Origin of the sequence: Thalassotalea hakodatensis, assembly GCF_030295995.1 — a bacterium.
Taxonomy (GTDB): Bacteria; Pseudomonadota; Gammaproteobacteria; order Enterobacterales; family Alteromonadaceae; genus Thalassotalea_C; species Thalassotalea_C hakodatensis.
The window spans coordinates 3229604-3287274 of sequence record NZ_AP027365.1; the positions used below are offsets into that span (position 1 = coordinate 3229604).

54 protein-coding genes and 2 tRNA genes (2 of these 56 running past the window's edge) are annotated in these 57671 nt (G+C 37.9%); 20 read left to right on the forward strand and 36 right to left on the reverse strand.

The window, feature by feature from the left end:
- The 5 genes from QUE72_RS14300 to QUE72_RS14320 all read right to left on the reverse strand — a co-directional run.
- Positions 1-727, reverse strand: partial view of a parallel beta-helix domain-containing protein gene (locus QUE72_RS14300; protein ID WP_286269732.1) — the start only. The gene continues 791 nt to the left of window position 1, outside the view; 727 of the gene's 1518 nt are visible here — the first part of the coding sequence; the start codon lies at positions 725-727; its stop codon lies beyond the left edge, outside the window.
- A gap of 1 nt (position 728) precedes the next feature.
- A complete protein-coding gene (locus QUE72_RS14305) occupies positions 729-1904 on the reverse strand; it encodes a cytochrome-c peroxidase (protein WP_286269734.1) in 1176 nt (391 codons plus the stop codon).
- Between the two features lie 59 nt (positions 1905-1963).
- Positions 1964-2578 (reverse strand): c-type cytochrome, encoded by a 615-nt coding sequence (locus QUE72_RS14310; protein ID WP_286269736.1) that lies wholly within the window; start codon positions 2576-2578, stop codon positions 1964-1966.
- A gap of 167 nt (positions 2579-2745) precedes the next feature.
- The gene (locus QUE72_RS14315; protein ID WP_286269738.1) at positions 2746-3801 is read right to left on the reverse strand and encodes a helix-turn-helix domain-containing protein; all 1056 of its coding nucleotides are present in this window, start codon (positions 3799-3801) and stop codon (positions 2746-2748) included.
- A gap of 127 nt (positions 3802-3928) precedes the next feature.
- On the reverse strand, positions 3929-6538 hold the full coding sequence (locus tag QUE72_RS14320) for a TonB-dependent receptor (RefSeq protein WP_286269739.1): 2610 nt from the start codon (positions 6536-6538) through the stop codon (positions 3929-3931).
- Between the two features lie 330 nt (positions 6539-6868).
- Between QUE72_RS14320 and QUE72_RS14325 the strand changes: the two genes are divergently transcribed.
- From QUE72_RS14325 to QUE72_RS14335, 3 genes are read left to right on the forward strand one after another with little or no spacing between them, the layout of a single operon-like run.
- Positions 6869-8296, forward strand: a complete 1428-nt coding sequence (locus QUE72_RS14325) for a DNA-3-methyladenine glycosylase 2 family protein (RefSeq protein WP_286269741.1) — start codon at positions 6869-6871, stop codon at positions 8294-8296.
- A 5-nt stretch (positions 8297-8301) separates the two neighbouring features.
- Entirely contained in the window at positions 8302-8772 is a 471-nt protein-coding gene (locus QUE72_RS14330; protein ID WP_074499147.1) for a methylated-DNA--[protein]-cysteine S-methyltransferase, read from the forward strand.
- A gap of 50 nt (positions 8773-8822) precedes the next feature.
- A complete protein-coding gene (locus tag QUE72_RS14335) occupies positions 8823-9206 on the forward strand; it encodes a hypothetical protein (RefSeq protein WP_286269742.1) in 384 nt (127 codons plus the stop codon).
- Between the two features lie 63 nt (positions 9207-9269).
- Here QUE72_RS14335 and trmB read toward each other — a convergent pair whose 3' ends face one another.
- Positions 9270-9992, reverse strand: a complete 723-nt coding sequence (trmB, locus tag QUE72_RS14340; protein WP_074499149.1) for a tRNA (guanosine(46)-N7)-methyltransferase TrmB — start codon at positions 9990-9992, stop codon at positions 9270-9272.
- Positions 9993-10150: 158 nt separating this feature from the next.
- On the opposite strand from trmB, the gene QUE72_RS14345 reads away from it, so the two are divergent.
- On the forward strand, positions 10151-12100 hold the full coding sequence (locus tag QUE72_RS14345) for a methyl-accepting chemotaxis protein (protein ID WP_286269743.1): 1950 nt from the start codon (positions 10151-10153) through the stop codon (positions 12098-12100).
- A 9-nt stretch (positions 12101-12109) separates the two neighbouring features.
- On the forward strand, positions 12110-12817 hold the full coding sequence (locus QUE72_RS14350; RefSeq protein WP_074499151.1) for an outer membrane protein OmpK: 708 nt from the start codon (positions 12110-12112) through the stop codon (positions 12815-12817).
- A gap of 32 nt (positions 12818-12849) precedes the next feature.
- Here QUE72_RS14350 and QUE72_RS14355 read toward each other — a convergent pair whose 3' ends face one another.
- Entirely contained in the window at positions 12850-13188 is a 339-nt protein-coding gene (locus tag QUE72_RS14355; RefSeq protein WP_286269745.1) for a 50S ribosome-binding protein YggL, read from the reverse strand.
- Between the two features lie 139 nt (positions 13189-13327).
- Here QUE72_RS14355 and mutY point away from each other — a divergent pair, with 139 nt between their 5' ends.
- Both mutY and QUE72_RS14365 read left to right on the forward strand, forming a co-directional pair.
- Positions 13328-14422, forward strand: coding sequence for an A/G-specific adenine glycosylase (gene mutY, locus QUE72_RS14360; RefSeq protein ID WP_286272989.1), 1095 nt, complete (start codon positions 13328-13330; stop codon positions 14420-14422).
- An 88-nt stretch (positions 14423-14510) separates the two neighbouring features.
- Complete coding sequence (locus QUE72_RS14365) at positions 14511-14915, forward strand: VOC family protein (RefSeq protein WP_286269746.1); 405 nt, start codon at positions 14511-14513, stop codon at positions 14913-14915.
- A gap of 100 nt (positions 14916-15015) precedes the next feature.
- On the opposite strand, the gene QUE72_RS14370 is transcribed toward QUE72_RS14365, so the two are convergent.
- The 7 genes from QUE72_RS14370 to QUE72_RS14400 form a co-directional block, all read right to left on the reverse strand.
- Positions 15016-16311 carry a sensor histidine kinase gene (locus tag QUE72_RS14370; RefSeq protein ID WP_286269747.1) on the reverse strand — a complete coding sequence of 432 codons (1296 nt, stop codon included), beginning with the start codon at positions 16309-16311 and terminating at the stop codon, positions 15016-15018.
- Entirely contained in the window at positions 16311-17645 is a 1335-nt protein-coding gene (locus QUE72_RS14375) for a sigma-54-dependent transcriptional regulator (RefSeq protein WP_286269748.1), read from the reverse strand. Before QUE72_RS14375 ends, QUE72_RS14370 begins: the two co-directional genes overlap by 1 nt.
- 77 nt (positions 17646-17722) lie before the next feature.
- Positions 17723-18517, reverse strand: a complete 795-nt coding sequence (locus QUE72_RS14380; RefSeq protein ID WP_074499156.1) for a trypsin-like serine protease — start codon at positions 18515-18517, stop codon at positions 17723-17725.
- A gap of 62 nt (positions 18518-18579) precedes the next feature.
- A complete protein-coding gene (locus QUE72_RS14385) occupies positions 18580-19785 on the reverse strand; it encodes an ABC transporter permease (RefSeq protein ID WP_286269750.1) in 1206 nt (401 codons plus the stop codon).
- Positions 19786-19795: 10 nt separating this feature from the next.
- Entirely contained in the window at positions 19796-21109 is a 1314-nt protein-coding gene (locus tag QUE72_RS14390) for an ABC transporter permease (RefSeq protein ID WP_286269751.1), read from the reverse strand.
- 17 nt (positions 21110-21126) lie between these two features.
- Positions 21127-21840: an ABC transporter ATP-binding protein gene (locus tag QUE72_RS14395; protein WP_074499159.1), complete on the reverse strand. Its 714-nt coding sequence runs from the start codon at positions 21838-21840 to the stop codon at positions 21127-21129.
- Positions 21841-21873: 33 nt separating this feature from the next.
- Entirely contained in the window at positions 21874-23136 is a 1263-nt protein-coding gene (locus QUE72_RS14400; protein WP_286269752.1) for an efflux RND transporter periplasmic adaptor subunit, read from the reverse strand.
- 340 nt (positions 23137-23476) lie between these two features.
- Between QUE72_RS14400 and QUE72_RS14405 the strand changes: the two genes are divergently transcribed.
- From QUE72_RS14405 to QUE72_RS14430, 6 genes are all read left to right on the forward strand, one after another.
- On the forward strand, positions 23477-23749 hold the full coding sequence (locus QUE72_RS14405; protein WP_074499161.1) for an oxidative damage protection protein: 273 nt from the start codon (positions 23477-23479) through the stop codon (positions 23747-23749).
- Between the two features lie 224 nt (positions 23750-23973).
- Positions 23974-24049, forward strand: a tRNA-Phe gene (locus QUE72_RS14410).
- Between the two features lie 96 nt (positions 24050-24145).
- Positions 24146-24221, forward strand: a tRNA-Thr gene (locus tag QUE72_RS14415).
- A 168-nt stretch (positions 24222-24389) separates the two neighbouring features.
- A complete protein-coding gene (locus QUE72_RS14420) occupies positions 24390-24623 on the forward strand; it encodes an Arm DNA-binding domain-containing protein (RefSeq protein WP_286269755.1) in 234 nt (77 codons plus the stop codon).
- A 201-nt stretch (positions 24624-24824) separates the two neighbouring features.
- On the forward strand, positions 24825-25754 hold the full coding sequence (locus QUE72_RS14425) for a glutaminase (RefSeq protein ID WP_286269756.1): 930 nt from the start codon (positions 24825-24827) through the stop codon (positions 25752-25754).
- Positions 25755-26555: 801 nt separating this feature from the next.
- On the forward strand, positions 26556-27008 hold the full coding sequence (locus QUE72_RS14430) for a hypothetical protein (RefSeq protein ID WP_286269757.1): 453 nt from the start codon (positions 26556-26558) through the stop codon (positions 27006-27008).
- Between the two features lie 65 nt (positions 27009-27073).
- Here the strand turns inward: QUE72_RS14430 and QUE72_RS14435 are convergent, their stop codons facing one another.
- The 12 genes from QUE72_RS14435 to QUE72_RS14490 all read right to left on the reverse strand — a co-directional run bounded on the left by QUE72_RS14435 (position 27074) and on the right by QUE72_RS14490 (position 41780).
- Positions 27074-28288 (reverse strand): EAL domain-containing response regulator, encoded by a 1215-nt coding sequence (locus QUE72_RS14435; protein ID WP_286269758.1) that lies wholly within the window; start codon positions 28286-28288, stop codon positions 27074-27076.
- A gap of 30 nt (positions 28289-28318) precedes the next feature.
- The gene (locus tag QUE72_RS14440; RefSeq protein WP_286269759.1) at positions 28319-29395 is read right to left on the reverse strand and encodes a protein-glutamate methylesterase/protein-glutamine glutaminase; all 1077 of its coding nucleotides are present in this window, start codon (positions 29393-29395) and stop codon (positions 28319-28321) included.
- A gap of 22 nt (positions 29396-29417) precedes the next feature.
- Positions 29418-29894: a chemotaxis protein CheD gene (locus QUE72_RS14445; protein WP_286269760.1), complete on the reverse strand. Its 477-nt coding sequence runs from the start codon at positions 29892-29894 to the stop codon at positions 29418-29420.
- A 25-nt stretch (positions 29895-29919) separates the two neighbouring features.
- Complete coding sequence (locus QUE72_RS14450) at positions 29920-30735, reverse strand: CheR family methyltransferase (protein ID WP_286269762.1); 816 nt, start codon at positions 30733-30735, stop codon at positions 29920-29922.
- 12 nt (positions 30736-30747) lie between these two features.
- Positions 30748-32436 (reverse strand): methyl-accepting chemotaxis protein, encoded by a 1689-nt coding sequence (locus tag QUE72_RS14455; RefSeq protein ID WP_286269763.1) that lies wholly within the window; start codon positions 32434-32436, stop codon positions 30748-30750.
- 38 nt (positions 32437-32474) lie between these two features.
- Positions 32475-32978 (reverse strand): chemotaxis protein CheW, encoded by a 504-nt coding sequence (locus QUE72_RS14460; protein WP_286269764.1) that lies wholly within the window; start codon positions 32976-32978, stop codon positions 32475-32477.
- An 8-nt stretch (positions 32979-32986) separates the two neighbouring features.
- Positions 32987-35173, reverse strand: a complete 2187-nt coding sequence (locus tag QUE72_RS14465; protein WP_286269766.1) for a chemotaxis protein CheA — start codon at positions 35171-35173, stop codon at positions 32987-32989.
- Positions 35173-35502: an STAS domain-containing protein gene (locus tag QUE72_RS14470; RefSeq protein ID WP_286269768.1), complete on the reverse strand. Its 330-nt coding sequence runs from the start codon at positions 35500-35502 to the stop codon at positions 35173-35175. The genes QUE72_RS14465 and QUE72_RS14470 overlap by 1 nt, the downstream gene beginning before the upstream one ends.
- 41 nt (positions 35503-35543) lie before the next feature.
- Positions 35544-35912: a response regulator gene (locus QUE72_RS14475; protein ID WP_286269770.1), complete on the reverse strand. Its 369-nt coding sequence runs from the start codon at positions 35910-35912 to the stop codon at positions 35544-35546.
- A 39-nt stretch (positions 35913-35951) separates the two neighbouring features.
- The gene (locus tag QUE72_RS14480; RefSeq protein WP_286269771.1) at positions 35952-37139 is read right to left on the reverse strand and encodes a methyl-accepting chemotaxis protein; all 1188 of its coding nucleotides are present in this window, start codon (positions 37137-37139) and stop codon (positions 35952-35954) included.
- Between the two features lie 179 nt (positions 37140-37318).
- The gene (locus tag QUE72_RS14485; protein ID WP_286269773.1) at positions 37319-40894 is read right to left on the reverse strand and encodes a M1 family aminopeptidase; all 3576 of its coding nucleotides are present in this window, start codon (positions 40892-40894) and stop codon (positions 37319-37321) included.
- A gap of 10 nt (positions 40895-40904) precedes the next feature.
- Positions 40905-41780 carry an ABC transporter ATP-binding protein gene (locus tag QUE72_RS14490; RefSeq protein ID WP_074498818.1) on the reverse strand — a complete coding sequence of 292 codons (876 nt, stop codon included), beginning with the start codon at positions 41778-41780 and terminating at the stop codon, positions 40905-40907.
- Positions 41781-42289: 509 nt separating this feature from the next.
- Here QUE72_RS14490 and QUE72_RS14495 point away from each other — a divergent pair.
- The 6 genes from QUE72_RS14495 (at position 42290) to QUE72_RS14520 (ending at position 46348) form a co-directional block, all read left to right on the forward strand.
- Positions 42290-42571 carry an autorepressor SdpR family transcription factor gene (locus QUE72_RS14495; protein ID WP_074498819.1) on the forward strand — a complete coding sequence of 94 codons (282 nt, stop codon included), beginning with the start codon at positions 42290-42292 and terminating at the stop codon, positions 42569-42571.
- 2 nt (positions 42572-42573) lie between these two features.
- Complete coding sequence (locus QUE72_RS14500; RefSeq protein WP_074498820.1) at positions 42574-43227, forward strand: SdpI family protein; 654 nt, start codon at positions 42574-42576, stop codon at positions 43225-43227.
- Between the two features lie 346 nt (positions 43228-43573).
- Positions 43574-44452, forward strand: coding sequence for a LysR substrate-binding domain-containing protein (locus QUE72_RS14505; protein WP_074498911.1), 879 nt, complete (start codon positions 43574-43576; stop codon positions 44450-44452).
- A 162-nt stretch (positions 44453-44614) separates the two neighbouring features.
- Positions 44615-45133 carry a tetratricopeptide repeat protein gene (locus QUE72_RS14510; RefSeq protein ID WP_286269775.1) on the forward strand — a complete coding sequence of 173 codons (519 nt, stop codon included), beginning with the start codon at positions 44615-44617 and terminating at the stop codon, positions 45131-45133.
- 13 nt (positions 45134-45146) lie between these two features.
- Positions 45147-45299, forward strand: a complete 153-nt coding sequence (locus QUE72_RS14515; RefSeq protein ID WP_286269777.1) for a hypothetical protein — start codon at positions 45147-45149, stop codon at positions 45297-45299.
- Positions 45300-45616: 317 nt separating this feature from the next.
- Positions 45617-46348 (forward strand): YebC/PmpR family DNA-binding transcriptional regulator, encoded by a 732-nt coding sequence (locus QUE72_RS14520; RefSeq protein WP_286269778.1) that lies wholly within the window; start codon positions 45617-45619, stop codon positions 46346-46348.
- A gap of 78 nt (positions 46349-46426) precedes the next feature.
- On the opposite strand, the gene QUE72_RS14525 is transcribed toward QUE72_RS14520, so the two are convergent.
- The 4 genes from QUE72_RS14525 to relA are packed head-to-tail and all read right to left on the reverse strand — an operon-like array spanning position 46427 to position 51448.
- A complete protein-coding gene (locus QUE72_RS14525; RefSeq protein ID WP_286269780.1) occupies positions 46427-47635 on the reverse strand; it encodes an iron-containing alcohol dehydrogenase in 1209 nt (402 codons plus the stop codon).
- On the reverse strand, positions 47632-48435 hold the full coding sequence (locus tag QUE72_RS14530; RefSeq protein ID WP_286269781.1) for an enoyl-CoA hydratase-related protein: 804 nt from the start codon (positions 48433-48435) through the stop codon (positions 47632-47634). Before QUE72_RS14530 ends, QUE72_RS14525 begins: the two co-directional genes overlap by 4 nt.
- 2 nt (positions 48436-48437) lie before the next feature.
- On the reverse strand, positions 48438-49250 hold the full coding sequence (mazG, locus tag QUE72_RS14535) for a nucleoside triphosphate pyrophosphohydrolase (protein WP_286269782.1): 813 nt from the start codon (positions 49248-49250) through the stop codon (positions 48438-48440).
- Positions 49251-49252: 2 nt separating this feature from the next.
- On the reverse strand, positions 49253-51448 hold the full coding sequence (gene relA, locus QUE72_RS14540; protein WP_074498826.1) for a GTP diphosphokinase: 2196 nt from the start codon (positions 51446-51448) through the stop codon (positions 49253-49255).
- Between the two features lie 236 nt (positions 51449-51684).
- On the opposite strand from relA, the gene barA reads away from it, so the two are divergent.
- A complete protein-coding gene (gene barA / locus QUE72_RS14545; RefSeq protein WP_286269783.1) occupies positions 51685-54552 on the forward strand; it encodes a two-component sensor histidine kinase BarA in 2868 nt (955 codons plus the stop codon).
- A gap of 12 nt (positions 54553-54564) precedes the next feature.
- Here barA and QUE72_RS14550 read toward each other — a convergent pair whose 3' ends face one another.
- The 6 genes from QUE72_RS14550 to rnc all read right to left on the reverse strand — a co-directional run.
- Positions 54565-54813, reverse strand: coding sequence for a hypothetical protein (locus QUE72_RS14550; protein ID WP_074498828.1), 249 nt, complete (start codon positions 54811-54813; stop codon positions 54565-54567).
- 115 nt (positions 54814-54928) lie between these two features.
- Positions 54929-55309 carry a holo-ACP synthase gene (acpS, locus tag QUE72_RS14555; protein ID WP_286269785.1) on the reverse strand — a complete coding sequence of 127 codons (381 nt, stop codon included), beginning with the start codon at positions 55307-55309 and terminating at the stop codon, positions 54929-54931.
- Positions 55310-55313: 4 nt separating this feature from the next.
- Entirely contained in the window at positions 55314-56045 is a 732-nt protein-coding gene (pdxJ, locus tag QUE72_RS14560; protein WP_286269786.1) for a pyridoxine 5'-phosphate synthase, read from the reverse strand.
- Positions 56046-56047: 2 nt separating this feature from the next.
- Complete coding sequence (recO, locus tag QUE72_RS14565; RefSeq protein WP_286269787.1) at positions 56048-56734, reverse strand: DNA repair protein RecO; 687 nt, start codon at positions 56732-56734, stop codon at positions 56048-56050.
- Between the two features lie 12 nt (positions 56735-56746).
- Positions 56747-57652, reverse strand: a complete 906-nt coding sequence (gene era, locus QUE72_RS14570) for a GTPase Era (protein ID WP_286269788.1) — start codon at positions 57650-57652, stop codon at positions 56747-56749.
- Between the two features lies 1 nt (position 57653).
- Positions 57654-57671 carry the end of a ribonuclease III gene (gene rnc, locus QUE72_RS14575; RefSeq protein ID WP_286269789.1) on the reverse strand. Its footprint extends 699 nt past the window's final position, so only the last 18 of its 717 coding nucleotides appear in the window; its start codon lies off the right edge, out of view; the stop codon is at positions 57654-57656.

Sequence of the window (57671 nt, forward strand, 5' to 3'; positions counted from 1 at the left end):
CCGTATTGTTATGTACGTAGTTATTTTCAACTATTGCATGACGTGAATTTTCTATTTCAATTCCTGCAACACTATCAAATACCTCATTATGCGCGACATGAATATTATCACTCATGCCAACATAAATAGCGGCATCTTCAATACCAGAAATTATATTATGCTCTACAATACCGTTCTTACCTAGCTGCGGGAATATGCCATATACACCAGTATCAACAATAATGTTATTTCTGATCTCAAAATTGTTACCCGCTTGCCCCATAATAGCGTTGCCTTTATATTTTGTAATCAATAAATTCTCAACAACAACATTATTCCCAGAATACAAAATTGCATCGTTAAGCGTCCCTTGACCGTCTAGGGTTGCCCGCTTTCCTTGATCTATTACACCAACAATGCGTATATCGTCTTTGTCGATATAAACCGTTTCATGGTATGTACCAGGCATTATTTGAATGGTATCACCCGGATTTGCCGCTTTTACTGCATCCATGATTAAATCACCAGGATTAATCACATGTGTGACACCTTCTGCTGTTCGGGCTGCAACAGCGCTTTTGTTGGCATTTTTTACCGATGTATCAGTTGATTTATCATAACCACCTGAATAGCTAGCACCACCACTACTGCTTGTGATCGTAGGTGATTGTTGACTACTGCCAAAATACATACCGCCGGCAAACGCGCCGACCACTAATATAGCGCCTAAGATTTTACCTGAGCTCATATTATTCCCCATTACCTGTTGCTGAACTATTGTTGTTATGTTTTGTAATACTTAATTGATATTCCTGATCTATGACTGGCAAGCCTGAAGGCACAAATGCTGGTATTGTTGGTGTTAAACTTTCATCAGTGAGTGTGCCTAAAAATTCAACGATCAATTGAATTTCTTCTTTTGTTAGGTTTGGCTCCCATATATGCCAATGTAATTGCAACGATTCGTTTTTAGGTACTGCATGCCCACGCCCCTTTGTGTAGAACTCAACAGAATCAAACAAATTATCAAAGCCGCCCGAATGCATATAAGGCGCGGTTTTAGTAATATTTCTTAACGTTGGAACCTTAAAGCCGCCCCGTAATTTTTTCGCATTGAACGTTTTTTCAGCACCCACATCAAAAGGCATACCTTCTGGCTCAGGAGTGCCTATCACTGCAACTTGATTATTAGTAAACAAAGGTGGTTGGTGGCACTCAGCACATCTAGCGACAAAGGAACGAAAAACATTCATACCCGCTATTTCTCTATCCGTTAACACATAGTGTGCGCCATGTGCATATCTGTCGTAACGGCTATTAAGTGAAATTAATGATGATTGAAATGCGGTTAACACTCGCGTTATTTGTGTTAGCGTAATCATATTTGATTGTGGGAAAACACGTTTGAATAATTCCCGATACAATTTATTTGCATTCACATCTTGTAATAATTTAGTGGGGTTATTACCCATTTCTTTTGGATCAAATAATGGCCCTATCGCTTGTTCTTCAAGTGTCGTTGCACGCGCGTCCCAAAAAAATTTGTCCAGAAAAGCAACATTCCATAACGTGGGGGCCGAACGCACTACTTTTTCACCCGTCACACCAATACTACGATCACGTTGATCGCTAAAGCCTTTATCGGGTTGATGGCAACTGGCGCAAGACAAAGAACCATCTTTTGAAAGCAGTGGATCAAAAAACAAATATCGGCCTAAGTCTATTTCTGCGGGTGTAAAACCATCACGGTGTTTAGGTAAAGCGGTTTGTGTGCCACCAACACCTCGTCCCTGCACAGAGTTATAAAATTGATACAGATTAACCAGTCGGCAAGTACCATCAGCTGACTTTTCGAAACTCGGTGGACAATCTGACTTCAATATAAAGTCAGTTTTTTTACCCATTACTTGTAAACTCACGTTCATGAACAAAAAACTAATTATGAACGAAAGCGTATGTATTACACAACGTTGGTTCATCATGGTTATTGCTGACTAATAAAGAACAAAATATCATTCAGCTCTTTTTCATTGACTGTTTTTGCCATCATAGCCATTTGGCGACCCAGCTTGTCATCAGCATGAGTACCGCGAACGTCTGAACTAAAGTTACGCATTTGTTTTGATAGATATGAACTATGTTGCCCTGCTAACTTGGGGGCATTAAACGATTTATTACCTTGTGCTTGTCCGCCATGACATGCCCCACATTTTGCATGATAATATCGGCTGCCATTTTTTAAATCGCCTGATAATTTTGATACCGCTTTTACTTGAGGTAAGTTAGCAATATAGTACGCTAATGCAGGAACGTCCTTGTTCAAATCTAGCTGTTTACTGATCATCACCATTTGCTGACCAGACACGTCTTCTGGATGCTGGCCACGCTTTCCTGACGCATAATTATTTAGTTGCCGAGTAATATAACTTTCAGACAAGCCGGCAATGGCTGGCGATGAAAGTGCAGTATTACCTTGGCCATTATCACCATGACAAGCAATACATTGCAGATAAGTAGCGGGAGCTTCATCTGCTGTTGATGTTGGAACAATTGCTGTTGAAAGTAGCCCTAAACTTAACACTTTAAAAAAAGATAACACGCGCATCCAACCCAATAGTCATTAATAATTGTCTTTACTATAGGGATGAAGGGCTATGGAGTCTGACGAAATATGAAAAAAAGCTGAGTGATTCTAAAATGGGTACACGAAATATTAAAAAACCATCGTAACAAACTGTAATTTAATGTATTTTATTTTAGTGTATTTTACGTTGGTTCATTATTTAATACGTATTTTTTACGATATTCAGTTGGTGTCATGCCATGTTTTATCTTAAAAGCTTTGTTAAATGAGCTTAAACTTCTAAAGCCACTTTCCAACGCTAGGGTTAAAACTGGCGTTGTTTTAAAGTCGTTTTGAGTGAGTTGCTCACTCACCTCTGCAATGCGATAGTAGTTCAAAAAATCATTAAAATTACGATAACACAATTCACCGTTGATCAAATTTCTGAGTTTATATTCATGTATTGATAAATGCTTCGATAAACCCGCTATGGTTAAACCATCTTGTCGGTATAATTTATCTTGTTCCATTGATTGGAGAATTTTTTGAATCTCCTTAGATTCTACCGACACCTTTCTCTGTATACTTACCGGCTTTTCGGGGATATCAAAGAGACTGGCGCTTTTTAACTGGAAAAGAACATAATTAACAGCGGTTGTTAACATAGCAAGCAATAACCCTTTAAAATACGCTAGCCCTTGCCACTCAATCTGTAATAACTGCTCTAAAATGATCACCATAATGATATAAAAGCCAGCTGCCGTAATAACACCGCCACGAATATATCGTCGGTCTTGTACTAAGTCGTTTCGCCATTGAACGGCAGAAATGAATAATGCATGACCAATGAGTACAAGTTCTAACAGTAAAGCACCATATTTTATTAAACCATGAATCGCTTCATATTGGCTTAATGAAACAGCAAAGAGTAACTCAAAAAGCTTAGCGGTTAACGGTACTGCAAGTGTTAAGGATGCAACTACATATTGCCAAGGTTTGATAAATTTTTGCTCGCCAAAAACACTAATGCTAACCAACCAAAAAACCCCCGGCAGCGCATTGCCTCCCATATGCCCTAGCCACCATAGCAAGGTATTATTTTCAACTGAAGCATAGACAGTACTTAACAAGTAACCGCTGCCGCAGAACATCAGTAAGATAAAGAGTTTAATCGGTGTGCTGCGATGACAAGTAGCAGATAATAACAATGCACACATAAGCATTTGTGTTAGCGCAACATGAAAAAAAAATGTGGTCATGGAAGATTGTCTATTTGTTTTTCTACAGTCTAATCAGTAATTAACTGAATGAAAAGCTTTGTTATTTAAATACTAAAAAGCCGCATAGACAAACTATGCGGCGATAAAAAACGTGTTATTTAGTTGGTTAAAATGAGTATTTAAAATCAACACCTGCCTCTAAACCGCGGTTAATTCGCCCCTGAGGTGTGCCAAGTACATCAGCAGTTAAACCACCGATACTTAACATGTAACGATTATCAAGCAAGTTTTTCCCCCATAAACCAACTTCATAAGTATCACTTGCATCAGACCAAGAAACTCGGGCATTGAGGAGCTCTTCATCTTCAAAATATTCATCAACAGCTAACTTATAACTTTCAAGACCGGCAATATCTTTGTTGTTGTTCTCTCTAAAGACATAATCAACATGAAGATTCGTATGGCCAGTGCCTAAGTCAGGCATCCAGTTAAAGGTAAAAGTATAGTTTTTTGCCGCTTTTGATGATGTTTTAGTCGCAGCTACTAATTCTCCTTCACCATTATAAAAATCAGGTGAAGCATTTTCAGTAGAGCGAATTTCTGTCACCATGCCAAACTGCACAGAATCAGACATTTTCCATCGAAGATCTGCTTCAAAGCCTTTTATTTTTCTATCTTCGTTAATAATGGTCGGTATCGCTTGAGTACTTCCAGGCGCTTTTGAATCTATAGAACGTTGTAAGTTATCAAGTTCTAAATAGTAAGCACTTAAATTAGCAATAAAACTTCCGCCTAATACCGCTTTGTAGCCCACTTCCATATTCGTCGTATCTTCGGGTGCAAACGCAGACGAGCTCGGCGCTAATGAGTCAAAGCCACCGGATTTATAGCCAGTAGAATACGAAGCAAAAATCATTTGATCATCATCTAACTGATAACTTGTCACCAAACGACCCGTCACTTTGTCCCATTCGTCAGATGCAGCAAGGTCTACCTTTGGAAAAACTAAATTTCCTACGCCAGGGCGAACCGCGTTAAAGCTATTTTGTGGAATTAGCCATGTGAAGTCTTTCTTATCTTTTGAATACCGTAAACCAGCGATAATACTCCACTTGTCATTAATTTTATAATCAACATCAGCAAACACACCCCAATTTGTGAAATCACCCGTATTATTTACGGTTTCTTCCCAAAATTGTCCTCCCAACCCTGGGCCAAATATTTCAGGAAAACCTAATTGCATCGCTACAATGTCATAGGTTACATCGCCGGTTAGCGCAACAACTTCAGGTGTTAACGGCATGCCCGCCATACCAATAGCAGCCATAATATCATCAGCAAAACCTAAAGCATTTAACGCACCTGACCATTCATTTGTATTCCAAATATGGCTCATTGGAAAGCCTGAAAGTGCATATAAACTATCAACTGCACCGGCAAATGTAACTCCAGGGCCAAATGCAGCTTCCGCATGTGCGTCGGTATTACCGCCAATCATCGAAACAAGTTCTTCAGCTACGCCGCCTTTAATAAAAGTATTTACCTCTCCAGTTACTAGACGTGCCGCAGTATCTGTTGTCATGTTCAGCTCTGTAGTCTGGTGTACTTTTTCTTTTGAATAAGAAAAACCCGCAACTGCATTAATGTTATCGGATATATAATTGACTTGTAATTCATTATAAAAAATGTCTGAGTCTTCATTGTTTGAGGTATCAAAATATCGGGTATTATCGCCTGTACCATCTTCATCTTGGCGGTTTTCAGTTTCCCAGTCACGAAATGCCATGACATATTTCATCGACCAATGCTGGTCAAATTCATGCATTAGCTTTGCGGTTACACCGTACATGTCACGCGCTTCTATTCCGTTACGTACGTCATTCTCTGCTTTTGATGAAAACGGAGTTTTCCCTTGATTATAAGCATATTCACTGACACCTACAGCCATAGGAGGGCCTTGTTCTAAATCATCCCAATCGTAAGCAATTTGAAAACTAGTAACAGATGATATATCCCACAATAATGACACACGCGCTGCACGATGGTTTTGCTCACCGAGATCCCATATTTTATGATTATCATTCCAATCGGGTTTAGCAACATTTTTCACCATGCCATCTTGTGAAACATCTAAAATATTGGCACGTAAATATATACTGTCACTAAGGGTGATATTAGCCATACCTTCAAATTTTTGTAAGTTATCGGTACCTAAGGTTGCTTTTACAAAGCCCTCGTTTTCATCTCTTGGTGATTTAGGCACCATATTCACCACACCCATCGCTGCATTTCTACCGAACAACGTTCCTTGTGGGCCTTTTAATACTTCAATACGCTCCATATCAGAAAACAGTACATTCTGTGCCGCCCTCGGCATATACACATCATCATAAAATGTAGCAGTAGAAGGATCACCACCAACACTAATATTCGGACTTGAAATGCCGCGCATGGTAATACCTGCTTGCGTCATATTGCTATCGGAAAAATCAAATCCTGGAATAAATTTATCTACCTCTGATAAAAGAACTGAGCCAGACTCTTTAATGAGTTTTTCACTTATCGTGCCCACTGTTACAGGTACTTTTAAGATGTTTTGTACTCTTTTTTGCGCATTTACCGTTACCACTTCAATATCACTGGTGTCGGCTTTTTCTTGCTGTGCAAAACCTGCTGTTGTAATAAAGAATGTGGAAGCTACTGCGGTTGCAATTAAGCTTCTACTCGTTTTGATTCTATTATTACTATTTTTTGCGGCTCGATTAAGTTGGCCCATGTTGTTGCTCTCCCCTTTGTTACCATTTATTGGTAATTTTCATCAACATCATTTGTTGTCATTTTTTTTATTGTCTCTTTGACTATATGGCCACAATCATTCAAAAGCTTATCAAAAGATAAAAAACACTGACGAATAATTAAAAACGCCTGAGTCATTCTTTAAAATAACGCGTTTAAGTGAGCCTTGTTAATATTGCAGTTAAAATACCCTACAAAAATTGCTATTAACTTTTACGCAATCTTTTTTTACATTGATGTCCGATTATCGCGAGAAAATCCTTTATGATGCGATATGCTTATTCGAAAGATTTTATAAGGCTTAAACATTTTGGCGCTAGATATTCATACCTGTGAACAGGCTCGGTTAAGCAGAGATGCTAGGTTTGATGGCAAGTTTTATACTGCCGTACTAACCACAGGTATTTTTTGTCGGCCTATTTGCCCAGCAAGGCCCCCAAAACCAGAAAATGTGAAATATTACCTCAGCGCTGAACAAGCTCAACAGCAAGGCTTTACACCTTGCAAACGCTGTTTTCCTGAATTAGCCCCTAGTCATGCACTTCCTAGCCATTTAAATAAATTACTCATTACCTTTGACTATCACGAAGATAATTTAACCTCATTAGCAGAAAAATTTAACATTAGCACGCGACAATTACACCGATTATTCAAACAACATTTAGGTATATCACCTAGTGAATACTTTCAACATCAACGCTTGTTATTAGCAAGAAAATTGATAAAAACAACACAGTTATCGCTAAGTGATATAGGCTTTGCTAGTGGGTTTAAAAGCATACGTCGTTTTAATGAAGCAATAAAACAGCAATATGGTTGTACCCCAAACTCATTGCGACAACGAATAGAAACACCGTCAACTAAAAGCATTGAAATTTTATTACCTTATCGTCCGCCATTTGATTGGTCATTAATGCTCTCTTTTTTTCAACAGAGGCAGGTAATAGGTATGGAACATGTTACAAGCAGTATTTACGCAAGAAATATTACCATCGACCAATGCACCGGCTGGCTCAAAGTTTCGCACCATAAACACAAGCATGCGCTCACTTTACAAGTATCATTGTCTGATTATCGTTACCTAAACGAAGTCATTCAGCGCGTACGTAAAATGTTTGATTTAGATGCTGATATGACTTTGATCCACGATGCATTAATTAAAACGCCTGTACTTGCTAAAATGGTTGCAATGTCACCGGGTCTCCGCCTGCCTGGATGTTGGGATATTTTAGAGTTTTCAATTCGAGCCATTTTAGGGCAACAAGTATCAGTAAAAGCAGCCACTACGTTAGCCATGAGAATTGTTAAACAATACGGTGATTACAATACAGAATTAGCCGAAGAAATTGCATACAGCTTTCCTTCTCTTACCGTGTTAAAGCATGCAGATTTTAACGATATAGGATTAACCCAATCACGTAAAAACACGTTGTATACTTGGCTACAGTTTTTTGAAAACAACAAAGAAGTCTTTAATACCTATCAATCTATTGAAACACTAGAAAAGCAACTATGCACGTTAAAAGGGATTGGACCTTGGACCGTTAATTATATTGCCATGCGTGGCTTAAGTGATCCAGATGCATTTCCTAGTGCTGATTTAGGTATTATCAAGGCATTAACTCACCAACAACAAAAACCCAGTAATAAGGCAATATTAGCAATTGCAGAGTCATGGCGACCTTGGCGTGCCTATGCCGCTATATACCTATGGCATTCTTTGGCTAAAAAGGATTAATCGATATGTACTATACAAGAACACAATCACCATTAGGTGAAATTCTGCTTACCGCATCAACACAGGGGTTAACGGGTTTGTACTTTACAGAAGGAAATGCAGCTTCAATTGATATCGGTACCCATGAAGAAAATACCGACCATTTTGAGCAATCACTGACACAACTCAGAGAATATTTTTCAGGCGAAAGAAAAACTTTTGATTTAACACTTGCACCAAATGGTACCAACTTTCAACAACAAGTATGGCAAACACTTTGCACTATACCCTGCGGTGAAACAAAATCTTATCGTTGGCTAGCAGAACAAATACAAAACCCCAAAGCTGTGCGCGCTGTGGGAGGTGCTAATGGAAAAAACCCCATTGCGCTCATTATTCCTTGTCATCGCGTTATTGGTAGCAATGGTTCATTAACCGGGTATGCCGGTGGTTTATCATTGAAAGAAAAGTTACTTAAATTTGAGGGTGCTATTTAACTAAAAATGATTTACCTTAACGCCATGAATTAGCAGTACCTGATTTTTTGATGGAATTAATCGTAATTATTGCCGTGTTAGCAATTAGCTGGATGGCCTGGCAACTATGGCGTGCAAAACAATTCAACGCCTTTAAGCGCGTTATATTCTCTGAATTCAAACCGCTTGTTTTGGCGCACATTGAACAGCAATTAACCGAGCAACGCTCAAGCCTTTATCCAAATAATGCTATTCATATTCAAGCTGCTCAAGAGTATTGGATCAAATACGCCAGCCGTATTTTACAGTATGCACTCACTGAAGAATTAATTACGGAGCAACAATTGAAAAAGCAAGGGTGGTATCGCTTCTGTCAGCACTTATTTCATATAGAAGCTTGTCACATGCATGTTTATCAATCATGTTCCGAACCACCAAACACCGAGACAAATTAATGACACTCTTAGCTGATGTATAGCGGCACTCAATAACTGCCGCTTTATTATAATCAGATAAAATTAAGTTCGCTCGAACTGTAAATCCCATACGCCATGACCTAAACGATGTCCTCGTTGTTCAAACTTTGTTAACGGACGATTGTCAGGACGGGGGATATAATCATCTGTTGCAGATAAATTCTTATAACCAGGTGACGATTGCATATCTTCTAACATACATTCTGCATAGTTTTCCCAATCAGTTGCCATATGAAAAACGCCACCAATTTTAAGTTTCTGGCGAATTGTTTCAACAAACTCAGGAGAGACAATACGTCTTTTATGATGCTTTTTCTTATGCCAAGGATCAGGGAAAAATAGCTGAACCGTTGACAGCGATTCATCAGGAATACAGTCGGCTAGAATTTCAATTGCATCATGTTGGTACACTCTTAAGTTTGTTACCTCTTGCTCTTTCGCAAGCGCAATACATGCACCAACCCCCGGACGATGAACTTCTACACCAATGAAGTTTAACGACGGCGCATTTTTTGCCATTTCAACTAATGAAGTGCCCATGCCAAAGCCAATTTCTAAAACAACAGGATTGTTATTACCAAACACAGTTTCAAAAGATAATAAACCGTCTTCATAATTTAAGCCCATCTCTTGCCAGTACAATTCTAGCGCCGCTGCTTGGCCTTTTGTTAAACGCCCTTCACGCTTTACAAAACTACGTACTTTGCGAATATATTTACCTTCTTGTTCGGCTTGTTCAACAGTCTTATGGGTTCTTTCTGTCATAACGAATTTTCTTTGGTCACGCTAAAATTAAGGGCGCATATTATCTACGTTTATCCATTTAAACACAAATAGCTTTATTTTATTTTACCACTGAAGGTGAAATTTTCTTTTTTTCGGCAATACTTAAAGAATAACAATAACTTCTTAGAGTTTTTACAATGAACACCTCTCATTGGCTACGTAACGTATCTATTAGACGATTGCTTATTGCTGTGATAACCCTATCATTGATCACCTTGTCACTACTGAGCATTTCATTAAACAATTATATTTTTAGTCACCTTTTTCAAGAAAATATTGAACAGGATTTATTACCCAATCAACTTGCAAAAGTTAAATACAGAATTAGAGAGCAATTAAGTACACCTTTAACGCTATCGAAATCAATCAGTCAAAACCGGTTTATGCTCGATTGGGCCCTTAATGGCGAATCAGAAGAACAACAACAAAACGTTATTGATTATTTATCACATTTACAAAAAGAAAATAACGCATTAACTGTTTTTTGGGTGTCTAACATCAGTCAAAATTATTACACTCATCAAGGTATTTCTCGACAAGTAAGCCGCCAAGATGACCCATGGTTTTATCAATTCTTACAAAGTGATGCACCTTTTGAAGTTTCATTTGATGTGGAAAAAGGCACAACAAAACTAACCGCATTTATAAATTACCGTGTTAACTACCAAGGGAAAAACATTGCCATTGCTGGTTTAGGTTACGGTGTTGATGAAATAAGTGCTGCCATTTTATCCAATAAAATTGGTAAAAGTGGTTATGTTTTCGTCACCGATAATCAAGGTAATGTCATTATTCATCCAAAATTATCATCGTTGTCACAACGTAATCTAAGTCGTTTTGATGGCTTTAATAACAAAGCAAGTAAGTTACTAAACAACAATGACAATTATGTTTTTGATACCGTTGAGCATCAAGGTGAAGAATATTACGTTGCAAGTGTTGGACTATCAGAGCTCAATTGGAAAATTGTTGCTATGCTGCCGCGGTCTGAGCCATTATCAAAAGTACACTCAGCATTAACAAAAACGGCCCTGCTAAATCTTATTATTGTCGCTGTTTTTATCTTTCTCATGGTACTACTTGCTAAAAGGCTCACCAAGCCGATCGTTGAAATTAGTCAGCGACTTCTAGAAATGGCAGGAAAAGGCGGTGACTTAACACAAAAACTTGATGATGAACGTGGTGATGAGCTTGGCCAACTCGCAAAAGGGTTTAACGCAATATTAAGCAAAGTGCGTGAAATCATGATAGAAATTAAACACACCGAACGTATTATGACCTCTTCATTTAATCAATTAAATGAAATGGCAAACAATGTTAACCAATTAGTCATTAATCAACAATCTGAATCAGACTCAGTTGCTACCGCAACCAATGAAATGAGCCATAGTATTCAGGAAGTCAGTGAACTTGCGACCAACACGGCAACCAAAACCGAAGGCTCTGAGCAACAAATAAATTTTTCTAACCATCAAATTGAAGATACCAGCCAAGTGATGCTCAAGTTACAAAAAAGTAATCTGAGTACCCAAGAAAAAATCACCCAATTAGCCGATCAAACACAAATGATAAGCTCTGTGGTTGATACCATTAGTAGTATATCTGAACAGACAAACTTACTTGCGTTAAATGCAGCTATTGAAGCTGCACGCGCAGGTGAACAAGGTCGAGGTTTTGCCGTTGTTGCCGATGAAGTACGAACACTTGCGGGTAGAACGCAAAGCTCAACACAAGAAATAAACGATGTTATCCAGCGATTACAACATCAAGCTAATGAAACTGTAACGGCTATGAAAGCTAATACTTCGTTAGTTAGTGAAGGTTTAGAGAAAACCAACGAGGCCAAAAAAGTACTCGGCGAGGTTGTAATTGATATCAATGAAATAACGGCAATGAACACGCAAGTTGCTACCGCAACGCAAGAACAATCAAGCGTTATTAATGAACTTAATGAAAATGTTACTAGAATCGCCGATATGGCAACAGAAATCTCAAGCTTATCCAATACAACAGCAGATATCATTAATGAATTAGATCATCAAAAGCGTCAGCTTGAGCAATTAGTTGCTCAATTTAAAACCGAATAGGAATGAAGTATGAAGCAACTCTTTACATTTACCCATAACTTAATCAAATCAACTGTTCTTTTTGCTGTATTAACTTCCGCGCAATCCAGTGCGGATACTCTATGGTCAGATTACAGCGTAACCTTACTTAAGGGTAATAATTATGAAGTTGGCGATAACGACCGTACCGTGTTTACGTTTGAGCATGCTGCTGGTTACAGTTGGGGCGATAGTTTTCTATTTGTCGATAGATTACATTCAAATAATGGCGACCGTGAAACCTATATAGAAATATCACCACGGTTTCAAATATCTTCCTACCACAACACGCTCTTTGAAAATATCTATATAGCAACTACTGCCGAAGTTGGAGATGGTTTCACTAATTATCTAGTTGGCGTTGGCACCAACCTTAAGGTACCTAATTTTTTATTTTTTAAAACTAACATTTACCATAAAAATAACGATTTAGGTGATAATGCGGTACAAACAACCCTGAGCTGGGCCGTACCAATTGGCCCTTTGATGTACGATGGTTTTTTAGATTATGTTACCGCTACCGATGACGCCAATGCACAAATGAATTTTACCTCACAGCTAAAGTATGACTTAGCGCCAGCACTAAACATTAAATCTAAACTCTACGTAGGCATTGAATATGTACACTGGGATAATAAGTTTGGCATTAAAGGTGTTGACGAGCGAAATGTTAATTTACTTGTAAAATATCACTTCTAACACTCACTCATCAATTTGGTGGGTGTTGCGTACTATTCAGCCCACCAAACATCGTATAACTCACTTACAGAAACGGAAACCGCGCCATTTTCTTTAAGCCATTTTTCAACGGCTTCTCTATCGGCGTCTGTACAGCTACCAAGCTTTTCTGTACACACTAAACCGTGCCAAATGGTATCACCTTCACCACCAAAACCTAGGTTATTTGGCTGAATTACTTCTACGAAGAATTTATCAAGAAAGTTATCAACGCCTTCTGAATCAGTGTCTTCAGGTAATTTCCACGCCACATCAAAACCAAACTCTTTGAATTCGTCAACGCGAAGTTTTTTTCTCAACCTTCTTGAGCGGTTTTTTGCTTGAAATTTCATAATATTCCTTAATACGTATTTTGCCGCCAAATATAGTGGCTGAGTAGTAAAATGTCTACCGAAGTTGATAAATAGTCATTCGAGCATCATGCATAAAATTGCTGGCATTAACAGTAAATTTCGCTACACTGACGCTCCTATGACACAAAGCATTAGTATTTCATCAAAATCAGCAACAGGTTTCAGTGAAGCCGTTGTTAACTGGTATCATCAGCAAGGTAGAAAACATTTGCCTTGGCAGCAGAACAAAACGCCGTATAGGGTTTGGATTTCTGAGATCATGCTACAACAAACGCAAGTTGCAACTGTTATTCCCTATTATCAGCGTTTTATGGAAAGTTTTCCTAATATCACTGCCTTAGCGAATGCAGAGCAAGATCTCGTTCTACATCATTGGACTGGCTTAGGTTATTATGCTCGCGCAAGAAACCTGCATAAAGCAGCGCAAATCATGCGAGATGAATACCACGGTGAATTTCCACAAATTATCGAACAAGTAGTAGCACTGCCAGGCATTGGTCGCTCCACGGCTGGAGCAATATTAAGTTTAGCATTAAAGCAGCACCACCCGATACTTGATGGAAACGTTAAACGTGTGCTATCACGTCATTACATGGTTGAAGGTTACAATGGCCAAAGTAAATACGAAAAAACACTATGGCCGATTGCCGAAACGTTAACGCCAGCAAAACAGGTTGATGCTTTTAACCAAGCAATGATGGACTTGGGCGCAACCCTTTGCACCCGCTCTAAACCAGATTGTACCAACTGCCCAATCACAACGACTTGTTTAGCCAACGCTAGTAACGAACAACAGCATTTCCCACAAAAAAAACCTAAAAAGAAAGTACCTGAAAAATCTGTCATTATGCTAATTTTAAAGCAAGGTGATAACGTACTGATGATAAAACGCCCTCCCAGCGGAATTTGGGGCGGTTTATATGGTTTTCCAGAAACAACAACGATAGAAAATATTGATAACGACTTAGTAAACTTAGGCATAAAAGATGTTGAACAACGCACACTTACTGCTTTTCGTCATACGTTTAGTCATTTTCATTTAGATATCACGCCAATTTTAATCGAGTGCCACCCTGAACAGCGTGAATTACGTATTTCGGAAAGGGAATCTCATTTATGGTACAACATAGCAAGTCGTGACACCGTAGGTTTAGCTGCTGCTAGTTGTAAAATACTTGATGAAGTTCGTGAACTATACCATGCTTTAACCTAAGCTAATTTTTACTAACGCTTTGTTTACAGCACGTTAAATAGCGATTAAATTAATCTTTCAGCTCGGAGTGTATACAGGCACTACTAACATGTTAAAAATAAAAGCGATTGATCACATTGTTCTACGTACTAACAAACTTGATGAAATGTTAAATTTTTATTGTCAGGTACTTGGATGTCATATAGAACGCGAAACCGAAGATAGCTTAGGATTAACGCAGTTACGTGCAGGCAATGCATTAATTGATATCGTTACTATTGATAGTGAGTTGGGACAAATGGGTGGAGCAGCTCCATCTGATAGCGGCATTAACGTTGACCATTTTTGCTTACAACTTGAATTGATCAGCGAACAAGATATAGCACAACACCTTAAAAATCATCATATACCTTTTAATGGCTTTGAACGCCGTTACGGCGCACAGGGTTATGGCCAATCTGTATATATTAAAGATCCACAAGGTAATACGGTTGAGCTTCGCTCTACTCAATAACAATTTTGAATAACAATGACTTATTATCCTTAAAGTTTTTCTGTTTACAATTTCAAATCCACTGTTAAATGAACAAGATTATTGGTGACTCACATTTACTTTACCTTGGAATAACCACTGATACCGCAAGGCCTCCACCAATACGGTTATGCAAAGAAATTTTACCATCGTGTGCTTCTACAATTTCTCGGCAAAGCGCTAGCCCTAAACCAGTTCCAGACTGTTTAGTAGAATAAAAGGGGATCAAAGCATTGGTTAATACTTGTTCTGACATACCTGCGCCACGATCTTTAACTTCAAATATTGCTTGTTGACTTGTCACCGTTATTTCTAAAGATACTTGCGACAGCGCAGAGCCTGACTCTTGTGCGTTTTTAATCAAGTTGATCATCACTTGTTCTAACTGGCTTGGATCAAACATGATTTCAACATTGGCAATTTTTTCTGGCACATTAAACTCCAGCTGTGTGCGAAGCTGTGCAACAAAGGCATTAATATTGATGGCTTCAAGCCGAGGCGTAGGAAGTTTTGCAAACTTTGCATAGCCACTAATGAAGCTATTTAAGTGATCAATGCGTTCTTTAATCGTTTCAAAAATTAGGGGTAACTTATTATCTTGATATTTCTTCGCAATCAATTGGCCTGAGTGCGTAACAGAAGAAATAGGCGCTAATGAATTATTAAGTTCATGGCTGATCACTCTGATCACTTTTTTCCATACTGCAACTTCCTGTCGATTTAATTCGCGTGTCATTTGTTTTAATAAAAATAACTGATGCTTTTTATTGTTTAGCAAAAAGTCGCCTCGCGATAAATGCCAGGTTTCGCTATTGTCTTGTTCTTCAATGACAAATAAACCATCTTGATGTTCAGTTATCGCTTGGCATAACGTTTCAGGCCAGTGTTTCATTAACTGTGTTAATTGTTCACCCTCCATGCGCTTACCTTGATTCAAAAAATGACGCGTCTCACTGTTTGAATAAACAAAATAATCATCATCATCAACCAAAAACATCATAATAGGAGAGCTTTCTATTACTTTATCTAACAACAACTCTCGTTGATAAATACTTTGCTTTTCTGCACGCAATTTATCTGCAACATCATTATACAAGTAACATAATTGGCTTAGTTCATCACTACCTGTAATAGCTAAACTATTCGAAAATTCATTATCTTTAAAATTCAACAACCCTGCTTCTAATGCCACAAGTTTGTTTTCAATAAAGGTGAAAAAATATTGCACGATAGCGATAACAAAAACACTACTAAACGCTAAAATTAATAACAGTAATAGCCAATCATGCGTTGATAAAAATAAGAATAAAAGACTATTAGATAGCCAAGTAGCGCCTAACGCCGTTATTAATAACCGCCCTTTTAAGGTATTAACCATTACTTATTAATCCCAAACTTTTCCATTCGACGGTAAAAAGCCTGTCGACTTAATCCTAGCGACTTAGCCGCGCGACTGATAACACCCTGGTTATCCATAATCGCTTGTTCAACCATGTGTTGAGTGATGACATCTTCTGTTTGATGTGATGATTGCATGACATCGTTATTTAGACCAAAATCTTCTGGCTGCCACTCTGATGATTTAGACAACAACATGGCTCGCTGACAGGCATTTTCAAGCTCACGTACATTTCCAGGCCAAGGGTGTGCTTCAAGTACATGCGCGGTTATTTTAGGCATCGCTTTACTATTCTGGGTAAAGTGCTCCACTAAAGGAAGAATATCGTCAGTACGTTGATTTAATACTGGTAGTTCAAGACCAATGACATTGAGGCGATAAAATAAATCTTCACGAAAAGTACCTTGTTTAATGTCGTGAGCAAGATTTGCATTTGTTGCACTCACAACCCTGACATCAACTTTTATCGTTTCATGGCTACCTAAACGTTCAAACTCGCCAGTTTGTAATACACGCAATAACTTAATTTGCCCTGAAAGCGATAAATTACCTATTTCATCTAAAAAGAGTGTGCCGCCATCGGCAGCTTCGAAGCGCCCTATACGACGCTTGTTGGCGCCCGTATAGGCACCAGCTTCGGCACCAAATAATTCAGCTTCCATCAAATCAATTGGCAACGCACCAACATTAACTTTAATAAAAGGCTTTGCCGCGCGAAAGGAGTTTGCATGAATGATATCAGCAATTTTTTCTTTGCCTGCACCGTTTGGACCAGTAATTAAGACACTAACGTCTGATTTAGCAACCTGAACACTCATATCCACTAAACGTTGCATATTGGTACTTTTAAAAATTAAGCCACATAAATTAGCCTCACTTAAATGCGTTTCGCGCTCTCTATTTTGATTGATCAGCGTTTGAGACGTCTGTCTCACTTCATATAACTCTATTAAATTATTGATGGTGATGAGTAACTTTTCATCATCCCACGGTTTTGCAAGATAGTCTGCTGCCCCATGCTTAACAAGCTCTATTGCTGTCGTTAAGTCTGTCCATGCGGTAAGCAAAATGATCGGTAAATCAGGCAGCATTTCACGCATTTGATAAAAAGCCTGTTTACCTTCCTCACCACTGGTGGTGTCTTGCGTAAAGTTCATATCAAGAATAACCAGTGCAATACGCTGATAGTTAAGTATCGGCATCGCCTCAGCAGGACAACTGGCCGTAACCACTTGATAATCATGTAACTCTAATAAAATGCTTAATGCATTACAGACCGATGGATTATCATCGACTACTAATATTTTTTCCATAAATCAGCTTGTTACCTTAACTTAACTGATATCACCACAAAGGGTATCAGCCTATCAAACTCAATGATTGAAATGAATCAATTTGCTGCAATTATTGATGATATCCATGGTTGATAACTTGATACCCTCACTTGATATGACTTATGGCCATATAACCCAGCTTGAAAATCACTCAAAGGGCCGTCCACATAATCCCATGAAAACATACCTACTAACCACTCACGACCATCTTTTTTGATAATTACAGGTCCACCGCTATCTCCAGAACCATCAATTCCCTCTAACGGTAACGCTTTTTCAGGTTGGTCAAATGCTATCGCTAACCAGTAAGGTGTTACTTCCTCAATTTTATTTTCGAGTTTACGTAGCACTTTATCACGCTTGGTCTCGAAAACTGCACCGCCAATGCCATCTCCTGTAGCGCCTTTTCCGTAACCAATAACGCGCTTACCTAATTCATCTGACTTAGTATAAATAGATAACGGACTGACACTATCAACTGATGTTGATAGCTTTACCAAGGCAATATCACGATTAGCAAACTGAAAATCCATTGTGGCTTTCGTACCTTTATCCAAGGTGGACGACTCAAGCTTTCGATAATCTTTATGGATGAAAACTGATTCAATTACATACTCTTTGCCCGCAATATCAATCGTTTTACCTTGATAATCATAGAAAATCACATGTGCTACCGTTAAAACCCAGTTTGGGGCAATTAAAACCCCTTGACCTTCATGTGGCATATTGACCAAATATTGTGGTGGTTTCTTAACAACATAATCATCTGCACTTTTGTCATGCCTAATAACTACCGCGAAACTTGTAGAACAAAAAACAAGTAAGATAAACAGACACCATATTTTTTTCATTACACTTTCCTTATAATAAAAGCATTAGCAATTATGCTAATGCTTCCTTTTAAACAACATCACTAGACTGATCGGGTGGCGATAGCTGGTGAAATTTTTGAGGCCTTTAAGGCAGGTATAAATACCGCAATTTCAATGACCACAATAATCCCTACTAACGTTGCACCAATATAATTAAAAGATAATGCTTCAGAAGAAAAGTAGGTCATCAAGTAGTTATTGAGCACTAGCGCCAAAATAATACCTAAGACAATCCCTAAGCCAGCAATCAATGCACTTTCCGTCATAAAGTAACCTTGAATATCTGCACGACTTGCCCCTAGCGCCCGGCGTGTACCTATTTGTTTTTGACGACGATTTACATTAAAAATGGTCATGCCGGCAATACCAAGCGCCGTGATAAAAATAAGTACTGCAATGATAACCATCAACATATTCGTCATCAGCTTATCACGTTGATAACTAGTCGCTTTCATGTCGGCGATTGTAGAGGCTGGATTAATCACGCGACGATTTTCTAGCTTTAATAGAATATCTTGCACATTTTTAATCATAGTATCAGCTTCACCAGGTTCGACACGAATAGCAAAACGGATAAATTGCTCATCATAAATTGCAGGCAATAACACTGTTTTTTCTACTAACGGTGAATGTACCCATGGCCCCTGCATTTTATCCATAATACCAATAATTTGAAAAGGTAAGTCGATACTGTAAATATATTTTCCTAGCGCATCACCGTCTGGAAACAATTCATCTGCTAATGCTTGTGTGATAATGGCAACTTTAGGTGCATTAGCACCGCTATCGCGAATGACCATTTCATCAGGTCGGAAGCTTCTGCCTTTAGTGATTTGTTGATCAAACAATTGAGTAATATTGGAATTACCAGCAAAAACACCAGCACCAGACGTTAACGCACCTTCCATTTCAGGCTGATTTCTAAAACCCCAAGAATCGCCACTGCCAGAAAGTGGTAGTTGATTTATGCCAGTAGCCTCAATAACGTAAGGCAATTCCATGATTTTTTGCTGATCTACTTGTAATTGTTTGGTGATATCTACATTTTCATCATAGAAATACATTGATAATCCAACAATTTCAGCTTCAGGAATACCACTATTTCGCTGCATATCATCAATACGCTCTTTAATAATGAAAGCCGCATTGCTGACGATTGCTAACGTTAGGGCAATTTGCATAATAATCAAAACAACACTGCTTTTGTTTCGCATCATGGCATTAAAAATGGGAGAAATATGTAACATAATGCAGCTCCTATTGAGTTTTTAAATAAATAGAGGGAAGCGTAGTACACACTCGCCATGCGGGGTAAATCCCTGCCAATACTGTAGCGCTCACCGCTATGATGGGGGCCGCTAAAAACATGGTGATATCCATCGTGGCAACGAAGTCAAAGCCATCAAAATTATTTTTCAATAATGACAAACCAAAATACGCAAATGCTAATCCAAGTAACCCACCAAGCAGTCCAAGTAGACCAACTTCAACTAAGTGTTGAGCAAATACTTGCCCACGGCTAGCACCTAGTGCTCTACGAACGCCTACATGAGGAGCATTCCGTAAGAATTTAGCCAGTAATAAACCGATACTATTCACTAAACATACCACTAAAAACATAAAGCTCACCGCAACCAACACGTATGAGTCGTCACCAACAACATTGTTATAATCAAGCCATTGCTGAACATTGCGTATTAGCCCTTTTGCATCGTCACGTTCAAACCTTGCTAACTTTTGTTGTTGGCTAACATACCCTGATAGAAACTGTGAAAATGTGTCTTGATCTTTTTTCGTTGGCAGTTCTGCCCAGTATTGTGTCCATAAGATTTCAGAGTTGAGCTTTTCTTGGTAATTATTAACACGTTCTTCTTTCCAACCATTATTATTTCCCCAAGACTGTAACTCGTAAACGCTGGATAAAACGAAGGGAATAAACAGCTGTTCAGTGCTTTGAAACGCGCCATTGTTAACGTCATAAAACTTTGGTTTGGGTTGCCAAGACTCTGTAATGCCAACAATTTGATAAGTCGTTGCATTTAAGAAAATTTCTTTCCCGGTATTATCACCACCACCAAATAGCTTGTCATTTAACTCTTCACTGATCACCACTTGGAAGGTTGGATTTTCATCAACAGTTTTACTCCATGGACCGCCATAAAGAAAATTAACGTCAAACATTGAAAAGAAATGACGGGTAGTAACACGGCTTGAACGCAAAACAGGGGCAAACTCAGGGTCAAGCGTACGCACAGAAAAACCCGTTTTATACATGGGTGTGTGTTTTAATTCAGGTAAAGCCCGCATTAAATTAGCTGCATCTTGATAAGTCAATTGTTGAGGTACATTATCTGTGGTGTTCCACGTAGAACTGCTACCCGTTGATTGCAACTGAACCGCAAATAATTGATCTGATTTTTCACTGATCGGGTTATTGCCCGTCATGTGATTTAACGTTAATGCTGTCATTGAAATTCCGATACCACAGGCTATTGCTAATACCATTAACAGCGTAGTACCTATCGTGCTTTTTAAGCTTTTTATCGCAAGTTGAATGTAATAACTAAACATGCTGTTTCCTTAGCCTTTTAGGCGATTGCTTCCTGATCTTTTGCGGTTGCGCCACCTTGGTACATGGTAAAGTCACAAAGTTGCCCATCAACGATCTGAATATTACGCTCTGCTCTACGGGCAAGTTCAGCATCGTGTGTTACCATGACGATAGTAGTGCCTTGTTTGTTTATTTTTTCTAATAGTTCCATCACTTGTTTTGCCATTAAACTGTCAAGGTTACCGGTTGGCTCATCCGCTAATAAAAACTTAGGCTCACCTGCTAATGCTCTTGCAATGGCAACCCGTTGCTGCTGCCCACCCGATAACTGTGACGGTAAATGTTTCATTCGCGATGCCAACCCAACAAGTTCAAGCGCATGCTCAATTTTTTCTTTTCGCTCTTTAGTACTGAATCCGCGATACCGTAATGGCACATCAACATTTTCAAATAGGTTTAAATCAGGAATAAGATTAAACCCTTGAAAGATAAAGCCAATTTTTTCATTTCTTAAACGTGAAAGTTCTTTATCACTTAACCCAACAATACTTTGACCATCAAGTTGGTAATCACCTGATGAAATATTTTCTAATAAACCAGCAATATTTAAAAAAGTGGTTTTACCTGAGCCTGAAGGCCCAGTGACTGCAATAAATTCTCCCTCTTTTACTGTTAAGTTAAAATCACGTAGCGCGTGGGTTTGCACTAATTCCGTTTGATACACTTTATTAATATCTGACATTACTAACATACTGTTCTCCATAGTTTTTTATTTTTAATCGGATTAATAAAGCAATACACGCGCTTTATCATCAAAGAGTTCTAGGCTTGAAATGACTAAGGTGTCACCTTCTTTTGCCCCTTTTACAATTTCGATATGGCTCATACTTGTTGCACCACTTTCAATCGCAATTCGTTCGGCAGAATCATCACGCACCAAGTAAGCTAACTTGCCTGCTCCACTTTGATAAAACTGACCTCTACGCACCATTAATACATTGTCTTTTTGCTCCAAGATAATACGAGCACTCACACGTTGGTTTTGTCTTAACCCTGCACCTTGTGTTTTATCCATACGCACTCTTGCCGTCACTTGATTGCCAATTACCTCGGGTGAAATTGACGCTAACTGGCCGTATAATGTTTTACCTGCCATGCTCACCTCTACTGTCATACCTAAGCCAAGCTCATCAGCATATGCTTCTGGTACTTGCAACTCAGCTTCATAGGCAGATAAATCAACGATCATCATCAAAGAATCGTTATTATTGACTTTGGCTTTTTGCTCAACTAACCAGTTACCAACAATACCACTCACCGGCGACATGATATCGAGCTCATCAACCTTTCTTTGTAACTCCGTTAAGCGTTGCTGCTCGGCTTTAAGTTCTAATGCTTTGTTTTCAACTTCGAACGCTAATGTATCAATGGCCAGTGTTGCTTCTTGTTCTGCATGCTGGGTACGTAAACGTGATTTTGAAAGCTCATCTTGTGCTTGTTCAAAATCAATTTGACTAATAATATTACGCTCAATAGATTGATTAGCGCGACGAGCTTCACGCTCTGCTGCTGCAAGATCAACCTTGGCTAATTCAAGTTTTTGCTGATACTCAAGTTGTTTTCTGCGCGAAGCTAACTTTTCACGGTTTAATGCTGAACTTAAGCGCTGAACCAAGGTTTTTTGCTGTCCAAGGGTTGCCATCAGTTGTGGGCTATCTATTTCTGCCACTTTTTGTCCAAGTTCAACCATATCTCCAGGTTTCACTTTCAACGTAACTAACCCTTGCTCTGGGCTATAAACGATTGGGGCATTTGCTGCGACAATTTTTCCTGAAGCAACGATATCTCTTAATAAGTCGCCACGTTCTACTATCGCTAATTTTAATTGGTCACGCGCAATGCTTTTATCTGCGCTTAACCAAGAAGATGTCGCTTGCCAAGCAACGAACAAAATCGCGCCTATGATCGCAATATATGCAAATTTCTTTACTTTGTTTGAGTTTTTTGAAACGACTTGCGTATCTTGTTGGCTAGTATCCCTGATCATTAATTTTCCTCATCTGTCAGTGCTGACTTGATAAAGCAGACAACGTACCATCATGACAACTCATTGTTTTTAAATAACTTTAAATAAACCACCCTGTATAAAAAGTGTCCGCGGACACCTAAGTTACGGACACTTAACGAATGTACGGACAACCGGACACTGAATTTCTTGGGACGTTAAAACAGCATATTATTCAGCGCTTGTTTATTTACTCAATTTCTAAAGTCAGGCGCTCTAGCGAGCGATATTACTTAGCTGTACCTTTGTAAAAAGCCAAGAAAATTTAAGCCAGTCACGTTATAATGCGCGCAAATTCAATGCACTTTGATAGAGAACAATTATGAGTAGAATGGTTTTTTGCCAAAAGTTACAAAAAGAAGCGCCAGGTTTAGCCTTTCAATTGTACCCAGGAGACGTTGGTAAACGTATTTTCGAAAACATCAGTCAAGAAGCATGGACAGATTGGCAAAAAAAACAAACGATGCTGATTAATGAACATAAAATGAATATGATGAACCCTGATGATCGCACGGTGCTAGAAAAGTCGATGGTCGATTTTTTATTCAACAATATCGAACCAAATATCGAAGGCTACACGCCAGAGCAAAAATAAACGCCGCTTTAAATTATAGCTAATATGATTAATTCAATTATCATTAGCTATAATATCAACCGATATTCGCTTCAAATGGCAACAATACGAAGAAAAAAACACCAAACAAACATTTTTTGAAAAAAAAGGGTTGACGCAAGAAACGAAAAACAGTTTAATACGCCCCGTCTTCAAGGCGAAGCCAAAAAGACAAGTACAAAGATAGTATTTAGTATTATCAATGTGCCTCGATAGCTCAGTCGGTAGAGCAGAGGATTGAAAATCCTCGTGTCCCTGGTTCGATTCCGGGTCGAGGCACCATCATTTAGAATGAGTGTTATGTTAATCAACAAACATTGATTCGGTGCCAAGGTAAATCATTCAATAGAATAGTTTTATCGCACACAGCCTTTGTGTGCCGACTTAGCTCAGTTGGTAGAGCAACTGACTTGTAATCAGTAGGTCGCCAGTTCGACTCCGGCAGTCGGCACCATTCATTGAGACCCTTATGTAGCTTGTTATGAGCAACATAGGGGTTTTCTTGTTTCTGGAGGTTTATAATCTCATATGGGAACAAAATATAATTTCTACGGCTCTAGCTTCTTTCAATTTGTATTGCTTAAATCTGGCTTATCAATAAGCCTCAATTAAAGGCGGCAATATGACTTTATCTGTAAATGTTTTCACAAATCAGTATCTTTTTGAACTTGAACCCAAAGAAAAGGAATACATAGTATCCGAGGTAGCATGTAAAGGCTTTTCAGTAAGAATATTTCCTTCTAGCATTAAAACCTTTATCTATCGAAACAGAACTAATAATGTAAGTAATAAGGTAGCTATTGCTAGAGTTGGAAGTATTTCAATAAACGATGCAAGATACAAGATGAGTTATTAGATTGACCCCAGAGATTAACCTGATTTGTTAGAGGTGTTACTTGTTTCAAAAATGCACCTACATTACTATGCAATTATTCAATAAATGGTACCGTTACAGATCAGTTAAAAAAAGATAACTCATCACCTATCACGAGGGTATCTATCAATGCCTAATTATGTAAAATAGCCCCTTCTGTAAAATTCAACGAAAGCTTACTGAATGAATAAAGATTTATCGAATTTACGCGAAAAATTGCAAACACTACTCTTAGCACAACATGATAGTAGTTCTCGTGGTAATGTCGCTGATTATATCCCTGCTTTAGCAGAGGTAGATCCGAACTTAATGGGTGCAGCTATTGCGACAATTGATGGGGACTTTGTTGGTGTAGGTGATTACCAACATGCCTTTTCAATTCAAAGCATTTCAAAGGTGTTTGGTTTAGTCATGGCGATGAACCGCGTAGGCGATTCATTATGGCAACGTGTAAATATGGAGCCTTCTGGACAACCGTTTAATTCAATTATTCAACTTGAATGGGAAAAAGGCATACCTCGAAATCCGGTTATTAATGCTGGCGCTATTTTAATTTCAGATGTTTTAGTGAGCCATTATTCAGCAAGTAAACTCGCTTTTGTCAGTTTTTTACGCACCATAGCCAACGACGAAGATATTCATATTGATCATGATGTGTTTCAATCAGAGCTCACTCACGGTAATCGCAATGCGGCGTTAGCATATTTGATGAAAAGTTTTAATAATATTGAAGCTGAAGTGCCTGATGTATTAGAACATTATTTTACACAATGTTCAGTTACAATGAATTGCCAACAATTAGCACAAAGCTTATTATTTTTAGCCAATAAAGGTATAAACCCATTAACCAATACACCTGTATGCACACGAAAAGAAGCGCATAGAGTTAATGCTATTTTATCAACGAGTGGAATGTACGATCAATCTGGTGAATTTGCTTTTTCCGTTGGTTTACCGGCGAAAAGCGGCGTAGGAGGTGGAATTGTCGCAATTGTGCCTAATTTCGGTGTTATTTGTGCATGGAGCCCACCATTAAATAGTTTTGGCAATTCCGTTGTCGGTATGAACTTTATCGCAGGACTTGCCGAAGAATTAGGATTATCCATTTACTAGAGCGTGTTGATCTTTGCTGTTTAAGTTTTGTTCAAATTAAACGCCTTCTGATCGCGGCACTTGGATTATTGCATAGTCATTCAATGGTTAATTCAAGTAACAAAGAGTAGGAGGCGTTTAGTTGAACTCTTCGGGCTGTATCTGTTTGGCATTTCTACTGTGTTAACGCTTGACTGGAGTAGAATAACTACACAGCGCAAGTGTTGCCTTGTATAAATACCAAACAAATTGCGGCAAAAGTAAACATGAAAGATCAACACGCTCTAATATTAAAAAAAAAAACAGATTTAAGCGTATTTACCGCGCTCCCTCCTTAATTTGTTTGTTTTTCTAAATATATGTTAGTTGTATATTACTTATTCATGCTTTATACTGCGCCAGCAGATTAGTATTCCCTCTCACATATAATCTGACTATTCCTATTGTAATGTCTTTCCTAGCTCCAGATAGCCATCTTTAGAAAACTAAGTAATTGCTTATCGAATTTTTCGATTGATTTCACGCTATTGTTTCGATGCAGCAATATTTTATATATTGGCAATATTGCCTTCTATTTTCGAGATTTTATATGTCTTATAATTATAACGGACAACAGATCCAGATAATGCAACCTGTGCATTCAATTTCTGTTAACAAAAACCGAGCAGTGGTAAACCACAAAAGTGGCTCAAGTGTCATTAGCTTTGCAAACTCTATTGATTTTAAAGCTTTTCTTATTTGGCTTGCTCAATAGTAATTTTCGAAAGCTAAATTTGTTCATTCTTGCTCAACTTAACACTAAACCTATATTGAGATTTTATCATGTACACCCTCAACGATCTTGAACGCATTAATCAAGTGCTTGTTCCGCTAAAAGAAACAGCAGACAGAGAGCGTCAAGCTATTTGGGGGTTAACAGGCTATATCGATACGCCACACATAGACGCCTACAATAAAGTTTGTGTTGAAAAAGCACGAATACTAAAAACATTAAAAGAACAAAACTTATTGCCTTATTCAAATGTTGAAGTGATCAGTAAGGTGCTAATGGTTAAATTTAAAACAGCCAAAAGTGCTCAAGTGTGTGAATATAACGATGAACAATATCAGTGCCGTTTTGCCCCATTAAAACTAAGTAAGTCAGGAAAAATAGTACGAAAGTGGGCAAAATACTGGTTGAAACTATTACCCAACGGCAGTATTGATGTGCCATGGCAAAATGAAGTCAAAGAAATTTGGCCTGAATATTTTATTATTAGGACTATGGAAGGATAAATACCAATCTTATCCATCAACCAGATACTGGATGGAATTAACGCTACGATAAATTTATCGTAATTTTAAGACGATAATTCACGTTGAATGGCTTTACGATGTTCACCTAATTCATGTTTAATCCAATCAATCAAATCGCTAGGCGCCATAGGTTTCGCAAAATAATAACCTTGCACTAAATCGACATCTAACTGATAAATAAACTTATAATCATCTAAGTATTCCACACCTTCAGCGACCGTTGTTAGTTGTAAATCTTTGCTTAATGCAACCGTACTCTTCAAAATAGCTTGTTGGTGTGGGTTAGTAGATACATTATCAACAAGAATTCTATCCAGCTTTAACTCTGTCGAAGGAACTCTTGACAGTTGCTGAGCATTTGCGAACCCTGTACCATAGTCATCAATTGCCAAATTAAACCCTTTAAGCCTTAGTGTTGCAAGCGTTTGAATAGCTTTTGACACTTCACCTGATAGCGCATTTTCAGTCACTTCTAATACCACATCTTTAGGGGCAATATTATAGCGTTGAACTTGATTAAAAATTCTCTCTGCTAGATGTTGATCCGCTAGAGATAACGGAGATAAATTTAAAGATAAATGAAAATTCAATCCACGTTCTTGCCACTGCTTTTTTTCGTGTAATGCAATATCAAATAAATATTCAGTTAATTGAGAAATCACACCAAAACGTTCTGCTGCATCTATAAATTGAACCGGTGAAATCATGCCTCGCTCCGGATGAGGCCACCGAGATAAAGCCTCAACACCTTTTAATAATAACCCTTTAACCGTTAGTTTTGGCTGGTAATAAAGTGTGATTTCACGATTAACCATAGCTCGAAGCAAGTCTTCTTTGGTTAATTCTTCATTGACTATTTTCTTACTTACTTTTACAAAGTCATTGGTCATTCGGTTCAAACTAATGGCTAGATCTTCTTCTTTCATCGGTTTTTGAAAAGTACCCACAACTGATAAGCCGTCGCTTTCAGCCATAGTACCAATGCTTAGTATTAACGAAGGATCTTTTGAGCTTAAAATAATCACCGCGCCGACTAATTTACGTTCAGCTATTTGACTAACTAATTCAACCCCGTCCATCACTGGCATTTCTAAATCTATAAATACAAGATCAAATTGATTGGCTGTCAACATATCTAGTGCAACTTGACCATTCTCCGCACTTTCGATATTAATCACTCCTTGCTGACGACACAACTCAATAACATGGTTGCGTTGTACTTTACTATCGTCAACGACAAGTACTTTTGTTTTATTCATCTACTTACCTTATAAGCCTTGTTTTTCAGATTAATTTATAAATTTAACCATATCATCTAAATCAACTATCTCTTTTGCAGCATTTAATTTGATTGCTTCTTTAGGCATGCCAAACACCACAGAAGACTTTTCATTCTGGGCAACAGTTTTACTACCCGACACCTTCATGGCTAATAATCCTTTAGCCCCATCATTCCCCATACCAGTAAGAATTATTCCTGTAGCATTTTGCTTGACGTGTGTGGCCAACGAATTAAATAAAACATCAACAGACGGACAATGCCGATTAACTGCTGGTCCCTCTGAAACAATCGTAATATATTGCCCACCAGATCTTTTCACCTGAATATGCTTACCTCCTGGCGCTATTAATACGTGGCCTGGAATAATCCTGTCACCAGAAGAAGCTTCTTTTATTTCCACTGCACAAATCGAATTTAACCGTTCAGCAAATGCAGCAGTAAACTTTTCAGGCATATGCTGTACTATAACAATACCAGGGCAAGTTCTAGGTAATTGTGTTAATACTTTTTCCAAAGCAATTGTCCCTCCTGTTGAGGAACCAATACCAACCACTCGGTCAGTTGTTTTCGCCAGACTTGCTAAGTCTGTATCCAAAGGCATGTTCATAGGTTCGTGACTAAAATCATCTTGTTTTTGTGCTATATCTTCAGGTAGCGCCGATACTTGTCGCTTTACTCGACGAATTCTAGCGACTGAAGCTGCTCTTACTACCGTTATAATTTCTTTACCTGAGCTTTCTAAAAAGTTTTTCACCCCTATTGTTGGCTTAGTGATAATTTCAAAAGCACCTGCAGCCAATGCTGAAAGTGATAATTCAGCGCCATGTTCAGCTAATGATGAACAAATAATCACGGGTGTTGGCTTTTCCGCCATTATTTTTTTTAAAAAAGTGATCCCGTCCATTCGCGGCATTTCAATATCAAGAATGACAACATCTGGCCATTGCTTTTTCATTTTGTCATACGCAAAAATTGGATCGTTAGCAACCGCATAAACATTGATATCACTCACTTGATTTAACACTGACGAAATAACTTGACGAACCACTGCCGAATCATCAACAATCATTACTTCTATACTCATAGCACCACCCCCCAAAGATTGCTTACGCCCTACTTTCTTGTTGATAACGTCTTAAATATACTTCGCCAGTATCTAGATCTAAGGTAATGGTACGACAGATATTTTCCAAAACATCTTCTTCCTCTACAGTCAGCTTATTTTTCTTTATCCATTGTTTAGCAAGCGATACATTTTTATCGCCTATTGAAGGGGAAGCCTTACGCGTATACATATTTGCCCCACCATATAAAGCTAATTTATATTCATTCATATTTGCATGTGCACGCATTTTTTGACTTAAAAACTCCAACGCATCTTCACCATACTTATAACTTGCAATATGCGGTTGATATTCCGTTAAACCTTCAGGATGAGCAATTAAATAATGACACATACCACCAATTTTTAAACGTTGATGCCATACCGTAACAGCTACGCAAGAGCCTAATAATGTTTTAATCTTACAGGGACTGCTGCCAAAATAGGTTTCCCCCGCTTGAATATTTATTTCATTTTGCACTTATACCTACCTTCAACCTATAAAGTTATTTCCGTTGGTAAATAGCTGGTTGAACAATATTAAAATCATGTGACAATCCATGTAATGTTTCTGAGTGACTAATAAAAAGCCACCCCTTAGGGTTTAATATTGTTTGGATGTTATCTATAATTTTTTGTCTTGTTTCATCAGTAAAATAAATCATCACATTGCGAATAAAAATTAAATCTACCATGCCTATTGATGCCATATCATCAAGCAAGTTAAAGGTAAAATACTGAACCTTATTTCGAATACTTGGCTTTACACGCATAAACCCTTGAAATTCATCAATACCTTTCATACAAAACTCTTTTCGGTAATGTGCAGGTAAAAATCGCGCTCTTTCATCGTTATAAATGCCTTTTCTTGCGTGCGTTAATACACTGTTATTTACATCTGAAGCCATTAACTGCCAAGAAGACCTACAATGATATTGCATTAACATTGCAATACTGTACGGTTCTTCACCTGTTGAGGCTGCTGCACTCCAAATTTTAAACGTTTTATTTACCGATATGTTTGGTAAAACTTTTTGTTGTAAAAACTCAAAATGTTTCTCTTCACGAAAAAAAAATGTTTCATTCGTTGTGATCAATTCTAATGCTGTCTCTAATTCTTTTGTATGCTCTAAATGATTAATGTAATTAAAATAGTCTCTAAAATTATTTAACTGTAAGGCATTTAGCCGTTTAAATAATCTATGGCCTAACATCACCCGTTTATGCGCGGGCAAATTAATACCAAGCCGGTTATGTACCAAAGTTTGAAAAAGAGAAAACTCCTCTTTTGTTGGTATATTTTCTCTTGTTGTTGTCCCCATCACTCTCAATGACTACTCATAATCAACAAATTTTGCGTCGTCACTATCTTTCGAAGCTGCTTTTTGAACATGTTTAGAGACATTGGCCGAAGCGTTAGCATTCGCTTTAGCAATTTTACGATCTTGCGAAGCTCGAGATGCGAAAGCCGCTGCTTGTTGTTGATCACTAACAGAAAGCTTAAAATAGTTTACCGAGTCTTGTAGACTAACCGCTTGAATATTCATTTCTTCTGACGTTGCACTTAGTTGCTCTGAAGCGGCTGCATTATGTTGCATGGTTTGATTAACTTGAGAAATTGCTTCATTAATTTGATGTACACCTGTTGCTTGTTCTGCAGAGGCCGCTGCTATTTCTTGAACTAAGTCAGCCGTTTTATTAATAGAAGGTACCATCTCTTGTAATGACTTACCCGCCTTATCTGCTCGTTGTACACTGTCTTTCGCCAGCTCACCAATCTCTTGTGCTGCTACTTGGCTTCGTTCTGCAAGTTTCCGCACTTCAGATGCAACCACCGCAAATCCTTTACCGTGATCTCCTGCCCGACCTGCTTCTATAGCCGCATTTAATGCCAACAAGTTTGTTTGATAAGCAATATCATCTATCACGCTAATTCGCTCTGCAATTTTTTGCATGGCATTAACCGTTTCTAATACTGCTTCACCACCTGATGTAGCTTCCGTTGAAGCTTGCTGCGCCATACCATCTGTTATTCCGGCATTCTCATTGTTTTGAGAAATCGACGCAGACATTTGCTCCATTGATGCAGAGGTTTCTTCCACACTTGCCGCTTGTACCGAAGCTCCTTTCGCGATTGTTTGAGCTGTAGAGTTAACTTGTGATGATGCTGCACTTAATGCTTCAGATGAAGCTCTAACTTCAGTAATAACATTCGATAATTGTTTTTTCATATTGTTAATACTCATCAATAACGAACCTTTATCATTGGCTTGTAATTGAATATCAACACTCAAATCACCTTGAGCAACTTTATTACAAATATCAGCGGCATATCTTGGTTCACCGCCAAGCGTTTTAAATAAGTCCCAGAAAATAAAGGCCATTACCGTTAAGACCACTACAGAGCCTATAAGTACAAAAAGCGTTAGTGATGTTTGTGCTTTTTTGTATTTTTCTGTCATTCTATTTTCTGTTTCAAGCACTATACTGTTGAAGTTTTCTTCGGTTTTTTCAGCAAGTTCTGTCATACCTTGGCTTGCTGGGCGATCTACGCCACTAACGTTTTTATCTACTTTCTTACCCGTTAATTCATCGTTTGGATCGAAGTTGACTAACGCGGAAACATAAGCTTTTTTCAAATCACTGTGTTCATTTTTAACACCTTCAAGCTTCGTGGTATCTAGGTCCAATGTTTTAGCTGCATCAATCGCTTTAGCTAAGTAAACTTGCACTTGATCAGAGTTTTGTTGAAACCGTGCCGTGTATTTCTGGTATTGTTCTGCATCGTTTCCGCGAATTAGCACATTTTTCCATTCTTGTACCTGAATTTTAAACAGTACATGGGCATGTGTAATTTCATTATAAAGCTCAACATTTTGCTTAACTCTAGTAAAGTCTTGCTCAATGGACTGATGAAAATCAGACAGCTTATTTAGCGACACTAAACCAAGCAATAACAAAGCAAGTGTCACTAGTGCGCCTAAAAACAAGACCTTAACTTTCAGTGATAAATTTTTCAGCATGTGAGTTTCCTCTTGTACCTAATTGATACGTATATTATTTATTGTAATTCTGCTTCAACTAAACTCGCTAATTCTATAGGAGATAGCGTTTTTTCAGCATCAAGCAAAATAATAAATTCATCATTAACTTTTGCGATACCTTGAATAAATTCAGCCCGGATTTTGGCACCAAACGCTGGTGCCTCCTCTACATCCGTAACGGGTAGTTCTACTACTTCGTTCACAGCATCAGCTAATAAACCAAGTACGCAATATTGCTCATAACCATGTAATTCAATAACAATGACACATGTCCGCTTGTGAATTTTTATTGGCTCACGGCCTAAGCGCACTGATAGATCAATTACTGGCACAACTTCGCCGCGTAAATTAATCACACCAGACAAAAACTGAGGCATCAAGGGCACCTCTGTGATGCCCGCATACTCAATAATTTCTCTTGTTTGATGCAGTTCCATACCAAAATGTTCTTTACCTATCGTAAAAGTAAGGTATTGGTTATGATGGGTTGAAGTACTCTGTTGCCTTTCAGTGTTTGCCATCGCTCCACTTACTCCTTTGTTAATAACGTATTGTGAGATAAACCATCTCGACCAATCGCCAATTCAATTAATTGTGGAATATCGAGTATAAAAGCGATATCGCCATTACCTAATAGACTTGAACCACCTATTCCCTTAAGTGGTTTAAAAATAGGCCCTAAAGGCTTGATCACGGTTTGTACTTCACCATTTAATTTATCAACTGCAATACCAGCAAGATCTCCCCCAAATTGCACAATAACAAGTTCTTGAGATGATGATTTTATTTGTTCAGTAGCACTTACACTCAAATCTAATGATGAACTTTTTGCAGATTTGGTTAGGTTAAAAACATCTGCCATTTTGACAAAAGGGATCATTTCTCCACGTAATTTAATACAGTTACGTTCTTGAATGTCTAAATGACTATGTAGATCTATGCATTCAATAATGGTAGCTTGCGGAATAATAAAGTGGGTACCACAACTTTCCACGTGAAAACCATCAATTATGGCTAACGTTAATGGTAAACTTATACGAAATTCAGAACCTTGTCCTTGATCGCTAAATATTTCAATACTACCTTGTAATGACTCTACATTACGTTTTACTACATCCATCCCCACCCCTCGACCAGACAAGTTGGTGACTGCGGAGGCAGTAGAAAACCCTGGATGAAAGATTAAATGAAACAATTCATGTTCAGTTAACTCAATATGTTCAGCAATAATTCCCTTTTCAATCGCTTTTTCGCGCACGCGATTCTTGTCAATGCCTTTGCCATCATCGCTTATAGCAATAACGATATGACCACCTTCATGGTATGCTTTGAGTGTTAATTGCCCCTTCGCACTCTTACCAGCAGCAATTCGTTCATCTACAGATTCAATGCCATGATCAATTGCATTTCTCACGATATGAGTGAGTGGATCACCTATTTTTTCAACCATTAAGCGGTCTAATTCAGTTTCAGCACCTTCGATAGTCAAATTGATTTCTTTGCCAAGTTCTTGTGCTGTATCTCTTACGATCCTCTTAAAACGTTGAAACGTGCCGCCAATTGGCACCATACGTAAATTTAACGCAGCATCGCGTATTTGTTCAGTGAAGTCTTCAAAGTCATCAACGGCTTCAAGCAGTTCACTATTCCCTGTTCGGTTAGACAATATATCAATGCGTTGCTGATTAATGACAAGTTCACCAATTAAATTGATTAAATAATCGAGGCGGTCAGAGTCAATGCGTATTTGCTTACCCGCGCTTGCAGGTTTAGTGCTGGATGTTGTTGCCTCTTCAACGGGAGAAGTAGTTTTTTCTTGAACAGCTAAAGTAGTGTGATTTTCTGTAATATTAGTTGTTGTTTTTTCCGAACGTGTTGCGCCAGTTTTAAGTGAACCACACCGAAAGAAAATATCAACGAGCTCGTTTTCTTCTTCAGGCAAACTATCAATTAATGTCCAAAGTGAAGACTCAGGTGCTGTAGGGGGCAAAACCGTTATTTGCGAGCCATCTTGCACAAACATAAAAGTATTTTCTATCGATTCTTGCTCAGCCTCAGAATCAATCGCTATTTCATAGGCAAAGTACAGTTCTTCGGGATCTATTATTGATAAAGCTGGAAGTTTATGATGAATACATTCAATATGTTTTATCGTGCCCAGTGTCGCTAAAAAGCGAATAAATGAGACAGGATCCATACCGTTTTTTAAACAGTCATCTGAAAGTCGTAATGATATGTGCCAATGTCCTATCCCTAAATTACGCTCAATATCTGTATGTGATAGCACCGCTTCATCACTATCATCTATCGCATTATCTTTGGTTTGTTCATCAGACCACGGCATTAACTCTGCAAGTAAAATAGCGCCATTTGATTGTGTTAATTGATCAGCATTATATTCTTCAACGGTTAATGAAACTATTTTTTCCATGTGATCGCGACATCTAAACAGTATATCAATTAATGGTTTTTCAATAACAATCAAACCGTCTCTTGCTCTATCTAGTACATTTTCAACTACGTGGGTAAACTCAACTATATGACTAAGACCAAAAATGCCCGCGGAGCCTTTTATCGTATGCGCAGATCTAAATATGTCATTTAAAATTTCATTATTTATCTCGCCGTCATCCATTTGAAGCAAGTTGTTGTCCATTAGTTCTAAATGCTCTTGTGCTTCTACGTAGAAAGTTTCTAGTGCTGACTCGAAAGACATTAAATAGCTCCTAGAGATGACTGCACATCAGTATTTAGTAGAATAGATAAATTAAACAACTGACAAAAGTCTTGGATTGCGCTACTAGTAGAGCTGATTTGAAAATTTTTTCCTTCTTCGATAGTGGTTTTGACAAGTGATAAAATCAATTGCATACCCGCGGTATCAATTTCTTCTATTTTTGCAAGTTTCAAAACAACAAGAGACTTGAACTTTAACGCTTTAAAATATTCTTGATAGATGTCCATCACAGAATAAATTGTCAACTCCCCCGAAATAATAATTTCAGTAGAATCATTACGTTTTTGTGTGATCTTTACAGTAGTCATCAAAGGTACTCAGCAATAAATTTTGCATTCAGTAACCAGCATTATGGCAATACAAGCATTGATACAGCTTGCAGCATTTGTGCAGGTTGAAAGGGTTTTACAATCCATGCTTTTGCACCAGCTGCTTGTCCTTGTTTCTTTTTCTCTTCCGCGCCTTCTGTTGTTAACATTATAATAGGGGTAAATTTATAACTCGCCATTTGTTTAATTTCTTTCACCATAGTAATGCCATCCATGTTTGGCATATTAACGTCTGAAATAATCAAATGTACTTTTTTCCCATCCAACTTACTAAGTCCGTCTTTACCATCTACGGCTTCAATAACCTCATAACCTGCTCCTTTTAACGTCATTGCGACCACTTGTCTGACACTGGCTGAATCATCAACGATTAATATTGTTTTGCTCATACTACGTTTCCTTTACCACCTTATTCTTAATATGTTTAATTAGAAAAATGTAATTTCTGATGTATCTGCCGTTTTATTTTCTGCATGCTCATTTTCATGAATTTTGACTTGCTCAACCGTAGTAAACGTATTTTTAAAATCGTTGATCCACCGAGTATTATTAATATCTTCGAGCGTATTTCCCGATTCGATATCCGTTAAACATTGAGATAATTTCGGAGACAATGCATTCATGTTTAAATGAATTTGATCGAGCATTTGGCTTACTCTATCTTGAAACTGCAAGAAAACGATAACCTCTTCCACGGAAGTTTTAACCGTACGGCTTTCCTCCTCAAGTTGTCCTGCCGACGCTATTATTTGTTCGCCGGATTCTCGATACTCATTAATAACAGATTCAATAACATGTTCTGCTTTTTCAATGACTTTTGCATCTTGTTCAGTAAATTGTTGTGTTTTTTCAAGCGTATTAAACAAGGTACTGTTTACTTGACCGATACGTTCTGTGATTCTAGCTCCGGTCTCACCTGAACGCGTTGATAACGTTCTTACTTCATCAGCAACAACAGCAAAACCTCTGCCAGCTTCACCGGCACGAGCCGCTTCAATTGCAGCATTTAATGCTAAAAGATTCGTTTGAGAAGCAATACCAGCAACTTCATCTCCCATTTGTGATAATTCTTCAGCGATAGTGGTTAAGTTATTTATTTCAGAAAGGAGTTCATCTCGACCTTGCATAGCTTCATTAAGAGAAGAAAGAATTTGATTTAGCTCTTTATCTGCTTTTTCAATAATATGTGTTAAACCCGTTTCGCTGTGCATATCACCAGAGGTAGCTTGTGATGCATTAATCGCGCCCTCAAGCTTTTCTCTGATTTGTGAAAACGTGTGCGAAAGTTCATTAACAGCGTCATTTCCCTGAAAGCGCGCAAGCTCCAACTGTTTAGCCCACACAGGAACAATATCACTCACTAATGAAAGGTATTGCGTAGAGCCGTCATTATGCTCGTCTGTTACTTGTGATTGTTGAGTTAATAACGCTACTTCATCAGTTAACGTGTTAACTAATTTGGTATGAAAGGTATATAAAAGAAAAGCCGCAAGAGCAACAACCGCTACGATTATTATCGAAATAACTGTTGTTAAAGGACTTGCTAACCAAAGCGTTAAAACACTTATCACGATGACCGTTAAACATGCCAAAATAAATTGTGTTTCTTTCTGCATTTAATTTCGCTCAAAATCAATCTCTTGTGATTTAAGCATAGACAATAATTTCAAAAGTGAAATGTGATTTAATGAGATTTATTAATAATTTCTAAAGTGTCATAAAAATACATGGATACAGATCAGCTGAAATAAAAAAACCACCAAAATTATGGTGGTTTTTTGCATTATGTTATCGCTTATAGTCGATAAATGTTATCGGCACTATCACGATCAATTAACCGTACAAAGGGGTCTACCCCTACATATTTAGGCTTTTCATCAACGATGATTTCAATCTTGTTTTCACCTGATTTAATTTCATGCTTTTCTAAATATTGCACAAGATTTTCTGCAGAAAGATCTTCAGGATCAGCGCTAAAAAAACCGATATCAATCATGTCAGTAAAGTCTTTTTCTGTCTCTGCGCCTTGACCATCAGCGGTAAGCATTGCAGCATCAATTGTCACGATAACTGTAAATTTACCATCTTCTCGCTCAGTCACATCAACATTGGTTGTTTTAAGATCATATAGCGTTATATGTTCAAACAAACTAGTAACAAACGTTTTTTCCTGTTCGTTAGCATCTTGTTTAATATACGCCATTAAATCTAACGTTGTTGGATAAGGTGTGCTTTGATATTTAAACTCAGCTAGAAAATCAGCTAATGCTTTATTTAATTGCTGCTCGCCTAATCTATTTTTAAGTGCCATCATCACCACAGAGCCTTTACGGTAATGAATATACTGTTGATTTTCACTACGGAACAATGGCATTTCTTCAATGATTTCAACACTACGACCTCTTAAGTAGCGATCAAGTTCGTACTTTAAAAACTTGCGAATTTTTTCAGGACCATACTTTTTCTCCATCACCATTAAAGCAGAGTATTGCGATAATGATTCAGAAATAATTGCACTACCTTGTACGTTAGCTGCCCCTACTTGATGTCCCCACCATTGATGAGCAACTTCATGAGCCGTAACGTAATAAACAGGGTCAATATCTTCAGGGTCGCGTAAATCAGTAATAAAACCTATTTGCTCTGAATAAGGTACTGTATTGGCAAAGCTCTGCGCAAAACTTCTATAACCAGGAAATTCAATAATACGCATTTGTTTATGCTGGTAAGGACCAAACTCTTGCGTAAAGTAATCAATAGAGTCACGTACTGATTCAATCATACGATCTACATTCATATGGTGATCTTTATGATAATAAATCTCAATATCAATGCCTTTATATTGCTCTTTCTTCGCTTCTAGTTTAGCCGACATTATCGAATAAAAGTTCACCATTGGTGCATTCATTTTATAATGATACGTACGTCGGCCATTTTCAACAGTTTCACTTTGCACATAACCAGGCGCAATGGCAAATTGATCTTCACTGGTTGAAATTGTTGCTTCAAAATCAATAAAGCCAACACCTTTACCAAAGAAGCTTTCATTGTAGTAACGATTGTCTTCTAATTTATTCGCGCGTTGAATTGGTTTTAGGTCACGTTTTCTACGTTCGTGTCGATCAACTATCTGCCAATCAGAACGGTAACCAAAGGCTGGGAACAAATCATAGTTGTTAATGAAAGTACCGTTTTCAATAAGGGAAAAATCATTACTACCATCAGTAAAACCTTGATGTGTTCGATGGGCAATTAATTGTCCTGTTGTTGTTTCTCCTGGCGCTAATGGTTGGTCAAAAACGAACCATGCTGAATTAAACTTGTCATCAAATTCAGTAAGCTTTCCGCCTGCTAAAACCACGTCCCACTTTTCGGTAAAACGCGGTTTGGACACTAAGAAACGTTCAATCGCTGTGTCGCTGGTATTTTTAACGGTAATTTCCGCAACCGCGTCAATACGACGTTCAGACGGGTAAATATCAACTTTTGCATGCGTTTTAGTGATCGTTGGTATTTCATCATCTTTATGCGCAACGTATTTTTTTTCATATTCCGCTTGTAGATCTTGTGCATCTTCTTGAATGACATATTCATTTAACACGCGCGTGTTGTAATGAATATAACTACCTGTTGCAATAAATATTGCTAGACCAAGTGCAATAGCAGCTTTACCTTTATTTCCTAGGTAGTAACCCACTTTGTTAAACCTTGATTTTAATGGTTGAGCTGGGCCTCTATGCCATAACGCATAAGTAAGAGCGGCCAAAATTATTGACGCGCCTAGCCAATACAACATATACCAAGAATGTGCTGTTAAAAAGTGGCCATAGGTATTAATGTCAGAATAATAAACGATAGGGGCGCCAGAAAATTGGAACATATTATGGCTAAAGCCGAAGCTACTTATCACTAACGTTGAAATGATATATAGCACGAACAATAGCATGCCAATATATTTATTCGGGCTAAGCACTTGTAAGAAGAATGCAAGTACAGCTGTCATGATTAACGGTACTAGGTTTACATAGCCTAAGCGAATAAAATATTGTGAGAATTCAAAATTATCATACCCTCTGATAATTTGGTTTAGTACAGTGACTGACATACCAAATACGTATAACAGTGCAAGTACTAAGCTAATAGCAATAATTTTTGATAACCAAAAAGTGATGTTATTGACAGGCATTGAATCAACTATATCACCCATACCAGAATTACGTTCACGCCACACAATTTCAGCACTGTAGTACGTTAATACAATCAGCATTAATAACCCAGTTGAGCCTGCAATTAATTGAATCATTGATTGCGTGATCGGCCAATTTGGAGTGCCAAACATAGCTCTAGGGTCAATTAGGGGAGCAACTAAAGCAAAGATAGTAAAAGCACCAAGCACTAAAAATGGTGCACTAAATATCACTTGTTTTACTTCAAATTTAATACGCAACCATAAATGCGCACTTGTAGTGATACCGTGACTTTTATAGTCAACACGATTGGCTAGCGCTGAATCAGAACTTTCTTCAACTTTTTGTTTTTCTTTTTTATTAGCTTTCGGCTGTGTTAATGATATTTTACGAGTAAAACCACCGAATAATGCCATAATAATAATACTAGCAATTAACCAGATCACCCGGTTTTCAAGTAATACACCGGTTAATTCAACAGCAGTGTTATTTTTGTCGTGCATGGTCCAGTAACGAGTTACTTCACCAAAGGTATTAACACCAAAAGGGTCTGCAAGTGCAACAATTGTACGATATTCAGGATCTGAGAAAAGCTGCCCAGCAACGGTATATGCAATAAAAAACCCGACTGCAATCAAGTAAACAGCCATCATGCTACGAAAACGAATAGCAACCGCGTAAAACATACACGATAAGACCAGTAATGTTGGTAAGGCTAAATAAAAATACGCCGTGAAATAATAGCTAAGATTAGTTGCTCCTAACCGCTCTGCATCTACCCAGCCAGCTAAACCACCAAGAACCGTTCCTAAAAAGATCCCAAAAGGCACGAAAGCAAACACGGTTGCTACCATCGCGAAAGCACCAAAGAAACGCCCAAGCTGATAACTTATTGGGTTAATTGGTTTGCTATAAAGGATCTCAGCCATTTTGGTTGTATCATTTCTTGTTGCAGTACTGGCAACATAGTTAACCACCAAAAACATGGAGAAAATCCCCATGATTACTAAGGTTTGAGCAATAGAGTAAGGACCATTGTATAAGACATTGCCCCCACCACCTATTTGTACGTTATCACTGACTGTTGCAAAGAAAGTCAAAAAGAAAAAAATCGCACTCGTGACAATGAAAGATGGCTGACGGGTATAATACCGCCACTCAAATAAAAACATTTTTGCAAACATAACTTACCCCTTAAGCCGCATTACGATGAGAATGTAATGTAGAAAAATAGACATCTTCTAAGTTTGCGGGGGCTGCTTCAAAGCCTTCAGGTGCTTGTTCAGCCATCACATGAATAATAGTTTTACCGGCAAATAATCGTTTTGAAATAACAGGCATGTTCTGCTCTATTTCTACGGCTTCTTGTTGTGTCACTGTTTTACGCCAGATTTGGCCACCGAGTTTATCGGTCAATAAAATGGGGTTACCTTCAAGTAATATTTGGCCTGAAGCTAGCACTGCCATGTTAGGGCAAAGTTCAGATACATCTTCAACAATGTGTGTTGATAAAATAATAACTTTTTCTTCGCCTAAACTAACCAATAGATTATGAAAGCGATTTCGTTCTTCTGGATCTAAACCAGCGGTTGGTTCATCCACCACTAATAAATCAGGATCTCCTAATAACGCTTGTGCAATACCAAAACGCTGACGCATACCGCCCGAAAAGCCACTAACGGCTTTTTTACGATGCTGAAATAAGTTCGTTTGTGCAAGCAAACCCTCAACGGCTTCTTTGCGTTCTGCTTTATTACGAATACCTTTTAAAATGGCCATATGATCTAATAAGTCATAGGCACTAATTCTTGGATAAACACCAAAGTCTTGTGGCAAATATCCTAATCGTTGACGTAACGCCTGCGGATCTGTAAATACATCAATACCATCAAAAGTGATTGACCCTTCATCTGCATCCTGCAACGTAGAAATTGTACGCATTAACGATGATTTACCAGCACCATTTGGTCCAAGTAGACCAAACATTCCTTTTGGAATGGTCAAATTGACATTATTAAGTGCATGAACACCATTGTCATAAGTCTTAGACAAACCCTTGATTTCTAGCATCTTTTATTTCCTATATTTGTTTTTATCTTTTAACATTTATTTTATGTAACGAGTGCTTAGTCTGCTCGTTAACAATTTTATTACACATGAATTAATAAAATAAAAATTTCTTTAATTATTAGGAGGGTCCATTGATCTTTCGCGTGGTATTTTTCAGCAGTTTATTGGTATTTAGACAAGGCATTGCGATTAATATGTGGTTATACCACAGGAAAAAGCAATAACGACGTATAAATGACAAAAAACGCTACCCTTTGGGTTCAACTAAACGCCTCCTGCTCTTTGTTACTTGAATTAACCATAGAATGACTATGCAATAATCCAAGTGCGCGATCAGAAGGCGTTTAATTTGAATAAAACTTAAACAGCAAAGATCAACACGCTCTAGTAACATTATAGAATTAGAAACTTCTATTTATTCACCATTATTTCGCTATATAACGAAATAATGATTGCACCTAATTCGCTATTTCGCTAAATTACAAAATAGATACCGATACGGAGCACCTATGTCAGACGCTTTTCAAGCATTATCAAGCCCAGTTAGAAGAAAAATACTATCTTTGTTAAAAGAGAAAAACCTAACAGCTGGTGAAATTGCACAAGAAATAGACGTTGCTAAGTCAACTCTTTCTGGACACTTTAATGTTTTAAAGGCCGCTGATTTAGTAACAACACATCGACATGGAACAACCATTTATTACTCGCTCAATACTAGTGTTGTTGAAGATCTTATGGCGGGAATGTTTGCCATATTTGGGAAAGATACTTTTAAAGAGCAGGAGAAGTAAGCATGAACATTTTTAAAATTAACCTCTTAATTACCACTATCACTATGCTAGTAGCATTATTTATGATTACACAGGTCCCTACAGATATGATGTTACCCATTCACTGGAATAGTGCAGGTGAAATAGATAGATATGCAGACGCTGCCACAGCACTTTTGTTTCCGCCTGGAGTAATGGTAGGTTTAATACTGTTATTAAGCATCTTACGCTATTTAGAACCGAGAAAAGAAAATTTAGTACAATCAAAAAAAGCAACTCATGCAATTGCATTCGCCATAATATTATTACTGGCTGTATTGGAAGGTGGTTATGTTGCTTTAATTTATGGTTTCACACTCAAAATGCATTTACTCGTGGTCTTTATGGTTGGTATTTGTTTAATGATTGTGGGCAATTATTTAAGTAAAACACGAAGTAATTACTTTATTGGTATTCGTACTCCATGGACACTTCAAAATGACGAAAATTGGCGCAAAACACATCGATTAGCGGGTCGCCTGTTTATGGTTTCAGGGTTAGCCGTCAGTGTGACTTGTTGGCTAATTCACGATGACTATTTAACTTACTTAATCATTGGCCTCGTTTTACCATCGGCAATTACACCACAAATTTATTCGTGGTGGCTATGGAAACGAGAAGAGAACAATGCTCAATAATTAAGAACAAATGAATTAAATTCACCCGTCATGATAATTTATTTCAATTGTCATAGCATGCTCATCTCGATATGCTGCACTTGCTTTTGAAGTCTCCCCAGATTTCTTGCATTTGACGCTTTATGTTTAAGTCCTAGCGCTGCATTTGCAGCGCTTTTTTTTACGAAAAACGCATCATCAAGAATATCTTTACTACAGCTATGCACCACCTTAGTGCAACCCATGTCACAATGCGAAGCAGGAATTTAATAGAAATTTAATTTATCCTTATAAATCAGTCAACTAATTTATGGTTTAACACTTGCACTGCATCGTTTAGATTAATAAAGACAAGGTATATATGGCTATTCAAACCCCTATTCGCGGCTTAAGATCATTTTGTATCGCCGCTAAATGTTTAAGCTTCAAACATGCTGCTTCACAACTATTTTTAACGCCATCAGCAGTGAGCCATCAAATAAAACAGCTTGAAGAACAATTAGGTTTTGAGCTATTTCAACGACAAACGCGTGCTATCGCGTTAACAAGTGCGGGAAAACAATTTTATAGTGCAGTACAACCGCTTATTTCTGAGCTTGAAAACACTATTTCAAGTTTCACTCATAATCAACAAAATCAAACTATTACTATCTCAATGCCCGAGTTTTTTGCCAGTGAATTGTTTGTTCCTAAATTAAGTGACTGGACGGAGAAATACCCAAATATCAATTTACAACTCGAAACCGTTAAAGCAAGCTCTCCTTCATCTAATAATGCTGATTTATCCATTGTATTAGCTAACGGCGTACCAAACGCCAGCATCGTACAAGAGTTATTCCCAATACGTTATGCACCAGCTTGTAATAAAAAACTTTATAAACAGTGGGTAAATCATGGAATTGATGCCCTTAAACATGTACCGCTGATTTTACATCAGTCAAGACCATGGTCATGGCATCAATGGGCTGAAAAAATGAATATTGATGACTTTGATCCAAAACAAATTATCCAATTTGATAGCATGTTTGGCGTTGCAAGAGCAGCTCAGCAAGGCATGGGAATTGCGTTAGTACCTTTGCCAATGAGCAAAACATGGTTTAGTGAAAAACTACTGATTAAACTGTTCGATCAAGAATTAGTCACAAAAGATAAATATTACTTGATTCAGCATGAAAACATTGAAGTTGGCAGCGCAATGGATACCTTCGCTAAGTGGGTAGAAAGAAACTTCAATGCTGATCATTAATTATCAGCCTTCCTAATTTACCACATCACTGACAGATGAATAAAATTCACCTAACGACTGTATTTTTATCGTTTGTCAGTAAAGTCGGTTCCTCTTATTGTTTACCCATCAATTGCATTTAACTTGTAATTGACAAAACACATGAATCAAACAAGAGGATAAATGATGAAATTAACACACCCAACACTACTATCGCTTTCAATGGCAAGTATGCTTGCAACTGCCAGCCCAAGCGAAACAACCTTAGAAAAATTTAAAATTGCTGTCATTAAAGACACCACTGGCTCATCTGAGTTAATGCAAGGTGATTACACATCAGGCATGCATAAACTAACTTCGGCTAAAGAGTCATCTACCGGTTTCGATATCGATATGGGGTTATGTGCTGCAAACTTAAAACACCTTAAATTTGAGCAAGCAGAAGAAGCTTGTTCTGACGCAATAGAAGGAATTGACGCTCATGCAGCAAGAAGCCGTGAAGGTAAATTTATTAAAGCATTAGCGTTAAGTAACCGCGGTATTGTTCGCTATTTACAAGACGATAGCTATGGTGCTCTTGAAGACTTTAGCAGTGCACTTTTACTTTCTGATAGCAAAGTGATTAAAGATAACTTAGCGTATCTAAAAGTAAGCATGAGCAAAAGAACCTTAGGTACAGACACTGTTGAATTAACAGAATAATAAGGAGCATGTAATGAAACGCAATTTGCTAACAGACTACTTATTAAAACAATCGCTATTGTTGCATCAATTAACGCATTTAAACCTCGCACAATGGGACATTAATGTATTACAGCAAGCACAAATAATTAATCAACGACAGAGTGATATAAACGAATGCAACTAATAACCTAATTCGGCGAGAATGAAGCTAAGTTCTCGCCTCTTCTTAATGAATTACACACTACCGTATAGATAGGAGCCGTCGGTTAACAAGCGGAAATTATCAGTTTTTATTTGAATGCCTACCACAGAACGTTGATGCCTCTTTATACTAATTTATGTAACCTATAACGAATTATTCATAGTAAACCTAATAATTATTTTACTTAATTTATGATTTTAACAAGTATTGCTTACCTCCAGTTCAGTTTAGCTACTAGAAAGCATTAGCATAGCTTGCTAGAATCTACGCATTTTAAAATCTTAAGAGAACGATACAAGATGGGTAGAGCGTTTCAAAACCGTAAAGAATCTATGGCGAAAACCGCCGGACAAAAAACCAAAGTGTATTCTAAATATGGTAAAGCCATTTACGCTACAGCTAAAAGTGGTGGCAGCGACCCAGACGGAAATTTAGCCTTACGCAGCTTGATAGAAAAGGCCAAAAAAGATCAAGTGCCTACACATGTTATTGAGAAAGCAATTGATAAAGCAAGTGGCGCGGGTGGTGAAGATTATTCAGAAGCACGATACGAAGGTTTCGGCCCAGGTAACTGTATGGTGATCATTGATTGTTTAACTGATAATGGCAACCGCACTATTAAAGATGTGCGTCAATGCTTTACAAAAACACATTCAAAAATTGGCTCTACCGGAACTGTGTCTCACATGTTTGATCACCAAGCCGTTTTTGCTTTTAAAGGTGAAGATGACGAAGTGGTGTTAGAAAACTTAATGATGGCTGACATTGACGTTACAGACGTTGAGCTAGAAGACGGTGTGATCACTGTTTATGCTCCACACACTGAGTTTTATAAAATTAAAACCGCGTTTGCTGACACAATGCCAGAATTTACGTTAGAAGTAGAAGAAATTTCGTGGGTACCACAAACCTACGTTGATATTACTGAAGAAGAAGATATCGCCAATTTTCAGAAATTTATGGCAATGTTAGAAGATTGTGATGATGTTCAGCAGGTATATCACAATGCAGACTTACCTAACGATGCATAAAAAGTAGCATTCAAGCAAAGAAGCGCCATATTTGGCGCTTTTTCTTTTTTATAGTCCTAAATAAGTGTGCTCACTTATTTATACGGGGTGGCTATTACAAAGCTTATGCAATATAGCTTGGCATTCCATTACGCTCATTAATTTTGGCACAGGGTAATCGCAATAAGCTTCTTTTATTGCTCGGTTTGCTAATAAGGGAATGTCTTTTGTCCGTAGCTGTTCAAAGTAAATAGGAATATTTAAATGCCTAATAAGTGAATTTACTCGCGTTAAAAAGGCTTGTGCTTGAAGCTTTTTATTTTCGTTTTTATCACAAAACCCTAAACTAACCGCAAGTTCAGCATATTTTTCAACAGACTTGTGCTTTGAAAATTCAAGTACATGCGACAACAAGACTGCATTCGCTCTGCCATGGGGAATGTGGTACACCGCTCCTAGCTGATGTGCAATAGCATGTACATAACCAATAGAAGCCCGCGTAAAAGCGGCCCCCGCATAATAACTGGCTAGCAGCATTTCATGTCGTGCCTTTTCATTACTCCCATCATCATAAGCAAGTGGTAAAGAAGTAAAAATACCTTTCATTGCCTGTAAACTATATTGTTTAGTTAACCTCGTAGCATGCTTACTTAGATATGATTCAATGGCATGCGTAAGTGCATCGATACCTGTTTCCGCGGTAATTTGTTTGGGTAAGCCAATCGTCAGAACAGGATCCAATAGCGCAACGGCAGGCACCAAGCATGGATCAATTACAGTAAATTTTTGCTGTTTAGTAACATCCGTTATCACCGCAACCAGTGTTGTTTCTGAGCCCGTTCCTGCCGTAGTTGGAATAGCAATAAAATAAGGTAACTTTTTACGAACTCTAAATAAACCAGCAAGGGCTGCAATTGATTTATTCTTAACAACACTTGCTGCAACTCCCTTTGCACAGTCGATGACCGAGCCTCCACCAAAGGCAATAATGGCATCACATTTATTATCAATAAAATGCGCTTTACCTTGTTCCACAATTTCAATCGTTGGATCTGGCGTGATTTGGTCAAAAACATAATAATTGATACCTTTCGCCTCTAACAAAGTCAATAATGGCTTGATTAACCCTAGCTGCATCAAGCCATTATCGGTAGCAATAAAGACACATGATTTATCATGCCTTTGTAATAATTCAGATACATCATCTAGGTGATTTGCCCCTGTTACTAAAGCAGGCAATGGAATGCGTATCAGTTTATTAGCATATTTTCGAACATAAATAACGAAGTTATGTAACCAAGGGTTCATGATGATTTTGCCAATTTATCCATCAACGTTTTAACCGCGTTAATATGTTCAGGATTGTTATGGCAAATTCCTTGAAAGGTCGCACAAATATCTAGAAAGTCATTCAGTTCAGTTCGTTGCGCCATTTGCATTAAACGCTTACTCATACGCAGTGCATGAGTTGGCTTATCAGCCATTTCTTTTGCCAACGAAAATGCTGTAGCTTGTAATTGCTGTTCAGGCACTACCGATAATACAACGCCAAGTTCTTTAGCTTCTTCGGCATTAATCACTTTACCCGTAAAGGTTAAATGTGCTGCTTGTTGGTAGCCTATAAGTCGCTGCATAAACCAAGCTCCACCATCCCCAGGGATAATACCTAAATTAATAAACGTTTCGCCAAATTTAGCTTTTTCACTGGCGATCCGAATATCACACATATTAGCGATATCAAATCCTGCGCCTATAGCAGGACCATTAACGGCGGCTATCACTGGCACTTCACAACGATAAAGCGCCTTAGGAATACGTTGAATTCCTTGACGATATCGTTGTTCAAGTGTTTCAACATCGCCGGCAAAATCACCCGCGCGATCAGCCATATCTTTAATATTGCCTCCCGCAGAAAAGGCAGAACCTTCTCCTGTGAGAATCAATACCGCAATACTTGATTGACAGTTAACCCAATTGACCACTGCAACAATATCATCAGCTATAGCAGTACCTGTGAGCGCATTACGCACATCATGTCGGGTAAACATTAAGGTCGCAATGTTATCTGCTACCATTAATTGACAATCGACAAGTTCTGGTTGTTGCATGGCTATTCCTTATTTTGTACTTTCTCTTGAGCTTTTGCGTGTTGCCAATATTGCTCAAGCATCGCTAGATCATGCTCCGAAAATGATTTATTAGCATCACTCACTTGCTTTTCTACATGCTGAAATCGTCGAGTGAACTTAGCGTTTGCTTGTCGAAGTAACGCTTCGGGATCTTGCTTAGCATGTCGGCACACATTCACCGCAGCAAACAGTAAGTCGCCAAGCTCCTCAGCAAGGCCTGCTTTGTTACCCGCAAGTTCATCTTTGACTTCTTGAATTTCTTCTTCAACTTTTTCAATTACTTGGTTTATATCTGACCAATCAAAACCCACATGCGAACAACGCTTCTGAATTTTAGCTGCTTGAGACAAAGCAGGTAATGCGTTTGGAATATCAGCAAGAATGCTCAAATTATTTGACTTGTTTTTTTCAGCTCGTTCTTTGGCTTTTTCTTGTTCCCAGTTTCGTTTAATTTCATCATCTGATGTTAGGTCAGAATCTGAAAAGACATGAGGATGGCGCCTTATCAATTTCTCACATACTGCTGCGAGCACTGAATCAAAATCAAATCGTTTTTCTTCTTCACCAAGTTGTGCGTAAAAAACCACTTGAAACAATAAATCGCCAAGCTCTTTTTCAAGCTCCGTATAATCATGTTGTGCTATGGCATCTGCTACTTCATAAGCTTCTTCAATGGTATGAGGTACGACAGAAGCGTAAGTTTGTTTGATATCCCACGGGCAGCCTGTATCTGGGTCACGCAACTCTGCCATGATCCAACGTAACTTTTCAATCGACGGTTTTTCATTAAGCATGATTATTTTCTTTTAACCTCTATTACATCATCTAGTTGCGAGAATTTTGCGATAAGCTTTTGTAACCGTTCTTGATGAGAAACTTCTAATTGTATTGTCATCGTAGTGGTATGTTCGTTTCTATCAGATTTTGATTCAAAACCAATAATTAATAATCGTTCATTTGCCACAATGGTTGAAATATCTCTGAGTAAACCTTGTCTATCATAAGCCGTAACTAATAAAGAAACCTGATAAGATGTTGAGCCCTGCTCTCCCCATTGAACTTCTACTTCACGTTCAGGGTGCTGTGTTAATAAATGACTAAATTGCTCGCAATCGCTTCTATGTATAGAAATACCTCGACCTTGAGTGATAAACCCTACGATGTCATCACCAGGAACTGGTTGGCAACATTTTGCCATATGAGTCAATAAGTTACCAACGCCTGATACCGTAATACCATTCTTATCAGTGTTAAGTTGTTGTTGAGTAGGGCTATGCTTTACCAGCGATTGTGGATCAATTTCAGATACAGGCTTATGTTTTTCTTCTTGAGCGACGATAAAATTAACCACTTGCTGTAGTCTAGCATTTCCTGAGCCTATTGAAGCGTAAAGATCTTCATTATTATTTACATTAAACCGTTGACAAACTGCTGATAAATCAGCTTTTTCACAATTAAATTTTATTAATTCAACTTCAAGTTGCTCTTTACCTAAGCTGATATGTTTATCTCTATCTTGCAGCTTAAAAAAATGTTGCACTTTTGCACGAGCTCTAGGCGTATGTAGATAATTAAGCGAAGGGTTTAACCAGTCTCTGCTCGGATTTGGGGTTTTACTGGTGAGTATTTCTACTTGGTCGCCAGTATGTAACTGATGGGTAAAGGGCACAATCCTGCCAAATACCTTAGCACCAATACAACAATGCCCAACGTTTGAATGAATATAGTAAGCAAAATCTAACGGGGTAGCGCCTGTAGGTAAATCAATAACATCGCCATTAGGTGTAAACACATAAATTCTATCTTCAAACACTTGGCTACGTAATTCGTCAAGAAGTTCGCCGCTTTCGGTAACATCTTCTTGCCATTGTAAAATTTTTCTTAACCAACTAACCTTTTCGTCAAAGCCTGTCGATTTACCTGACGCCGTACCTTCTTTATAACGCCAATGCGCAGCAACGCCAAGTTCGGCATCATCATGCATTTGTTTGGTACGTATCTGAATTTCGACCGTTTTGCCTTCTGGGCCATAAACAACAGTGTGAATAGATTGGTAACCATTGGTTTTTGGTGTGGCGACATAGTCATCAAATTCGTTAGGTAAATGTTTCCAGTTTGTATGTACGATACCAAGAGCGCCATAACAATCTTGCAGCTTGTCCACAACAACCCTTACAGCTCTTACATCGAAAAGTTGATCAAAGTCTAACGACTTTTTCTGCATTTTCTTCCAAATACTATAAATGTGTTTAGGTCTCCCATAGACTTCGCCCACAATGCCAGTTTCCGCTATTTTATGAGTTAAGCTTGCAACAAAATCCATCATGTATTGCTCGCGATCTAAACGTTTTTCATCAAGTAATTTAGCAATTTTCATGTAGGTATTAGGATGCAAATAACGGAAAGAAATATCTTCCAGCTCCCACTTTAATTGTCCAATACCTAAGCGATTTGCTAACGGTGCATAAATATTGGCAGTTTCTTTGGCAGCAAGTACTCGGTTTTCTTCATCAGCATTTTTAACCAAACGTAAATGCACTAAACGTTCGGCAAGTTTAATAACAACTGCTCGTACATCTTCAACCATGGCAAGTAGCATGCGGCGAATATTATCCACTTGATTAACAGAGACATTACTCGATTGCGTTTGCTGCAACGTTTTAATAGCATCCATTTGAGACACCCCTTTGCAAAGTAGGTAAATGTCTTTGCTATACGTTTCTTGCACTGTTGATAGTGTAATCAATTGATATTCGATTAACGGGATAATAATAGCGGCACAAAGTGAGTCTTTATCTAAATTAAGACTTGCTAAAATTTCAACCATTTCAAGCGCTTTAGTTTCACATTCATTATGCTGTGAAAATAACGTAAAGTGCTGTTGCCACAATAACGCTAGCGCATTTTTTTTCTCAAATGATAACGACAATGTATCTAACCATTGCGTAAAGCTCGTGAGCGTCATTTGATGTGATTTACGTACCGAAACCATGTTACTTCCATACCTTTAGGTGTTTTATCATGTACATAAGAGCTAAGGACAATTGATTTAGCTAATGAAATTGTTTGTTGACTATGCCATGATACAAAAAATCACACGGAATGTGTGAAAGATTACAGACAAATTATTAGGGTGTGTTGATCAGAATCTTTTGAATGTGAATAAATATCATACAACAAAATATAACACCCCCTACCTTAGCTAATCGATTAAACCGTGAATAACTTATGCAGAAATTAAGTCTAAAAGACTGGGTTATCTTACTCACCATCGTGCCAACAACCTTAATAGGGCTGTTTATTGCAAGTTATTTTTCGTATTCTAGTTACACAAACCTCAATGAATATTTAGAAAATCGTTCACGCAGCATTATTGAGCCTATTGCAATATCGGCAACTAAAAGCTTACAGGAGAAAGAACGCAGTAGTCTAAGAGAATTAGTAAACTTTGCCCATCGTAGCCAGTCATCATTGGTAAAAAGCATTACAATTTTCACTAAAGATAACCAAGTCTTTGTGACTAGTGCTTATCATGGTGATACTGAACTAATGCGCATTTCAGTTGGTGAACAAATTCCCTTAAATACACAATTTATTCATTACGATGATCATCTCATTTTACGTACCCCGATTATCGATGAGAAAAGTAATACACAAGTAATTGCTAACAATAACTTACAACAAGTTACTGTGGGTTACGTTGCCATGCAAATAGATAAGAACAGTGTTCAATTTGCACAACAAAATCAATTTTTAATTGCTTTTTCTATTGCTTTGGTTGGGGCATTTCTTAGTGCTCTTTTATCCATCACGTTAATTAAAAATGTAACACGCCCTATTACTTCTATGGTGCAAGCAGTTGATAGAATAAGAGAAGGTAAATTAGAAAGCCGAGTTACCGGTCAGTTAATTGGCGAATTAAATTTTCTTAAAAATGGTGTTAATGCCATGGCGCAGTCACTTGGTGATTATCAAGATGAAATGCAACGAAGCATTGACCAAGCCACGCTTGATTTGCGAGAAAGTTTAGAGCAATTTGAAATTCAAAACGTTGAATTAGACATAGCTAAACGAAAAGCACAAGAAGCCAATAAAGTTAAATCAGAATTTTTGGCAAATATGAGCCATGAATTAAGAACACCATTAAATGGTGTTATCGGTTTCACCCGCCAAGTATTAAAAACACCACTGTCAGATACACAACGTGATTATTTACAAACGATAGAACGTTCAGCAGCCAATTTATTAGCCATTATTAATGACATTTTAGATTTTTCTAAGTTAGATGCCGGTAAAATGGTCATTGAAAAAATTCCTTTTTCAATGCGTGAAACTGTTGAAGAATCTACGATATTATTAGCGCCTAGCGCGCACAGTAAAAATATTGAGCTGTCGTTACGTGTTGTGCCTAACGTACCTGACTCGTTAATTGGCGATGCTATGCGCATTAAACAAGTACTGATAAACCTAGCTAATAATGCAATAAAATTCACGGACAAAGGCTCTGTGAATATTGATATTGACTGTGAACGCCAAAGCGAGAATATTGCACAACTTAAAATCACTGTACACGATACAGGCATTGGTATTAATACCGCGCAACAAGCTTCAATTTTTGAGGCTTTTGGCCAAGGCGATCAAAGCGTTACGAGACTATATGGCGGCACCGGGTTAGGTCTCGTGATTTCACAACGTTTAGTGAAAGAAATGAACGGTGATATTGGTTTTATCAGTAATGAGAAAAATGGGTCAACCTTTTGGTTTACCTTTCAATGTGAAATCAACCCGATTCCAGACGATGCACTATTAAGTCCACCAGCATTAAGCAACAAACGTATTTTATACCTAGAGTCACACACGCACAGTAGAATTGCGAACAGTGAAATTCTAGAAAGTTGGCAGATGCATGTCACACCAGTTGAAAATTTAGAGCAAGTTACGGCAGCATTAACCAGTAAGAAACAATTCGATTATGCGCTTATTGGTCATGAAGTGACACCAACAGCAATTAATGAACTAAAGCAACTCATCGTTTCTTTAAAAGTGCATATCCCTTCAATTCATCTTGCAATCAATAGTAACTCGCCTAACTTACAAGAGGCATTACTCGTATTAGGTGCAAAAAGTTGCTTAAGTAAACCATTAACTCCCGAAAAGCTATGTAAGTCTCTTGTGCCACAACACTTTGATTTTGCCAACTCCTTAACAGAAGTGCTCGAAAATAAAGTACCTATAAAAGTATTAGCCGTAGACGATAACGACGCCAACTTAAAGTTAATCAATGCGTTATTGATGGAGCAAGTCAGCGAAGTACTAACTGCTGTTAATGGTCAAGAAGCGGTAGATATTTGTAAAAATGAAAAATTCGCATTGATATTTATGGATATTCAAATGCCGATAATGGATGGTATCAGTGCGCTTAACCATATAAAAACAAACTCACTAAATGAACAAACACCAATTATCGCGGTTACAGCCCATGCATTAAGTAGCGAAAAAGACAAATTACTAAAAGAGGGGTTTGACTCATACATGACCAAACCTATTGATGAAACTATGTTACGGCACACTATCTATGAGTATTGTGATTTAGATTTACTCGGTACCCAAGCATCACGAACGAAAATACTCAATGCTGATTTTTCTGCCACCGAACAAGAAGAATGTCAAACTGATAACCTTTTAGAAAATACAGGCGACAACGGTACATTATCTATTGCTACATCATCAGTAATCAATTGGCCACTAGCGTTAAAACGTGCAGGACGAAAACAAAAGCTTGCACAAGATATGTTAACAGGGTTAATTGAAAGCCTACCTGAGATAAAGCAAGACGTTACCGAGTCACTCGCTTCACAGGATCTAGAACGATTAAAAATATTAATCCATAAGCTAAATGGAGCTTGTTGTTATTCGGGGGTACCTGATCTTGGAAAAATGGTTCACCAGATTGAAACAGAGCTAAAAAGAGGGGCTGGAATAGACGAATTAGAACCAGAATTTTATGAATTTTTTGAACACGTAGATAGAATAATAGCTTACTCTACACAAGCTTTAGCAGAAATAGAAACTATCTCCAACCAACAAGAGGACTGATAGCTAGATTATTTAGTCACGTAATTGAATATCTGGAGACGTATTGATATCACCTTCTTCGTTAACGACTGCCAACCCACCATTGCAGGTTAAGACGGCAAGACTATGACCATTTTCATTACGAATAAAAGCAAGCTCATAACCGAACTTTCCAAGGCTGCTAGCAGAAAATTTTTGCGCTAATGATAACTTAGTCCACCACACTGACTTTTCAGGGGGTTCTCGTCGCCTGTCTACCATGGGTTGTTTTAGTGACTGCATAACACACCTACTGAGCAAATTTTAAACACAACTATTAACAAGTATAGACTAAAAAAGAGCTGCTTGGCCACTTTATCTACGTGATCATTTAATCATAAACATTAACATGTTCATATCAACGCGATAAAACAACAAATGCTGTTGCATAATGGGTTTCATCAGATAAAGAAATATGCCAAGACTTAGCAGTTAATTCTTTTGCTTTCATTAATGCTATGTCTGTTAATTTTAAGCTAGGCTGTCCACTTGCTAACGTGATAATTTCCATCTGTTGAAAGGATACTCCTGCGGCAATCCCTGTACCTAATGCTTTGGCAGCAGCTTCTTTCCCTGCCCACCGTTTAGCTAAAAAAGGCAATGGAAACTTAAGTGAATTATATTTATTCAACTCAGTTGGTGTTAATACTCTATGTGCAAGCTTTTCTAACACTTTGTCTGACATTGCAATAAGTCGATCAATCTCTACAATGTCAGTACCAATACCAATCACTGACATATAATTAAACTCTTGCTTCTAACATTAACCTTTTCATATCTCGTACTGCCTTATCTAGGCCATCTATCGCTGCTCGAGCAATGATCGCATGACCAATATTTAACTCAATAATTTCAGGAATTGCAGCAATGGGTTTTACGTTAAAATAAGTTAAACCGTGACCTGCATTCACTTTTAATCCACCTTGATGAGCGTATTGAATACCGTCAATTAACCGTTCAAGTTCAATCGCTTGCTCTGCTTCATTGCTAGCATCAGCATACTGACCAGTATGAATCTCAATATATGGCGCTTTACTGGCAATAGCAGCATCAATTTGCGCTTTATCTGCATCAATAAATAGACTGGTTTGGATCCCTTGATCAGCTAGTCGAGCAACAGCCCCTGTCATTTTATCTAATTGACCAGCAACATCTAAGCCGCCCTCAGTGGTTAGCTCTTCACGCTTTTCAGGCACTAAACAAACAAACGTAGGTTTAACTTCGCAAGCAATCGTTAACATTTCTTCTGTTACGGCCATTTCTAAATTCATTCGCGTATGAAGTGTTTGCTTAATTAGTCTTACATCGCGATCGAGGATATGACGGCGGTCTTCGCGCAAGTGAATGGTAATACCGTCCGCTCCCGCATGTTCAGCAACAGAGGCTGCATGCACAGGATCAGGATAATTTGTGCCACGTGCTTGTCGTAACGTCGCAATATGGTCCACATTCACGCCAAGTAAAATATCTTTCATTTTCAATCTCTTTTAATAAATAGTTTTCTACTGTTCAGTGGTTTACCATCAAGTAAATGATGGAATACTTCTCGCATTAATCTTTTATAAGTCTGCATCACTTGTTTGTCAGCTAATTCATTTTGTGCGATCGCTTGTAAATGCTCAACAGGATATCGTGGCAATTGTGTATTTAATTGTTCAACAACTAACCCTTGCTCTGGCACATAATGACAATTAGGTGTTGAACACGCAAATGCTAATGAAAAGTCTATACTATAACCGAGTTCATCTAATAGATGTCGTTCAAAATTGCGTAATACTGGCTCTATAGATTGCTGTTCAGCCAACTGCGTTAATGATTGCTGATATTGCTGAAAAATGTTGGGCATTGGCAATAACTCATCAAGCAATTTATTTTGCAATTCATTTAGATAAAACCCACTAAATAAGTAATTTCCGGTCAAATTCCAAGATTTAGCTGTGGCTTCTAACAACGTGATAGTTTTAAGATTTCGTTGGCCTTTAAAAGCCACTTTTAATGGGATGAAAGGCTGTAACAATGCTTTTTTACTCGATTTTACAGAATTTCCCGAATAGGTAATTGCTGATACTTTCCCGTGTTGCTCTGTAATAAATTCAGCGATTATTTGATGCTCTTTGTAAGGCCTAGCATGCAACAAAAAAGCATTTTGCTCTAACTCTTGCATGCGGTTGTACCCTTAACCCGAGTAATCATCACCATAACCTAAACTACGTAGAGCACGCTCATCATCAGCCCATCCTGACTTTACTTTTACCCATGACTCAAGAAATATTTGACGTTCAAATAACGCTTCCATGTCAATGCGCGCCTCTCTACCAATGGTTTTAAGGCGTTCACCCTTATTACCAATAACCATTCTCTTTTGACTGTTACGCTCTACTAAGATCAATGCATTAATATGTAGTACGCCTTTATCGTCCATTTTAAACTGCTCAATTTCAACCGTGGTTGAATATGGCAGTTCATCACCAGTAAAACGCATTAATTTTTCACGAATAATTTCTGACGCCATAAAACGACTTGAACGATCAGTGATATAATCTTCAGGAAACCAAAATTCGCCAGCCGGTAACGAAGATAAACACAATTGTTTAATTTTCTCTACGTTATCTCCTTTAGTTGCAGATATTGGCATGATCTCTTGAAACGTATGCAGCTGCCCTAACTTTTGCAAATGCGGTAATAACAATTCTTTGTCTTGAACGTTATCCACTTTATTTATCACTAAAACACAAGGTACTTTGGCATTTTTTACTTTGTTTAATACCAGTTCATCGTCAGAGGTCCAATGCGTGCCTTCAACAAGAAAAAGTACTAATTCTACCTCCGCAATAGAACTGCTTGCTGCACGATTCATAAAGCGGTTTATTGCACGTTTTTCATCCGCATGTAAACCAGGCGTGTCCACTAAAACTGCTTGTTTATCTTCTTCAGTAAGAATACCTAAAATACGATGCCTTGTCGTTTGAGGCTTACGAGACGTAATACTTACCTTTTGCCCTAGTAATGCATTAAGTAAGGTAGATTTCCCTACATTTGGTCTACCAACAATAGCAACTAAGCCACAATGCTGTTCAGTCATCTTATTTCCTCGATTGCTT

Excerpts from the sequence above, each read along its gene's own strand:
- QUE72_RS14305 (WP_286269734.1), bottom strand. The coding sequence starts at position 1,904 with ATGAACGTGAGTTTACAAGTAATGGGTAAAAAAACTGACTTTATATTG.
- QUE72_RS14315 (WP_286269738.1), bottom strand. The coding sequence starts at position 3,801 with ATGACCACATTTTTTTTTCATGTTGCGCTAACACAAATGCTTATGTGT.
- QUE72_RS14320 (WP_286269739.1), bottom strand. The coding sequence starts at position 6,538 with ATGGGCCAACTTAATCGAGCCGCAAAAAATAGTAATAATAGAATCAAA.
- QUE72_RS14330 (WP_074499147.1), top strand. The coding sequence starts at position 8,302 with ATGTACTATACAAGAACACAATCACCATTAGGTGAAATTCTGCTTACC.
- QUE72_RS14335 (WP_286269742.1), top strand. The coding sequence starts at position 8,823 with ATGGAATTAATCGTAATTATTGCCGTGTTAGCAATTAGCTGGATGGCC.
- trmB (WP_074499149.1), bottom strand. The coding sequence starts at position 9,992 with ATGACAGAAAGAACCCATAAGACTGTTGAACAAGCCGAACAAGAAGGT.
- QUE72_RS14345 (WP_286269743.1), top strand. The coding sequence starts at position 10,151 with ATGAACACCTCTCATTGGCTACGTAACGTATCTATTAGACGATTGCTT.
- QUE72_RS14350 (WP_074499151.1), top strand. The coding sequence starts at position 12,110 with ATGAAGCAACTCTTTACATTTACCCATAACTTAATCAAATCAACTGTT.
- QUE72_RS14355 (WP_286269745.1), bottom strand. The coding sequence starts at position 13,188 with ATGAAATTTCAAGCAAAAAACCGCTCAAGAAGGTTGAGAAAAAAACTT.
- mutY (WP_286272989.1), top strand. The coding sequence starts at position 13,328 with ATGACACAAAGCATTAGTATTTCATCAAAATCAGCAACAGGTTTCAGT.
- QUE72_RS14365 (WP_286269746.1), top strand. The coding sequence starts at position 14,511 with ATGTTAAAAATAAAAGCGATTGATCACATTGTTCTACGTACTAACAAA.
- QUE72_RS14370 (WP_286269747.1), bottom strand. The coding sequence starts at position 16,311 with ATGGTTAATACCTTAAAAGGGCGGTTATTAATAACGGCGTTAGGCGCT.
- QUE72_RS14375 (WP_286269748.1), bottom strand. The coding sequence starts at position 17,645 with ATGGAAAAAATATTAGTAGTCGATGATAATCCATCGGTCTGTAATGCA.
- QUE72_RS14380 (WP_074499156.1), bottom strand. The coding sequence starts at position 18,517 with ATGAAAAAAATATGGTGTCTGTTTATCTTACTTGTTTTTTGTTCTACA.
- QUE72_RS14385 (WP_286269750.1), bottom strand. The coding sequence starts at position 19,785 with ATGTTACATATTTCTCCCATTTTTAATGCCATGATGCGAAACAAAAGC.
- QUE72_RS14390 (WP_286269751.1), bottom strand. The coding sequence starts at position 21,109 with ATGTTTAGTTATTACATTCAACTTGCGATAAAAAGCTTAAAAAGCACG.
- QUE72_RS14395 (WP_074499159.1), bottom strand. The coding sequence starts at position 21,840 with ATGTTAGTAATGTCAGATATTAATAAAGTGTATCAAACGGAATTAGTG.
- QUE72_RS14400 (WP_286269752.1), bottom strand. The coding sequence starts at position 23,136 with ATGATCAGGGATACTAGCCAACAAGATACGCAAGTCGTTTCAAAAAAC.
- QUE72_RS14405 (WP_074499161.1), top strand. The coding sequence starts at position 23,477 with ATGAGTAGAATGGTTTTTTGCCAAAAGTTACAAAAAGAAGCGCCAGGT.
- QUE72_RS14420 (WP_286269755.1), top strand. The coding sequence starts at position 24,390 with ATGACTTTATCTGTAAATGTTTTCACAAATCAGTATCTTTTTGAACTT.
- QUE72_RS14425 (WP_286269756.1), top strand. The coding sequence starts at position 24,825 with ATGAATAAAGATTTATCGAATTTACGCGAAAAATTGCAAACACTACTC.
- QUE72_RS14430 (WP_286269757.1), top strand. The coding sequence starts at position 26,556 with ATGTACACCCTCAACGATCTTGAACGCATTAATCAAGTGCTTGTTCCG.
- QUE72_RS14435 (WP_286269758.1), bottom strand. The coding sequence starts at position 28,288 with ATGAATAAAACAAAAGTACTTGTCGTTGACGATAGTAAAGTACAACGC.
- QUE72_RS14440 (WP_286269759.1), bottom strand. The coding sequence starts at position 29,395 with ATGAGTATAGAAGTAATGATTGTTGATGATTCGGCAGTGGTTCGTCAA.
- QUE72_RS14450 (WP_286269762.1), bottom strand. The coding sequence starts at position 30,735 with ATGGGGACAACAACAAGAGAAAATATACCAACAAAAGAGGAGTTTTCT.
- QUE72_RS14455 (WP_286269763.1), bottom strand. The coding sequence starts at position 32,436 with ATGCTGAAAAATTTATCACTGAAAGTTAAGGTCTTGTTTTTAGGCGCA.
- QUE72_RS14460 (WP_286269764.1), bottom strand. The coding sequence starts at position 32,978 with ATGGCAAACACTGAAAGGCAACAGAGTACTTCAACCCATCATAACCAA.
- QUE72_RS14465 (WP_286269766.1), bottom strand. The coding sequence starts at position 35,173 with ATGTCTTTCGAGTCAGCACTAGAAACTTTCTACGTAGAAGCACAAGAG.
- QUE72_RS14470 (WP_286269768.1), bottom strand. The coding sequence starts at position 35,502 with ATGACTACTGTAAAGATCACACAAAAACGTAATGATTCTACTGAAATT.
- QUE72_RS14475 (WP_286269770.1), bottom strand. The coding sequence starts at position 35,912 with ATGAGCAAAACAATATTAATCGTTGATGATTCAGCCAGTGTCAGACAA.
- QUE72_RS14480 (WP_286269771.1), bottom strand. The coding sequence starts at position 37,139 with ATGCAGAAAGAAACACAATTTATTTTGGCATGTTTAACGGTCATCGTG.
- QUE72_RS14485 (WP_286269773.1), bottom strand. The coding sequence starts at position 40,894 with ATGTTTGCAAAAATGTTTTTATTTGAGTGGCGGTATTATACCCGTCAG.
- QUE72_RS14490 (WP_074498818.1), bottom strand. The coding sequence starts at position 41,780 with ATGCTAGAAATCAAGGGTTTGTCTAAGACTTATGACAATGGTGTTCAT.
- QUE72_RS14495 (WP_074498819.1), top strand. The coding sequence starts at position 42,290 with ATGTCAGACGCTTTTCAAGCATTATCAAGCCCAGTTAGAAGAAAAATA.
- QUE72_RS14500 (WP_074498820.1), top strand. The coding sequence starts at position 42,574 with ATGAACATTTTTAAAATTAACCTCTTAATTACCACTATCACTATGCTA.
- QUE72_RS14510 (WP_286269775.1), top strand. The coding sequence starts at position 44,615 with ATGATGAAATTAACACACCCAACACTACTATCGCTTTCAATGGCAAGT.
- QUE72_RS14515 (WP_286269777.1), top strand. The coding sequence starts at position 45,147 with ATGAAACGCAATTTGCTAACAGACTACTTATTAAAACAATCGCTATTG.
- QUE72_RS14520 (WP_286269778.1), top strand. The coding sequence starts at position 45,617 with ATGGGTAGAGCGTTTCAAAACCGTAAAGAATCTATGGCGAAAACCGCC.
- QUE72_RS14525 (WP_286269780.1), bottom strand. The coding sequence starts at position 47,635 with ATGAACCCTTGGTTACATAACTTCGTTATTTATGTTCGAAAATATGCT.
- QUE72_RS14530 (WP_286269781.1), bottom strand. The coding sequence starts at position 48,435 with ATGCAACAACCAGAACTTGTCGATTGTCAATTAATGGTAGCAGATAAC.
- mazG (WP_286269782.1), bottom strand. The coding sequence starts at position 49,250 with ATGCTTAATGAAAAACCGTCGATTGAAAAGTTACGTTGGATCATGGCA.
- relA (WP_074498826.1), bottom strand. The coding sequence starts at position 51,448 with ATGGTTTCGGTACGTAAATCACATCAAATGACGCTCACGAGCTTTACG.
- barA (WP_286269783.1), top strand. The coding sequence starts at position 51,685 with ATGCAGAAATTAAGTCTAAAAGACTGGGTTATCTTACTCACCATCGTG.
- QUE72_RS14550 (WP_074498828.1), bottom strand. The coding sequence starts at position 54,813 with ATGCAGTCACTAAAACAACCCATGGTAGACAGGCGACGAGAACCCCCT.
- acpS (WP_286269785.1), bottom strand. The coding sequence starts at position 55,309 with ATGTCAGTGATTGGTATTGGTACTGACATTGTAGAGATTGATCGACTT.
- pdxJ (WP_286269786.1), bottom strand. The coding sequence starts at position 56,045 with ATGAAAGATATTTTACTTGGCGTGAATGTGGACCATATTGCGACGTTA.
- recO (WP_286269787.1), bottom strand. The coding sequence starts at position 56,734 with ATGCAAGAGTTAGAGCAAAATGCTTTTTTGTTGCATGCTAGGCCTTAC.
- era (WP_286269788.1), bottom strand. The coding sequence starts at position 57,652 with ATGACTGAACAGCATTGTGGCTTAGTTGCTATTGTTGGTAGACCAAAT.